Source organism: Azospirillum sp. RU38E (assembly GCF_900188385.1).
Classification (GTDB): Bacteria; Pseudomonadota; Alphaproteobacteria; order Azospirillales; family Azospirillaceae; genus Niveispirillum.
Genome location: NZ_FZOI01000014.1, coordinates 55,736 through 112,722, shown reverse-complemented (window position 1 = coordinate 112,722; position 56,987 = coordinate 55,736). Strand labels below are relative to the sequence as shown.

At 61.4% G+C, this 56,987-nt stretch carries 52 protein-coding genes, 1 tRNA gene and 1 pseudogene (2 of these 54 running past the window's edge); 25 read left to right on the top strand and 29 right to left on the bottom strand.

Annotated elements, in window-relative coordinates:
* On the top strand, positions 1-125 hold the end of the coding sequence (locus CHB97_RS19540) for a YbaK/EbsC family protein (RefSeq protein ID WP_089289683.1). The gene continues 370 nt to the left of window position 1, outside the view; only the last 125 of its 495 coding nucleotides appear in the window; its start codon lies beyond the left edge, outside the window; its stop codon occupies positions 123-125.
* Here the strand turns inward: CHB97_RS19540 and CHB97_RS19535 are convergent.
* Positions 118-1,623, bottom strand: a complete 1,506-nt coding sequence (locus CHB97_RS19535; RefSeq protein ID WP_089289682.1) for a PLP-dependent aminotransferase family protein — start codon at positions 1,621-1,623, stop codon at positions 118-120. The genes CHB97_RS19540 and CHB97_RS19535 overlap by 8 nt on opposite strands.
* 319 nt (positions 1,624-1,942) lie before the next feature.
* A complete protein-coding gene (locus tag CHB97_RS19530; RefSeq protein WP_089289681.1) occupies positions 1,943-2,245 on the bottom strand; it encodes a hypothetical protein in 303 nt (100 codons plus the stop codon).
* A 199-nt stretch (positions 2,246-2,444) separates the two neighbouring features.
* Between CHB97_RS19530 and CHB97_RS19525 the strand changes: the two genes are divergently transcribed.
* Positions 2,445-3,164, top strand: a complete 720-nt coding sequence (locus tag CHB97_RS19525) for a response regulator (RefSeq protein WP_089289680.1) — start codon at positions 2,445-2,447, stop codon at positions 3,162-3,164.
* On the top strand, positions 3,161-4,483 hold the full coding sequence (locus CHB97_RS19520) for an ATP-binding protein (protein WP_244559620.1): 1,323 nt from the start codon (positions 3,161-3,163) through the stop codon (positions 4,481-4,483). Before CHB97_RS19525 ends, CHB97_RS19520 begins: the two co-directional genes overlap by 4 nt.
* 45 nt (positions 4,484-4,528) lie before the next feature.
* On the opposite strand, the gene CHB97_RS19515 is transcribed toward CHB97_RS19520, so the two are convergent.
* The 4 genes from CHB97_RS19515 to CHB97_RS19500 form a co-directional block, all read right to left on the bottom strand.
* On the bottom strand, positions 4,529-4,831 hold the full coding sequence (locus tag CHB97_RS19515; protein ID WP_089289679.1) for an SCP2 sterol-binding domain-containing protein: 303 nt from the start codon (positions 4,829-4,831) through the stop codon (positions 4,529-4,531).
* An 84-nt stretch (positions 4,832-4,915) separates the two neighbouring features.
* On the bottom strand, positions 4,916-5,530 hold the full coding sequence (locus CHB97_RS19510; protein ID WP_200820029.1) for a LysE family translocator: 615 nt from the start codon (positions 5,528-5,530) through the stop codon (positions 4,916-4,918).
* Positions 5,531-5,630: 100 nt separating this feature from the next.
* Positions 5,631-7,118: a Ppx/GppA family phosphatase gene (locus tag CHB97_RS19505; protein WP_244559619.1), complete on the bottom strand. Its 1,488-nt coding sequence runs from the start codon at positions 7,116-7,118 to the stop codon at positions 5,631-5,633.
* Positions 7,119-7,167: 49 nt separating this feature from the next.
* Positions 7,168-9,519: an RNA degradosome polyphosphate kinase gene (locus tag CHB97_RS19500; RefSeq protein WP_244559618.1), complete on the bottom strand. Its 2,352-nt coding sequence runs from the start codon at positions 9,517-9,519 to the stop codon at positions 7,168-7,170.
* On the opposite strand from CHB97_RS19500, the gene CHB97_RS19495 reads away from it, so the two are divergent.
* Entirely contained in the window at positions 9,518-10,072 is a 555-nt protein-coding gene (locus CHB97_RS19495; protein ID WP_089289676.1) for a histidine phosphatase family protein, read from the top strand. The genes CHB97_RS19500 and CHB97_RS19495 overlap by 2 nt on opposite strands.
* A gap of 67 nt (positions 10,073-10,139) precedes the next feature.
* Positions 10,140-11,759 carry a CYTH and CHAD domain-containing protein gene (locus tag CHB97_RS19490; RefSeq protein ID WP_160106039.1) on the top strand — a complete coding sequence of 540 codons (1,620 nt, stop codon included), beginning with the start codon at positions 10,140-10,142 and terminating at the stop codon, positions 11,757-11,759.
* A 12-nt stretch (positions 11,760-11,771) separates the two neighbouring features.
* On the opposite strand, the gene CHB97_RS19485 is transcribed toward CHB97_RS19490, so the two are convergent.
* Positions 11,772-12,638 carry a universal stress protein gene (locus tag CHB97_RS19485; protein ID WP_089289674.1) on the bottom strand — a complete coding sequence of 289 codons (867 nt, stop codon included), beginning with the start codon at positions 12,636-12,638 and terminating at the stop codon, positions 11,772-11,774.
* A 158-nt stretch (positions 12,639-12,796) separates the two neighbouring features.
* Positions 12,797-14,410 (bottom strand): AAA family ATPase, encoded by a 1,614-nt coding sequence (locus CHB97_RS19480; protein ID WP_244559617.1) that lies wholly within the window; start codon positions 14,408-14,410, stop codon positions 12,797-12,799.
* 195 nt (positions 14,411-14,605) lie between these two features.
* Here CHB97_RS19480 and CHB97_RS19475 point away from each other — a divergent pair, with 195 nt between their 5' ends.
* A complete protein-coding gene (locus CHB97_RS19475; RefSeq protein WP_089289672.1) occupies positions 14,606-17,641 on the top strand; it encodes a phosphoenolpyruvate carboxylase in 3,036 nt (1,011 codons plus the stop codon).
* Between the two features lie 205 nt (positions 17,642-17,846).
* Positions 17,847-18,392, top strand: coding sequence for a hypothetical protein (locus CHB97_RS19470; protein ID WP_089289671.1), 546 nt, complete (start codon positions 17,847-17,849; stop codon positions 18,390-18,392).
* A 6-nt stretch (positions 18,393-18,398) separates the two neighbouring features.
* Here the strand turns inward: CHB97_RS19470 and CHB97_RS19465 are convergent, their stop codons facing one another.
* The gene (locus CHB97_RS19465; protein WP_089289670.1) at positions 18,399-19,196 is read right to left on the bottom strand and encodes a rhamnogalacturonan acetylesterase; all 798 of its coding nucleotides are present in this window, start codon (positions 19,194-19,196) and stop codon (positions 18,399-18,401) included.
* A gap of 182 nt (positions 19,197-19,378) precedes the next feature.
* Between CHB97_RS19465 and CHB97_RS19460 the strand changes: the two genes are divergently transcribed.
* Entirely contained in the window at positions 19,379-20,740 is a 1,362-nt protein-coding gene (locus CHB97_RS19460; RefSeq protein WP_089289669.1) for an RsmB/NOP family class I SAM-dependent RNA methyltransferase, read from the top strand.
* A 95-nt stretch (positions 20,741-20,835) separates the two neighbouring features.
* Positions 20,836-21,561, top strand: a complete 726-nt coding sequence (lepB, locus tag CHB97_RS19455; protein ID WP_160106037.1) for a signal peptidase I — start codon at positions 20,836-20,838, stop codon at positions 21,559-21,561.
* 125 nt (positions 21,562-21,686) lie between these two features.
* On the opposite strand, the gene CHB97_RS26125 is transcribed toward lepB, so the two are convergent.
* The 6 genes from CHB97_RS26125 to erpA form a co-directional block, all read right to left on the bottom strand.
* A complete protein-coding gene (locus CHB97_RS26125; protein ID WP_143271052.1) occupies positions 21,687-22,337 on the bottom strand; it encodes a hypothetical protein in 651 nt (216 codons plus the stop codon).
* A gap of 128 nt (positions 22,338-22,465) precedes the next feature.
* Positions 22,466-23,539, bottom strand: coding sequence for an isoaspartyl peptidase/L-asparaginase family protein (locus CHB97_RS19450; RefSeq protein WP_089289667.1), 1,074 nt, complete (start codon positions 23,537-23,539; stop codon positions 22,466-22,468).
* A gap of 119 nt (positions 23,540-23,658) precedes the next feature.
* Positions 23,659-26,358 carry a TonB-dependent receptor gene (locus CHB97_RS19445; RefSeq protein WP_089289666.1) on the bottom strand — a complete coding sequence of 900 codons (2,700 nt, stop codon included), beginning with the start codon at positions 26,356-26,358 and terminating at the stop codon, positions 23,659-23,661.
* Between the two features lie 327 nt (positions 26,359-26,685).
* Positions 26,686-26,997: a DUF2934 domain-containing protein gene (locus CHB97_RS19440; RefSeq protein ID WP_089289665.1), complete on the bottom strand. Its 312-nt coding sequence runs from the start codon at positions 26,995-26,997 to the stop codon at positions 26,686-26,688.
* Positions 26,998-27,066: 69 nt separating this feature from the next.
* Positions 27,067-27,840: an exodeoxyribonuclease III gene (gene xth / locus CHB97_RS19435; protein ID WP_089289664.1), complete on the bottom strand. Its 774-nt coding sequence runs from the start codon at positions 27,838-27,840 to the stop codon at positions 27,067-27,069.
* Between the two features lie 35 nt (positions 27,841-27,875).
* Entirely contained in the window at positions 27,876-28,244 is a 369-nt protein-coding gene (gene erpA, locus CHB97_RS19430; protein WP_089289663.1) for an iron-sulfur cluster insertion protein ErpA, read from the bottom strand.
* 111 nt (positions 28,245-28,355) lie between these two features.
* On the opposite strand from erpA, the gene dgt reads away from it, so the two are divergent.
* The 7 genes from dgt (at position 28,356) to scpB (ending at position 36,026) form a co-directional block, all read left to right on the top strand.
* Entirely contained in the window at positions 28,356-29,678 is a 1,323-nt protein-coding gene (gene dgt, locus CHB97_RS19425) for a dGTP triphosphohydrolase (RefSeq protein WP_089289662.1), read from the top strand.
* Between the two features lie 177 nt (positions 29,679-29,855).
* Complete coding sequence (gene argS / locus CHB97_RS19420; RefSeq protein WP_089289661.1) at positions 29,856-31,601, top strand: arginine--tRNA ligase; 1,746 nt, start codon at positions 29,856-29,858, stop codon at positions 31,599-31,601.
* Between the two features lie 12 nt (positions 31,602-31,613).
* Positions 31,614-32,924, top strand: coding sequence for an SPOR domain-containing protein (locus CHB97_RS19415; protein ID WP_089289660.1), 1,311 nt, complete (start codon positions 31,614-31,616; stop codon positions 32,922-32,924).
* Positions 32,914-33,930: a beta-N-acetylhexosaminidase gene (gene nagZ / locus CHB97_RS19410; RefSeq protein WP_244559616.1), complete on the top strand. Its 1,017-nt coding sequence runs from the start codon at positions 32,914-32,916 to the stop codon at positions 33,928-33,930. Before CHB97_RS19415 ends, nagZ begins: the two co-directional genes overlap by 11 nt.
* Before the next feature lie 6 nt (positions 33,931-33,936).
* Complete coding sequence (locus tag CHB97_RS19405) at positions 33,937-34,623, top strand: site-2 protease family protein (RefSeq protein ID WP_089289658.1); 687 nt, start codon at positions 33,937-33,939, stop codon at positions 34,621-34,623.
* Positions 34,624-34,662: 39 nt separating this feature from the next.
* Positions 34,663-35,445 (top strand): ScpA family protein, encoded by a 783-nt coding sequence (locus CHB97_RS19400; RefSeq protein ID WP_089289657.1) that lies wholly within the window; start codon positions 34,663-34,665, stop codon positions 35,443-35,445.
* On the top strand, positions 35,442-36,026 hold the full coding sequence (gene scpB / locus CHB97_RS19395; protein WP_089289656.1) for an SMC-Scp complex subunit ScpB: 585 nt from the start codon (positions 35,442-35,444) through the stop codon (positions 36,024-36,026). Before CHB97_RS19400 ends, scpB begins: the two co-directional genes overlap by 4 nt.
* A 33-nt stretch (positions 36,027-36,059) precedes the next feature.
* On the opposite strand, the gene trmFO is transcribed toward scpB, so the two are convergent.
* Positions 36,060-37,412, bottom strand: a complete 1,353-nt coding sequence (gene trmFO / locus CHB97_RS19390; RefSeq protein WP_089289655.1) for a methylenetetrahydrofolate--tRNA-(uracil(54)-C(5))-methyltransferase (FADH(2)-oxidizing) TrmFO — start codon at positions 37,410-37,412, stop codon at positions 36,060-36,062.
* A 157-nt stretch (positions 37,413-37,569) separates the two neighbouring features.
* On the opposite strand from trmFO, the gene CHB97_RS19385 reads away from it, so the two are divergent.
* Positions 37,570-38,661 carry a 2OG-Fe(II) oxygenase gene (locus CHB97_RS19385; RefSeq protein ID WP_089289730.1) on the top strand — a complete coding sequence of 364 codons (1,092 nt, stop codon included), beginning with the start codon at positions 37,570-37,572 and terminating at the stop codon, positions 38,659-38,661.
* A gap of 16 nt (positions 38,662-38,677) precedes the next feature.
* On the opposite strand, the gene CHB97_RS26635 is transcribed toward CHB97_RS19385, so the two are convergent.
* The gene (locus tag CHB97_RS26635) at positions 38,678-38,854 is read right to left on the bottom strand and encodes a hypothetical protein (RefSeq protein WP_200820028.1); all 177 of its coding nucleotides are present in this window, start codon (positions 38,852-38,854) and stop codon (positions 38,678-38,680) included.
* A gap of 150 nt (positions 38,855-39,004) precedes the next feature.
* Between CHB97_RS26635 and CHB97_RS19380 the strand changes: the two genes are divergently transcribed.
* From CHB97_RS19380 to CHB97_RS19365, 4 genes are all read left to right on the top strand, one after another.
* On the top strand, positions 39,005-40,363 hold the full coding sequence (locus CHB97_RS19380; protein WP_089289654.1) for an MATE family efflux transporter: 1,359 nt from the start codon (positions 39,005-39,007) through the stop codon (positions 40,361-40,363).
* Between the two features lie 112 nt (positions 40,364-40,475).
* On the top strand, positions 40,476-43,226 hold the full coding sequence (gene gyrA / locus CHB97_RS19375; protein ID WP_089289653.1) for a DNA gyrase subunit A: 2,751 nt from the start codon (positions 40,476-40,478) through the stop codon (positions 43,224-43,226).
* Positions 43,227-43,306: 80 nt separating this feature from the next.
* Positions 43,307-43,831, top strand: coding sequence for a pantetheine-phosphate adenylyltransferase (coaD, locus tag CHB97_RS19370; protein WP_089289652.1), 525 nt, complete (start codon positions 43,307-43,309; stop codon positions 43,829-43,831).
* Positions 43,832-43,930: 99 nt separating this feature from the next.
* A tRNA-Lys gene (locus tag CHB97_RS19365) sits at positions 43,931-44,006 on the top strand.
* Positions 44,007-44,318: 312 nt separating this feature from the next.
* On the opposite strand, the gene CHB97_RS19360 is transcribed toward CHB97_RS19365, so the two are convergent.
* From CHB97_RS19360 to CHB97_RS26110, 4 genes are all read right to left on the bottom strand, one after another.
* Entirely contained in the window at positions 44,319-45,377 is a 1,059-nt protein-coding gene (locus CHB97_RS19360) for a hypothetical protein (protein WP_089289651.1), read from the bottom strand.
* A gap of 100 nt (positions 45,378-45,477) precedes the next feature.
* Entirely contained in the window at positions 45,478-45,876 is a 399-nt protein-coding gene (locus CHB97_RS26120) for a hypothetical protein (RefSeq protein ID WP_143271050.1), read from the bottom strand.
* Positions 45,877-45,881: 5 nt separating this feature from the next.
* On the bottom strand, positions 45,882-46,433 hold the full coding sequence (locus CHB97_RS26115; RefSeq protein ID WP_143271048.1) for a DUF2207 domain-containing protein: 552 nt from the start codon (positions 46,431-46,433) through the stop codon (positions 45,882-45,884).
* A gap of 29 nt (positions 46,434-46,462) precedes the next feature.
* On the bottom strand, positions 46,463-46,792 hold the full coding sequence (locus tag CHB97_RS26110; RefSeq protein WP_143271046.1) for a hypothetical protein: 330 nt from the start codon (positions 46,790-46,792) through the stop codon (positions 46,463-46,465).
* A 576-nt stretch (positions 46,793-47,368) separates the two neighbouring features.
* Between CHB97_RS26110 and CHB97_RS19355 the strand changes: the two are divergent.
* The 3 genes and pseudogenes from CHB97_RS19355 (at position 47,369) to CHB97_RS19345 (ending at position 50,238) form a co-directional block, all read left to right on the top strand.
* Positions 47,369-48,127 (top strand): annotated as a pseudogene (locus CHB97_RS19355) (IS5 family transposase).
* A 257-nt stretch (positions 48,128-48,384) separates the two neighbouring features.
* Positions 48,385-49,167, top strand: coding sequence for a hypothetical protein (locus CHB97_RS19350; protein ID WP_089289650.1), 783 nt, complete (start codon positions 48,385-48,387; stop codon positions 49,165-49,167).
* A gap of 51 nt (positions 49,168-49,218) precedes the next feature.
* Positions 49,219-50,238 (top strand): CBASS cGAMP-activated phospholipase, encoded by a 1,020-nt coding sequence (locus CHB97_RS19345; RefSeq protein WP_089289649.1) that lies wholly within the window; start codon positions 49,219-49,221, stop codon positions 50,236-50,238.
* Here the strand turns inward: CHB97_RS19345 and CHB97_RS27115 are convergent.
* The 4 genes from CHB97_RS27115 to CHB97_RS26105 all read right to left on the bottom strand — a co-directional run bounded on the left by CHB97_RS27115 (position 50,184) and on the right by CHB97_RS26105 (position 54,376).
* Complete coding sequence (locus tag CHB97_RS27115) at positions 50,184-50,618, bottom strand: Mov34/MPN/PAD-1 family protein (RefSeq protein ID WP_089367487.1); 435 nt, start codon at positions 50,616-50,618, stop codon at positions 50,184-50,186. The two genes, CHB97_RS19345 and CHB97_RS27115, sit on opposite strands and share 55 nt — an antisense overlap.
* Before the next feature lie 59 nt (positions 50,619-50,677).
* Positions 50,678-52,351 carry a ThiF family adenylyltransferase gene (locus tag CHB97_RS19335; RefSeq protein WP_089289647.1) on the bottom strand — a complete coding sequence of 558 codons (1,674 nt, stop codon included), beginning with the start codon at positions 52,349-52,351 and terminating at the stop codon, positions 50,678-50,680.
* On the bottom strand, positions 52,348-53,535 hold the full coding sequence (locus tag CHB97_RS19330) for a cyclic GMP-AMP synthase DncV-like nucleotidyltransferase (protein ID WP_143271042.1): 1,188 nt from the start codon (positions 53,533-53,535) through the stop codon (positions 52,348-52,350). The genes CHB97_RS19335 and CHB97_RS19330 overlap by 4 nt, the downstream gene beginning before the upstream one ends.
* A 226-nt stretch (positions 53,536-53,761) precedes the next feature.
* A complete protein-coding gene (locus CHB97_RS26105; RefSeq protein ID WP_143271040.1) occupies positions 53,762-54,376 on the bottom strand; it encodes a hypothetical protein in 615 nt (204 codons plus the stop codon).
* 33 nt (positions 54,377-54,409) lie between these two features.
* Here CHB97_RS26105 and CHB97_RS26100 point away from each other — a divergent pair, with 33 nt between their 5' ends.
* Positions 54,410-54,844, top strand: coding sequence for a hypothetical protein (locus tag CHB97_RS26100; protein WP_143271037.1), 435 nt, complete (start codon positions 54,410-54,412; stop codon positions 54,842-54,844).
* 178 nt (positions 54,845-55,022) lie between these two features.
* On the opposite strand, the gene CHB97_RS19320 is transcribed toward CHB97_RS26100, so the two are convergent.
* The 4 genes from CHB97_RS19320 to CHB97_RS19315 all read right to left on the bottom strand — a co-directional run.
* Entirely contained in the window at positions 55,023-55,460 is a 438-nt protein-coding gene (locus tag CHB97_RS19320) for a DUF3883 domain-containing protein (RefSeq protein ID WP_200820027.1), read from the bottom strand.
* 172 nt (positions 55,461-55,632) lie between these two features.
* A complete protein-coding gene (locus tag CHB97_RS26095; RefSeq protein ID WP_143271036.1) occupies positions 55,633-56,169 on the bottom strand; it encodes a hypothetical protein in 537 nt (178 codons plus the stop codon).
* 50 nt (positions 56,170-56,219) lie between these two features.
* Complete coding sequence (locus CHB97_RS26505) at positions 56,220-56,396, bottom strand: hypothetical protein (protein WP_160106034.1); 177 nt, start codon at positions 56,394-56,396, stop codon at positions 56,220-56,222.
* A gap of 245 nt (positions 56,397-56,641) precedes the next feature.
* Positions 56,642-56,987, bottom strand: the 3' portion of a protein-coding gene (locus CHB97_RS19315) for a TM0106 family RecB-like putative nuclease (RefSeq protein ID WP_089289643.1). The gene runs 3,005 nt beyond the window's last position; the window shows 346 of its 3,351 coding nt (coding positions 3,006-3,351); the start codon falls outside the window, past its right edge; the stop codon is at positions 56,642-56,644.

The window sequence follows — 56,987 nt, the reverse complement described above, 5'->3', positions numbered from 1 at the left end:
TTGACCGTGACCTGTTGGCCTATCCGGTGATCTGGGCGGCGGCCGGCACACCCAATACCGTCTTTCCCATCGCACCCGATGCCCTGGCGCGGCTGGTCGGCGGCCTTGTGGCAGACGTTACGTAGCCGGAACAAGCCGCCGGGCACCGCCGAAGCGGGTCTCGCCCTGGGCCTGCGCCCGTTCCAGCACCTGGGCCAACCGTTCAGCGGCCCGGCTGATCCTTTCCGGTGTAAAGGCGGCGTAGCCCAGCAGCAAGGCGCCGGGATCGCCCGCCGGGGCCGGCCCATGGCGATAGTGCGAAAGGGCGGGCACATCCAGGCGGGCCGCCTGGGCCTGGGCCGACAGGCTGGTATCACCGATACCCAGCCCCGGTGCCAGCCGGGCCAGCAGATGCAGCCCGGCCCCGGCGGCCTCCAAGCTCAGCATCCCTTGCCAATAGCGTTCGGCGGCGAACAGCAGCGCCTGCTGCCGTTCCGCATAAAGCCGCCTTGTCCGCCGCAGGTGGGAGCAGAAATGCCCCTCGGCCAGGAAATCATGCACCGCCATTTGTTCCGGTAGCGGAACGGTAATGTCCATCCGGTTCCGTAATGATCTTGCGGCACCCAGCAGGGCAGGCGGCACCACTAGCCAGGCCAGCCGCAGGGAGGGCACCAGGGTCTGGTCCAGGCTGCCCAGATGCAGCACCCGTTCGCTGTCATCCAGCCCCATCAGGGACGGTAGCGGCCGGCCGGTATAGCGATAACCGCCATCACGATCATCCTCCAGCAGCCAGGCGCCGGTGCGGCGGGCCCAGGTCAGCATGGCCATGCGGCGGCGCAGGGGCATGGTGCCGCCCAGCGGAAACTGCCAGCCGGGGCTGACCAAGGCCAACCGTGCATCCGGTGCCAGCCGTTGGGCGCGTTCCACATCAAGCCCGTCGCTGTCCATGGGGACGGGGACGGCGTGCAGGCCCCGGTTGCCGAAGACCAGATGTTGCAGGTTGCAGCCGGGATCTTCCAGCCACACCGTATCGCCCGCCCCCAGCAGCAGCGTGGCGGCAAGGTCCAGAGCGGTGCGGCGGTCGGGCAGGATCAATATCTGTTCCGGGTCGCAGCTGATGCCCCGGCTGGTCTGCAGATGCCCGGCCAGCACGCGGCGCAGCGAGGCCCAGCCGGCGGCGGTATCGTTGCCCAGCAGCAGGCCGCCAGTATCGCGCCAGCGCTTGGCCAGCAGCCGGCGCCAGTTCTCCACATCAAATTCATCATAGGCCGGCACACAGGGCCGGAACGGCAGGATTTCGGCTCCGGCGGCCATCACCGGCAGGTTCTGCTTTTGCGGCCGGGGTGTGGCCAGCCGCAAGGCAGGGGCCATGGCATCATCGGGCAGGCTGCGGCTGACAAAGGTGCCGGAACCGATGCGGGCTTCCAGATAGCCCTCTGCGATCAGCCGGTCGATAGCGGCCACCACGGTGTTGCGCGACACGCCCAGATCGGCCGCCAGTGTGCGGGTGGAAGGCAGGCGTTCACCGGGACGGATCGCGCCATCCAGAATGGCGGCGCGCAGCCGGTCGAACAGGCGCTGTTGCAAGGGGGTGCCATCGCCATTGTCGAACAGGGACAGCAGGGGGCCTTGGGTGGGCTTCATGGGTCAGACCTCCTTCCGTTCAACAGGTAATATCAGTTCCCTCAAGTGCCGGGCGGCGGCATCCGCCGCCTTGGCTCACGCGGGCACGGGCCCGCGGGCCGGCAGTCGCCGGCCTCCAAGGGTCATGTTCCATGCCCCTTGGCATGGACTTTGGGTTCATCGCGTTTCTCATGGTCTTGGTACCGGTGGGTGCTGGCCGGGATGGGGCCGGCAAGCACCCACCGGCCCGGTCGAAGGGGCGGCTGGTGGACAACCGGGAGCGCCGCCCCTTCCGCTGCCGGCAACGGGGATGGCCGACAGCGGTTTGCGGGGGCCTTTATCAGCCCTTGATTTCGCCGGTGGCGGCGTCGATGGTCAGGGTCTTGAAGGGAATGCCATCGGCTGACTTCAGCACGACCTTGTATTCACCATTCCGTTGGGTGACATCGCCCACCCGGGCCTGCCGGATCTTGCTGTCCTTCAGATAGGTGCGGGCAATGTCGCGGGCTTCACGGCTGGTCAGCGGTTCGGTGCGGGCGACGGGGGCGGTGCTGTCCTTGGCGGCAACCTGTGCCGGTTCGGCTGCACCGGCGGCGGAAATACCGATAAAGGCGGCGGCGGCGATGGCGATCAGGGTACGCATGGGTGGTTCCTCACAGGTCGTCTCTCGGTCCATCCCGGCTCTCGTCCGTGGACAGTCTTAGGAAAACACCCTGATTTTTCTCCTCCATGACCAAGATGGGGGACTTGTGAAACACTGTGTTTCGGCCGATCAAAACGTTACCTTGCGTTAACAACATGGGCATCGGCAGATACCGGCCCACAGCGATAGAATTGCCGTCATGACCGATACAAGCACCCACCTTCTGGTCGTTGATGACGACCGCGAAATCCGCGATCTGCTGACGCGCTATCTCACCCGTCATGGCTACCGCGTCACGGCGGCCAAGGATGGGGTGGAGATGCGGCGGTTCCTGGCCGATCGTAATATTGACCTGATCGTCCTGGATCTGATGATGCCGGGCGAAGATGGTTTGTCGCTTTGCCGCGCCGTGCGGGCAGAGGGCGGGCCGCCCGTCGTCATGCTCTCCGCCATGGGGGAGGATGCGGACCGCATCCTGGGGCTGGAGATCGGGGCCGATGATTATCTGCCCAAGCCCTTCAACCCGCGCGAACTGGTGGCCCGCATCAAGGCGGTGCTGCGCCGGGCCCAGACTGGCAGCAACGGCGCCCCCATTGCCAGCGGCAGCATCCAGTTCGCCGGTTTTCTGCTGGATCAGGCGCAGCGCCGCCTGACCGACCAGAAGGGGGAAGAGATCACCCTGACCGCCGGTGAATATGAGCTGCTGGTGGCCCTGGCCACCCGGCCGCGGCGGGTGCTGTCCCGCGATGATCTGCTGGAAATCACCCGTGGTCGCTCGGCCGGCCCGTTCGACCGTTCCATCGATGTGCAGATCAGCCGCCTGCGCCGCAAGATCGAACAGGACCCGGCGGAGCCCACCATCATCAAGACCGTGCGTTCCGGCGGCTATATCTTCTCTCCGGAGGTGCAGCCGTCATGAGGGCGCTGACCGACCGCATGTCCTATTCCATTTTCGCCGTGCTGGTCGGGGGTATCCTTTTGTCCCAGGCCATTGCGCTGGGGCTTTACCGATCTGACCGGGCAGAGGCGGTGGCCGATGCCGAGGGCGGACAATTGGCCAATTGCCTGGACGGATTCGCCCGCGCCATTGAGGAACAGCCGACCGATGTGCGGCTGGCCGTGCTGCGCGGGCTGAAGGAACGGGAACTGACCGTGCGCACCAGCGCCGGTCACAACGTCATGCTGGATGTCTATGAGAAGGAGCCGAAGAAGGAGGGGCAGCCGGAGAAATCACCCGCCATCTCCATCCCACCCTTCGGGATGCCGGTGCCGCCGCCGCCTGAACCCTCGGTGATCGAGGTGTCACGGCAACTGAAAGATGGCACCTGGATGCGGTTCCATGCCCCGGTTACGGCGACGGATGCGCTGCGCGAACCGGGTTTCCTGGCCTCACTGGCCGGCAGTGCGGCGGTGGCCATTCTGCTGTCGGCGTGGGTACTGGGTTTCACCACCCGGCCCCTGCGCCGCTTTGCCGCCGCCGCCAACCGGCTGGGCGTGGATATGAATGCCCCCTCACTGGATGAGGCGGGCCCACGGGAGGTGCGGCTGGCCGCTGCCGCCTTCAACAAGATGCAGCGCCGTCTGCGCGCCTTTGTGGAGGATCGCACGCGGATGCTGGCCGCTGTCAGCCACGATCTGCGCACGCCTTTGACCCGGATGCGCCTGCGCGCCGAATTCATTGATGATGATTCGGTGCGCGAAAAGATGCTGGATGATCTGGCGGAGATGGAGGCGATGATTGGCTCCACCCTGGCCTTTGCCCGCGATGAGGCGGCACAGGAGGATATTCAGCCGCTGGAACTGAATGCCATGCTGGAACGGCTGGTGGAGGATATGCGTGACGGCGGCAAGCCGGCCAGCGTAACCCCCTCACCCTTTGCGGTGCCGATCATGGGCCGGCGGATGGCCTTGCGCCGGGCGATTGCCAACCTGTTGGAAAATGCCGTGAAATATGGTCAGCGGGCCGATATCGCCATCGCCATCACGGGTGAGAATGTCACCATCACCATCGATGATGACGGGCCGGGCATTCCGGAGACTGAATTCGATAATGTGTTCCGCCCCTTCTTCCGCCTGGAAGGCTCGCGCTCGCGCGATACGGGCGGCACCGGGCTGGGCCTGTCGGTGGCAAATGATATTGTCCGCGCCCATGGTGGGGAGATCGGCCTGGCCAACCGGCCAGAAGGGGGCCTGCGGGTCACCGTGGTGCTGCCCATGGCCGGGGAGGCCGTGGGGTAAACAAAACGGGCGGCGGCAAGGTGGCGCCGCCCGTTTCTGACCCGCTTAATCTTCCAGCATATTGGCCAGCTTCATGGCCACGCCCATATTGCCCGATACTTTCAGCTTGCCGGTCATGAAGGCCAGGGTGGGGGCCAGCTTGCCTTCCGCCAGTTTCAGCAGATTGTCCGGGGAGATGGTCAAGGTGGTGTCCGGTGCATCACCCGTGCGGCCGACCACCGGCGGGGTGCTGCGGCCATTGATGAACAGGGCGTCGCCGCCACCGAAATCGAACTTAACCAGGGCACCCAGGCCGGTGAAATTCAACGCCCGCGCCCGCATCTGGGCTTCGATCTGGTCGATGTTCATCCCTAACTCCGCCTTTTGATATTAACGTTTACGTAAAGGGAATTATAGCGATTGCCGGATTAAACAGCAACAGGTGCCGTGGTGTCAGCGCGTGGCAACCGCGACGGCCACGCCCGCCATCAACCCGCCGGTGGCGCGGTTGATGACGCGCATATGGGATGGTTTGGCGATGAAGCGCCGGGCGCTGGCCGCCACCATCGCATAGGCGGTCATCACGCTGGTCAGCACACAGGCCATCAGGATGCAAAGCTCCAGCACGGCCAGGGGCGTCATCTCATGCAGGTTGATCACCTGCGGCAGGATGGCCAGGAAGAAGATCATGGTCTTCGGGTTGCCCAGCGTCAGGGCCAGACCGCCCATGGTCTGGCGCAAGCCATCCCCCTTCACCGCCGGCAATTCGCTGGGCGGGGTGGCAGGGGCCCGCCACATTTTCCAGGCCATATAAAGCAGATAGGCCGCACCGGCATATTTGATGATGGTGAACACCATCTGAAAGCTCTGCGCCAGCACGCTCAACCCACCGGCCACCAGCCCGAACCAAGTCAGGTCACCCAGCACAATGCCGGCGATGAATGGCAGGGTACGGCGCGTATCCGTCGCCAGGGCGCGGGCCACCACCGCCGCCACGCCAGGGCCGGGCGAGGCCACCGCCACAGCATAAATGCCGGCAAAAATCGCAAGCGCGGTGAGGTCGATCATGGTGGTGCCCAGCCAAAGAAAGTCGTTGCCAGCATCATAGCAGAAGGGCGGGCCGCTTGCGCGCCCGCCCTTGGTGCAAATGGTGCTGTTCTGAAAGGCTTCAGGCACCCGGCTGGATGCGGATGTCACCCACCCGGTTCAGCGCTTTGGCCAGAGCATCCAACCGGCGCTGCACCGCCTCGCCGGTCAACATGGCGGCATCGTCGGGCAGCGCCAGGGTCAGGGTCGACTCGCCCAGATGCAAGCTGGTGCGCTGCAGCAAGGTGGCGGCACCGCCCGTCAAGGTGTGGGCCAGCCGCAGGGCCAGCCCCAGCATGGTGGCGCGGGCCAGCACATTTTCCTTCAACAACCCGCGCGCCGGGGCCAGCACGGACCCTTCCAGCGTGCCGGCATAGCGGACATAGACACAGGCCGCCAGGAAGGCCCGCTCCGCATGGTCCACCCCGGCGAACGGCATCCGCAGGATACGCAGGAAGGCATGTTCGGCGCGGTAATCGGGATGTTCGATCCAGCCCAGATCCGACAGCAGGCAGGCCGCCTGCCGCAACCGCCGCGCCGCCGGGTCTTCCCCGGCAAAGAGCGGGGCCGTCCAGGCCGACAGGATTTCCGCATGGCCAAACCGGCCGATCCGGGCCGCCACATCGCCACAGCCGGTCAGCAGCGGGTCCATCTGCTGTTCTTCGGCCGGCAGCAAATCATAGAGATGACCTTCACGCAGCCCATAGGCGGAGAAGGTGACGCGGGCGGGCTGCACCGCCTTCAACACCCGCTCCATCACCAGGGCGGCAAGCGGCAGCGTATCCAGCCGCCGCTTGGAGACACCCTGCATCTTTTCCAGCGCCCCGCGCGACGCGCGGGCCACCTGACCGGCAAATTCCGCCATCGCGGAACCATCCACCGAATATTGATGAATGATGTGCAGCGGGTGATTGGTCTGTTCCAGATGCATCTTGGCCAGCGCGCGCCAGGCACCGCCAACCGGATAGAAGGACCGCCCCTTGCCCTTGGAGAGCCAGTCCAGCTTGCCCAGATGCTGATCGATCAGCTTGGCGGCACTGCCGGCCTTGCCGTCTGTTGCCTCCAGCAGGCGCAGCGGCCCCAGCGGCGTGGTCACCTGCGAACCGATCTGCCCCTTTTCCAGCAGCACCAGTTCCAAGCTGCCGCCGCCCAGATCGCCGGCCAGACCGTCGGCATCGGGCGCGCCGGAAAGCACGCCCAAGGCCGCCAGCCGCGCCTCTTCCTCCCCCGACAGCACCGCGACGGTGAAGCCGGTCCGGCGGGTGATTTCCGCCACGAATTCGGCACCATCGGTGGCGTCACGCACCGCCGCCGTGGCCAGCACATCCACCCGCCGTACCTGCATCGCTTCCAGCAGGCGACGAAAGCGGGTCAGGTTGTCCAACGCCAGCCGAACCCCATCGGGATTCAGCCGGCCGGTTTTCTCCACCGTGCGGCCAAGGCTGGGGAGAACCCGTTCATTGAACAGGGCAACGGGGGAACGGGTCAGCCGCTCATAAACCACGCAGCGCATGGAGTTTGACCCGACATCGATCACCGCAAGGCGATCGTCCGCGTGGACATGATCCAAGGCTGAGTGGTCCGCTTTCAAGGATATCATCGAGAGGATTGGCGCCGTTTTACGGGAAATTGCTCAACACCAGCTTCGGCGGCAGACGGGCAGCGCTCATCGCACTGCCCCGACCGGAGAGACTGGGATTGGTCATGAAGTAGGTATGGGCATTGAAGGCTTCTGCGCAAGGCTCCATACGGTGATAGGTGGCATCGGGCTGCAAAACCCAGCTTTGCGTATTGTCCTTCAGATTGGCGACCATGATCTGGTCCAGCACCTGCTGATGCACGGTCGGATTCTCGATCGGCACCAGGGTTTCAATGCGACGGTCCAGGTTGCGCGGCATCCAGTCGGCCGAGGAAATGAAGATTCGTGCCTGCGGCGAGGGCAAGCCATGGCCATTGCCGAAGCAGACGACGCGGCCATGTTCCAAGAAACGGCCGACGATGGATTTGACGTGGATATTTTCCGACAGGCCCGGCACGCCGGGCCGCAGGCAGCAGATGCCACGGATGACCAGTTCAATCTTCACGCCCTGCTGCGACGCCTCATACAGCTTGTCGATCAACTGGGCATCGACAAGGCTGTTCAGCTTCACCCAGATCTGGGCCGGCCGGCCGGCCTGCGCATGGGCAATCTCGGCATCGATCTTATCCACCAGCCGCTGGCGCAGGGTGGTGGGGGCGATGGCGATCTTCTCCAGCGATTTCGGCGTGGCATAGCCGGTCATGTAATTGAACATGTGGGCCGCATCATGGCCCAATGCCGGATCGCAGGTGAAGAAGGACAGGTCGGTATAAACCTTGGCTGTGATCGGGTGGTAATTGCCGGTGCCGAAATGCACATAGGTGCGCAGGCCCTGGCTTTCCCGCCGTACCACCAGTGACACTTTGGCGTGGGTCTTCAGGTCCACGAAACCATAGACCACCTGCACGCCGGCGCGTTCCATGTCACGCGCCCAGCGGATATTGGCTTCCTCGTCGAAACGGGCCTTCAATTCCACCAGCGCGGTAACGCTCTTGCCCTGTTCGGCCGCTTCAATCAGGGCGGCAACGATGGGGCTGTTCTTGGAGGTACGATAGAGCGTCTGCTTGATGGCCAGCACATTGGGGTCGGCTGCGGCCTGACGCAGGAACTGCACCACCACGTCGAAGCTTTCGAACGGGTGGTGGACAACGATATCCTTCTGGCGGATGGCGGCGAAACAGTCGCCGCCGAAATCGCGGATTCGTTCCGGGAAGCGGGCATTATAGGGCGGGAACAGCAGGTCCGGCCGGTCATCGGTGATGATCTGCTTGGTATCGGACAGGCCGATCAGCCCATCCAGCACGAACACATCATCTGAGGAGACGTGCAATTCGTCCGTCAGGAAGGCCCGCAGCTCCTTCGACATGCCGGCATTGACGGCCAGCCGGATGACGCTGCCACGCTTGCGGCGCTTCAGCGCGCTTTCAAAGGTGCGGACCAGATCTTCGGCTTCTTCCTCGATTTCCATCTCGCTGTCACGCAGCACGCGGAAAACGCCGTGACCCTTCAGGATGAAGGGCGGGAACAGCCTTTCGATGAAGGTCAATACCACCTGTTCCAGCAGCACATAGCGCGTATCGCTGCCCGGCAGGCGCACGAAACGGTCAAGCTGTTGCGGCAGCATCACCAGGGCATCGACATCCCCGCCGCGATGCGGATCAAATAGCTGCAGGGCGAGCGCGAAGCCGCCGCTGGGCAGGAAGGGGAACGGGTGGGCCGGGTCGACGGCGATCGGCGTCAGCACCGGGAAGATATCGTCGATGAAGCGGGCTTCCAGCCAGTCATATTCGGACGGCGACAGCTCGTCGATCTCCACCACGGCGATGCCGGCTTCGCGCAGCAGGCCGCGCAGCATCAGCCAGCAGCTTTGCTGATCGCGCATCACCTCGGTGACGCGGTGGTTGATGGCGGCCAGCTGCTGGGCCGGGGTCAGATTATCATCTGACGGGGTCGTCACCTTGGCGGCCACCTGGGCCTTCAGCCCGGCGACGCGCACCATGTAGAATTCGTCCAGATTGCTGGCCGAGATGGAAAGGAAGCGCAGCCGTTCTAGCAGCGGATGGCTGGGATTATAGGCTTCCTCCAGCACGCGCTGGTTAAAGGCCAGCCAGGAAAGCTCCCGGTTGATGAACCGTTCCGGGCTCTGCTTGTCAATTTTGTCGGCATTGACGGCAGGGGCGGCGAAACCGCCACTGCTGGTCACGGACGGGGCAAAGTCGGGGGTGGCGGTCACGATCGGCGCTTCCTTTGGTTCCGGGCGGTCCGGCAAAGTATATGTTGCTTCTGTGACGTTTTTCGGTTCGGTTGACACCGTTGTTGTTGTCGCCGCTGCGCGGCGGCGGCGTGGGGTTGAACCGCCTGTCGGGGTTCTGGGTGTCCGGGAAGTCGTCATGAAGAAGCTCTACCTGTTGCGACACGCCAAATCGGACTGGACCGATCCGAAACTGGCGGATCATGACCGGCCCCTCAACCCGCGTGGTGAGCGGGCGGCGCAGACGATGGCGAATTATTGGGCCACGCGCAAGGGTGGCCCGCCGCAACCGGATCTTGTTTTATGTTCCACCGCGCTGCGGGCCCGGGAAACCCTGCTGCGGGTGATGGCGGCATGGCCCGCCCCGCCGCCGGTGGAATATGAAGAAGGGTTATATCTGTGTGGGGAGGAATTGCTGCTGGACCGGCTGAAGGCGCTGCCGGACACTCTCGGTTCCGTCCTGCTGGTGGCGCATAATCCCGACCTGCAATTGTTGGCCCGCGATCTGTGCGGCCGGCCGGAACAGCCCGATGCAGCGGCCTTGATGGCTGAACTGACGGACAAGCTGCCCACCGGTTCCTTTGTGGCGATCGATCTGCCGGCCGGGCAGGGCTGGGCCGATCTGCGCTGGGGCTGTGGCCGGCTGGTGGATTTTGTGCGCCCGCGCGACATTGTGCCCAAACTGGGGGCTTAACCTTGGGCGCCGGCTGCGCTATCTGGACACTACCCTTCCTTTCCTTCTGGTATGGACCCGTCGGCACGTGAATGGCCTGAACAAAGCCCCTCTCCCCACCCCCGCCAACCAGTCGGTGCCACGTGCCCGGCGCGGTGGCGGGCAGGAGATCGAGATCAAGCTGCTGGCGGCGCCTGCCGATCTGGGCCGGATCGCCGATCTGGCGCTTGTGCGCGCCATGACAAAGGGAGAGGTGCAGCGCGGGCGCGAATATACCACATATTATGATGCGCCGGACCTCAGCCTGGCCCGGCGCGGGCTGGCGTTGCGGGTGCGCCGCCGGGGCTCCTTGCGCATCCAGGCGGTGAAGACCTTGGGGCTGCGCGGTACGGCCGATGGGGCCGGTGTTGCCATCCGCCGGGAATGGGAATGGCCGGTAACCGGCGACCTGCCGGATTTCACCCTGCTGCGCGGTGACGGGCTTGAGGAGATGATTCCGCCCGCCCTGACGGCCCGGCTGGCCGGTATTTTCAGCACCGATATCCAGCGCACCCTGATTCCGCTGCATCTGGGGGATGGGGTGGAGGTGGAAATGGCGCTGGACCTGGGGCAGGCGCTGGCCCTTTCCCGCGATACCGGTGCGGCGGCGGGCGGGCAGGCGCACCGCATCATCAGCGAGGTGGAACTGGAGCTGAAGCGCGGCAGCATCGCCGACCTGTTCCGGCTGGCTGCCGCGCTGCATGGCCGGGTGCCGCTGCGCCTGTCCACCCGCAGCAAGGCCGATATCGGCTTTGCCCTGGTCACCGGTGCCCGGCCCGGCCCGACGCCGGCTCGGCCCATGGCCATCACGCCCATCACCACGGTGACGGAGGCGTTCCGCCATGTCATGCGCAATGGTCTGGCGCATCTGCTGGATAATCAGGAAGCGCTGGTGACGGAGGATGGCACCGGCGACGCCCTAGCGCTGCGGGAACTGGCGGCGGCGACGCGGCGGCTGGATGCCGGCTATGGCCTGTTCCGCCGGCTGATCTATACCGACCGGGGCGACGCGCTGCGCCGGGAGCTGCGCCGCCATGCCAAGCTGCTGGAAAAGGCCCGCGCCTGGCAGCGGCTGGCCCTGGCATTGGCCAATCTGGATCCTGATCAGCGCCGGCCGGCTGTGGGGGCGGTATCGCAGGCCCGCGCCAAGGCGCTGAGCCGGGTGCGCGCCTTGTTGAACGCGCCGGAATGGACGGCGTGGCAACTGGCTTTTGCGCAATGGCTGGAGGAGGGGGAATGGACCCGCCAGCCCCATGGCTGCCCCTTCGGCACCATGATGGATGAGATGGCCGGGCCGTTGCTGGCCAAGCGGATTGAAAAGGCGCTGCTGGTCGGCAGCTTGCCCGACCCGCGCCAGGTGCCCAGCCTGGAACAGGCGGCCAAGCTGGCGCGGCGGATGAAATATCTGCGTTATGCGCTGGATTATTGCCGTGCCGTCTGGCCGGCGGACCGGGTGCGGCCGCTGTTGGACATGGTGGATGCGCTGCTGGTCCCGCTGAAGGCCGCCGCGGGGGCAACGGCCGGGGGCGCCATGCTGGATAAGCTGGGCCATGTCGCGGCCGGCGATGCCATGCGCAACCAAGGGCGTGTTGCCCTGGCGCCGGTGCCGGCCCTGTGGGCCAGCTTCACCCCTTTGGCCGCCCGTTTCACCGACCGGCCCAAGGGGTGAACGCCTAAAACCTCAATGCGCCATCAGCAGGGTCAGTTCATTCTGATCCAGCATATCCTTGGTGACGCCCCCCAGGATCAGTTCCCGCAGGCGGGAATGGCCATAGCCCCCCATGACCAGCATGTCGGCGCCAACATCACGGCATTGCGCCAGGATGCAGCCGGCCACCGTGGTGCCCTTGGCCGTCAGCCGGTGATGCGCCGAGGGAATGCCGTGCCAGGCCAGATATTCCTGCAGCTGATGCCCGCCCTCCGCATCCGTCTTGGGCGTGCCGACGGTGAGGATATGCACTTCGTCGGCCGTTTGCAGCACCGGCATGGCCAGCGCCACGGCGCGCGATGCCTGCACCCGGCCATTCCAGGCGATGGCGACCTTGCGGCCCAGGGTGGAGGGCGGGTTGGCGGCGGAGACGATGACCGGCCGGCCGCCTTCCAGCAGCACCGCTTCCATGCCCGCCAGCACGGCCGTGCGCAGTTCCTTGCTGAGCGGCGGGAAGACGGCGGCATCGGAAACGCGGGTTGCCCCCGTCAGCACATCCTCCGTCACGCCATCCACCTCCTGCCAGCAGGCGCTCACCTTGTCCGGCCCCGGCGCGCGGGCGCATTCAGAGGCGCCGGCGGCGTTGCTGGCGGTCTTGAAATGCTGATAGGCCTGATCACCCCGGACGGCGTTTTCTTCTTCCAGCGACTTCATCACGTCCTGGATCATGGAACCGGTCATGCCCTCGCCGATCATCGGCATGGCGTCGCGCGGATCGTGACGCAGGAACAGGGCGCTGACATTGCCCTTGGTGGAGGCGACCAGGCTGAAGGCCGTCGCCAGGGCGGCGGCGTCACTGTCGGCGCCGGTCAGCACGCTGAGGATCTTGCGGTAGGCCATGGCGGGTTTCCCTTTCGCATTGTTGGGCGATACCATGGTTATGGGCATAGGCCGGATTGCAACCGCCGGCATTGACCTGGATCAGCCGCTTTACACTTGCTGATCATCATAACATCGACGGTAAAGGGAACGTTCCGCGTCCCCTTCATGGAAACCCGTCAACGCCGCGCGCTTTCGACATGGCGGCGGGCGATGGCGGCGGTTTCGCCCTCGCTGCCATTGGCGGGGATCACCTCCCAGCGCATGTCACCCAGATCATAGGCGGCCTGCCGGCGCACGATATCGGCGTCGGCGTCAGAGGCATCGTCGCGCCGCCGTCTGACCCGGTCCACCTGGATGGCCTGATCGGCCACCAGCCACAGGCCGGTAAAGGGCGCGCCCGCTGCCCTGGCCACCGATTCCAATGTTTGACGCTGCTCCGGCTTGGCATAGACGGCATCGCAGATCACCGCATGGCGCCCATCCAGTACCAGCCCGGCCTGACCGGCCAGCTCCGCATAGGTGCGGTCCGTATGGGCGGGGCCGTAAAATTCCTTGGGCAGCGGTTGCAGCTCATCACAGCCGGCCAGTTTCTTGCGCAGCACGTCTGAACGCAGGATCACCGCCCCCGGTGCCGGGCCGATACCAGGGGCCAGCACGCGCGCCAGCGTACTTTTCCCCGTGCCGGACAGGCCGCCAATGGCCACCAGTTGCGCCGCCGGCGGGGACAGCAGGCGGGAGGCCAGCTCCAGATAGCTTTGTGCTTCCGCCCGCAGGCCCTGGGCCTTCACGGCATCGGCCTGTCCCGCCAGGGCCGCCGCAGTCAAATGCGCGCGGATGGCCGCCCGCACCGACATGAACAAGGGCAGCAGTGACAGGCCGGCCAGATCGCCCGTCAGTTCCAGATAACGGTTGAACAGGATATTGGCCAGGCTGCGCAGCCGCCGATGTTCCAGATCCATCAGCAGGAAAGCCAGATCATACAGCGTGTCGGTCACAGCGATGCGGTCGCCGAATTCCACACAGTCGAACGGCACCGGTTCCCCATCCAGCAGCACAATGTTGCACAGGTGCAGATCGCCATGGCAGTGCCGGATATAGCCGGCATCCCGCCGCCGGTTGATCAGTTCCGCCTGGCTGCCCAGCACTGCCAGTGACTGGCGTAACAGCGCCTCCACCCGGCCCCGTTCAAACAGGCCATGCCGATGCATCTCCCGCGCGTTGGTTTCCACCAGATCGGTCATTTCCTCGGCCCCCGGTGCCATGGGGCGGGGTTCTGCGGCCTCATGGAACTGGGCGATGCCCTCCGCCAGCCGCCGCATGATGGCGGGCGTCAGGCGGCCTTCGGCGGCCATGCGGTCCAGCAGCATTTCCTGCGGGAAGCGGCGCATGGTGATGACATAATCCAGCACGCCATCCGCCGGCCCGCCATCGGGCCCGACCGGCGCATCCGCCACCAGCCGGAAGCCCCCGGCCCCGTCTGCCACCAGCCCGCCGACCCCCAGATACAGTGTGGGTGCAGTGCGGCGATTAAGCGCCACTTCCGCCTCGCAGGCCGATAAACGCTGTGACAGGCTGCTGTAATCGAAGAAGGGGAAGGTGACGGCGCGTTTCAGCTTATAGGCCCGATCCCCGGCCAGAAAGACGGAAGCCGCATGGGTGTCAATCCGCTCCACACGCCCATCCGGCGGCAGGCCGTGGGTTTCATTCCGGGCAAGCAAATCCAGCGCGCGTGCCTGATCACGCGCGTTATCCGCCATTGCTGCTGCTGCCGGCCGATCAGCTTTGTGCATCCGCGAACCCCTTGGGCGACCAAATATGTAAGGGCGCTGTGTTACAAACAACGCATCGTATCAAATAAGCTTGCATTGCGGATCGAATATGTCCGCGTTACCTAATCTGGCGTTGACAGAGGTAACGCCGTTACCTCACCCTGTGACGCTGCGCCGCAGTAAGATGGCGCCCTCCCCGATAACGGAAACGCTCCGATGCCGCTGGACCCGACGATGCCCAAAGCTGCCGCCCCCTCCGATCTGGAAACCCTGGCGACCACCACTGGCAAGGGGCCGTTGCTGTCCACCAAACAGGCACGTTACACCCCTCCCAAGGGGTTGGATGCCAGGGCGTTGGCCGCCGATCTGCTGGCCCAGTTCGACCGTTTTTCGGCCGAGGCCGGGCATGACCCGTTCGCCAACCCGGTGATGCTGCTGGCGCTGGACATTTCCCGCCGCCTGCAGGCCGGTGAGCTGTCGCCCGGTGCCCTGGAACAGTTGATCCATTATCTCTCCAGCGAAGGGTTCCTGGCCCGCGCTGCCCGCCTTTCCAATTATCTGGGTGAGGCGGGGCTGGATACCAATGCCGCCCGGCTGGAAGGGTTGCTGGAAACCGCTGCCGCCGGCAATGGCGGCCCGGCCCTGTCGTTTGAGGAATTCCAGAAGCTGGTGCAGAAGGAGGTGTTTGGCATCGTCATCACCGCGCACCCGACCTTCAACCTGTCCGGCGCCATGATGACGGCGCTGACCTGTCTGGCCACCGGCTATGATGCCACCGGCCGCAAGCTGACGGCAGAGGCGCGCGACGCGCTGATCCGCCGCGTCGCCGCCTCCGACCATGCGCCGGAGGAGATGAGCCTGACGCGCGAGCATGAGCTGTCGCTGGATGCCATCGCCAATATCCAGACGGCCATCCGCACGCTCTATCGCGCTGTGTTGCGTGTTGGCCGCCGCACCTATCCCGACCGCTGGACGGAGCTGACGCCCCGCCTGCTGACCGTGGCAAGCTGGGTCGGCTATGACCTGGATGGCCGTTCCGATATCCGCTGGTCCGACACGCTGCATAAGCGGCTGGTGGTGCAGCAGCGCCAGTTGAACCATTATCTGGTGATGCTGCGGGATATTCGTGGCCGCGTGCCGGCGCTGGAAGATTTGCGCCATACGCTCGCCCTGATCGAAAGTCGGCTGGCCCTGGCCCTCAATCAGGTAACGGATGAGATTGCCGCCTTTGGCGGGTCGGAAGCGCAGGATGTGGAACATCTGCGCCGTATCGCCAAGCGGATGCATGAAGGGCTGCCGCTGCGTCTGGTCGATGCGGGGGAGGCCATCGGTTTCGTTGATCGCGCCATCCGCCTCGCCGCGTCGGTGGAAGGGGATGATGCCATCCCGGTGGTGGAGGATCTGGCCGTATTGCGGGCGGAACTGTCCGCCTTCGGCCTGGGCATGGCCCATACCCATGTCCGCCTGAACAGCACCCAGGTGCATAACGCCATCCGTAAGGCGGTGGGGCTGGAAACGGCGGCGGATGATCCGCGCTACCGTCAGTCCTATCTGAATTCCCTGACCGAGCTGCTGGACAAGGTGCAGCCGGTATCGATCAATTTCGGCAGCATCATCGCCGAACGTACCAGCGCCAAGCGTCTGTTCATGGTGGTGGCGCAGATGCTGAAATATTCCGATGCCCGCGTGCCGATCCGCTTCCTGATCGCGGAATCGGAGAGCGCTTTTACCGTTTTGTCGGCGCTGTACTTTGCCCGCCTGTTCGGCGTCGATGACCGGGTGGATATCTCCCCCCTGTTTGAGACGGAAAAGGCGCTGGAGGTGGGCAGCCGCGTCATCGAACAGCTGCTGGAAAACCCGCATTACCGCGATTATGTGAAGAAGCGCGGCCGGCTGTGCGTGCAGATGGGCTATTCCGATGCCGGCCGTTATCTGGGCCAGACGCCTGCCGCCGCCAGTATTGAACGCCTGCGCCTGCGCATCATGCGCCTGTTCAACCGCCATGCCCTGTCGGGCGTGCAGCTGGTGATCTTTGACACCCATGGGGAAAGCATCGGTCGCGGCGGCCATCCGGCCAGCCTGACCAACCGGCTGGCCTATGTCAGCCCGCCGGCTACGCTGGCTTTTGCCGCCAAGCATGGGGTAGATTTCAAGCAGGAGGTCAGCTTCCAGGGCGGTGACGGTTATCTCTATTTCGTCACGCCGGCCGGTGCGCTGGCGGTGGTTACCCGTATCCTTGAATATATGATCGGCACGGCCAAGCCGGATCTGGAACATGATGTGTTCTATGCTGAGGGGGATTACATCCGCGAATTCTTCACCACGGTGAAGGCCTTCCAGGTCAGTCTGGTGGAAGACCCGAATTATGGTGAGCTGCTGGCCGCCTTTGGCACCAACCTGCTGTTCCCCAGCGGCAGCCGCGCCATCAAGCGCCAGCATGACAGCGCGCCCGATGCTTCCGCCCAGACCATGGCCGGCCAGTTCCGCGCCATTCCGCACAATGCCATCCTGCTGCAGTTGGGTCTGGCGGCCAATGTGCTGTCCGGTGTGGGGGAAGCGATTGACCGCAACCCCGACCAGTTCCGCCGCCTCTATGCCACCTCACCCCGGTTCCGGGAGCTGATCGGCATGGTGGTCTATGGCGTCGGCGTCTCCAACGCCGATGCACTGAAGGCCTATGTCGATACGCTGGACCCTGGCCATTGGCTGACCCGCGCCGCGCGGACGGAGAATGTGGCAGAGGCGGAGGAAATGCGCCGCATCGCCGCCATGCTGGAAGATACGCCGACGCATCAGCGCCTGATCCGCATCTTCCGCAAGCTGTACCGGGATTATGGCGTGCTGTTGCAGAATCTGGAGCGGGCAGGGGCGGCCCCCGCGCCTAATCCCGATCTGGATCGCAATCTCAGCCTGCTGCACGCGGTGCGGCTGGCGCTGACGCACCAGATTTACAAGCACGCCATCCATATCCCGGAATTCTCCAGCCAGCATAACATCACCAATCAGGTGCTGGTGACGCGGCTGCTGCATCTGGATGTGCCATGGGCGCTGGAACAACTGGCCCGCATCTTCCCGGCCCGTGCCGATGCGACCGTCGATGAAGGGTTTGGCGAGGTCGCCACCTATGTCAGCGATGAGAGCCAGGATTACAGCCAGGAAAACCAGCATATCTTCAAGCCCATCGCCTCCCTGTACGAGCTGATCCGCCGTACCGGCAACGCGATGAGCCAGCGGATCGGCTTCTTCGGCTGATTGTTTTATAGCAGTATCCCTCACGCGCCGGGCGGCGGCATCCGCCGCCTTGGCTTACGCGGGCACGCGCCCGTGGGCCAGCGGTCGCTGGCCTCCAACCTGCCTGAAGGTCAAGCTTTCAGCAGGTTGGTATAGGCATGGCTTGACGCCGACATCCCATGGCGCGACCCTTTCCCGATCTGGATATCGGGGGAGGGGAAGCGCCATGCGGATGCAGTTCAGGGCATTGCTTGTCACCATCGCCATCGGGTTGATGGCAACCTCTGCCATCCGCGCGGCGGAGCCTGATCCTTATGCTGCCCTGGCACCTTTCGTCGGCAAGGTCTGGCGGGGGGAAGGATCAGGGCCGGATGGCAAGCCGATGGTGGATGTCACCCGCTGGGACTGGGCCTTGGGCGGCAAGGCGATCCGCACCACCCATGCCCTGACCAGCGCCCCCTATGGCGGGGAGACGATGATCTTCTGGGACAAGGCCACCAACGCCCTGATCTATCATTATTTCACCACCGCCGGCTTCCATACCCAGGGCACCATGGTGGCGGAAGCGCCGGGCCGGCTGGTGGCGGAAGAGGCGGTGAGTGGCCATCCCACCATCACCCGCGTCCGCTCCGTCTCTGTGCTGGACGCGGGGGGCAGCATGAGCGTGTCGTCGGAATATCTGGATGGCGGGACATGGAAGCCCGGCCACAAGATGACCTATCGCCCGGCACCGGCGGGTGTGGAGCCTTTATTCCCCGATACCCGCCGGTGAACTCTGTCAGTTCACTGCACAGGCATCATTGCCCAACACCGGCGGATCATCCGGGCTCAACGGTGTCACATGGGCAGAAACCGGCAGGCCCAAAGCCTTCAGCCGGCCCGCCACCAGTGCTGCGATGGCACGGGCGCCCTTTTCGCTGAAATGCACATCATCGCTCACCCCGTCGGGCCATTGTTTGTAACCGGCCTCCTTGGGATAGTGCAGATAATAGGCTTTCGACGGTTCCACGCCCACTTTCTGCATATAAACGCGGCTGTCATAATTCAGGTCGATCAATGGGGTGGCGGTGGCGTGCGCCACCTCCCGCGTTGCATTGGCATAGGGCGTCAGGCTTTCGCCGATGGCGCCGTTATCATCAAAACGGCGAATGGCGACCGGGGTGATCAATACCGGCGTCGCGCCCTTTTCCCGCGCCATGGCGATGAAGCGCAGCAGATTGGTCTTGAATTCCGGGATGGGCGTATAGCGTTCCGGCTTCTTGTCATTGGCGTCATTATGGCCGAACTGAATCAACAGCGTATCGCCGGTGGAGATATCTTTGGCGATGGCGTCGAACCGTCCTTCCCCGATGAAGGTCTTGGTGGAACGCCCGCCCATGGCCCGGTTCTCCACGCTCTGGCTGGCATCCAGGCTGCATTTCAGCACCATGCCCCAGCCCATCTGCGGGAAACGGTCGGGCTTGTAGCTGGCCGCCGTGCTGTCGCCGGCGATGAAGATCTTGCCTTCCGCCAGCGCCGGGGCGGCCAGCAGCAGGGAACCCAGCGCCAGGGTGGCAAATGTCTTGGCCTTCGTCACGTTTCACATCCCCGATCCATTGGTTTCTTGAAATATGGAATATCATCCTGAAAAATGGAATTCACTTTTGTGGGCTTGATCGGGGCAGCCATCGCGGGGCGGCACTTGTGGCAGGGTGGTTATGGCCCTTATAGTCCCGCGCTTTGGCCCTGCACGGGCCTGTTGCCAGGAATACTGCCCCCATGACACCCGCCGCCCGTCTGGCCACCGCCGTCGATCTGCTTGCCGAGGTGATGGACACGCCGCGCCCCGCCGATGCCGTCACCAGCGCCTTTTTCCGTGCCCGTCGCTATATCGGTGCCAAGGACAGGGCGGATATTGCACAGACGGTCTATGGCGTGATGCGGCGCTGGGCGCGGCTGCATTGGTGGCTGGAACGGGTGAACCATATGCCCGATCCCCGCGCCCTGGTGTTGGCGGATTGCATCCTGGCCGGCGGGCGCACCGCCGATGCCGTGGCCGGCCTGTTCAACGGTGCCAAATTCGCCCCCGCCCCGCTGTCAGACCGGGAGCGCAAGCTGATCCGCGCGCTGGATACCCACACGCTGGACCACCCGTCCCAGACGGAGGAAGTGCAGGGGGAGGTACCGGATTGGGCCGCCGGCCCGATGCGCGCCGCCTTTGGCGACCGCTTCCTGGCGGAAATGGTGGCCATGCTGGGGGAAGCCCCGCTGGACCTGCGCACCAACCCGGTGAAGGGAACGCGCGCCGATGCGCTGAAGGCGCTGGTGGATGCCGGTTACAAGGCGGTGGAAACGCCGCTGTCGCCCGTGGGTGTGCGGCTGGCCACCCGTGCGCCAGTGATGGCGATGGATATCTATAAAAACGGTCTGATCGAAATCCAGGACGAAGGCTCCCAACTGGTCGCCTTCCTGGCCGATGCCAAGCCCGGCATGCAGGTGGTGGATTTCTGCGCCGGGGCCGGTGGCAAGACGCTGGCCATCGCCGCGATGATGGAAAACAAGGGCCGTGTGATTGCCAGCGACGTGCTGGCCGGCCGGCTGGAACGCGCCAAGGAACGGTTCCGCCGCGCGGGCCTGCATAATATCGAAACCCGCGCCCTGAAGAATGAGCGTGACCCCTGGGTGAAGCGTCACAAGGGCAAGTTCGACCGCGTGGTCATCGACGCCCCGTGTTCGGGCACCGGCACCTGGCGGCGCAACCCGGATGCCCGCTGGCGTCCGTTGGGGCCGGGGCTGACCGAACTGATGCCGCTGCAGGCCAGCATTCTGGACAGTGCCGCCCGGCTGGCCCGGCCCGGCGGGCGGGTGATCTATGCCACCTGCTCCCTGCTGCCGGAGGAAAATGAACATCAGGTGGAGGCGTTTCTGGCCAGCCATCCTGACTTCACCCTGGTGCCGGTGGCCGATGCCTGGCCCGAAGCCTGGGGCAAGCCGCCGGTCACCACGCCGATGCTGCGCCTGACCCCGGCCCAGCATGATACGGATGGCTTCTTCGCTGCCGTGCTGGAACGCCGCGCCGATGTGGCGGAGGCGGCGGACGAAACAGCCGCCGAACCGGCGGAAGCCGAAGCGCAGGATTAAAATTTTGAAATCCTTGTCGGCCCTTCCGGTGATTGACCGGGCAGGGGCCGACAGGCATGGTAACGCCGCTTTTCAAAGCGAAGGGAGTATCCGCGTTGCGCGCGTTGATCCGTGAATGGGCGGGGCTGATCGGCTTTGTCGCCATCTTCTATTTCACCACCAACACCTTTCTCTTCGCCGGTTTCCATGTCCCTTCGGAAAGCATGTTGCCGACCCTGAAGGTGGGGGACCAGTTTTATGCGGCCAAATATGCCTATGGCTACAGCCGCTTCTCCACCTCCTTCGTGCCGCTGCCCTTCGGGGAAGGGCGCTTCCCCGACCTGATGCCGGAACGCGGCGACGTGGTGGTCGCCCGCATCCCGCGCATCGAGGAAGATTATGTGAAGCGGGTCATCGGCCTGCCGGGTGACCGTATCCAGGTGATCGGCGGCCGCCTGCACATTAACGGGGAGATGGTGCCGCGCGAAAAGCTGCGGGACTATTCCTACCGTGACAATAGCGGCTTCGTCGTCTCCGTCACCGAATATAAGGAGACGCTGCCGGGGGGCCGCGAGCATCTGATTCTTGAACAGAGCGATAATGGCCGCGACGACAATACGCAGGTCTATGTCGTGCCGGCGGGCCATGTCTTCCTGATGGGCGACAACCGCGACAATTCCCAGGATAGCCGCTACCTGAATCAGGTGGGCTATGTGCCGATTGAGCGTGTGCTGGGCCGTGTCTCCATGGTCGCCTTTGCCCGACGCGGCTGTAACGAGGAACCGGGCCTTGTCTGCCCCGGCGGCGGCTGGTTCGACCGGCTGTTCCACTGGATTAAGTGACCGCCCTCGGGCGCTTGCTCAAATAAAAAGGCCCGGCACCGATCTCTGGTGCCGGGCCTTTTTTTGTTTCAAAATTTGTACAATTTCGTTATACTTATTAATAATGATCTACGTTGCGGGTTCATTCATGCGAATTTGTGAACACATGCCATAATTTGTAAGAGTTTGTCGTAATCTCTGCGATTTTGCGGTAGTTTAGTCCGATTATTTTCGGCAACAATTGGACTAAAATAATCAACAGCCCAATCCCATAACTCCTTATCATTGAGTATTCTTGCGGCTGCCGGAATCGTATATTCGCTAAAAGGTTCAAAATATTGCCGTTCCTTGACATAGGGAACTGCAGCTGACAGGTCTGAAAAATTGGCAAGACGATCCAGATTGGATAAAATATGATCTTTGATTTCCTCCGCTGTGGCAACCACCGCCCCCTTCCGGTAGCTGGTCTTGACTGCGGCATCGAGGCTATCATTATCACTATAATAGCATCCCATATCCTCAATAAAGAGTCCATATAACTTAAGTTTAAAACCGTCTACAGCGGGATCAGGCCATTCGGCTAATCTCGAAGATTTAATAAGAAAATTGTTGACGCTATCAAATCGTAATCCGCAACTAATTCTTAATTCTGACCAAATGCCATCGGCGGAAAAAAAGGCAATAACTCCCTTTTTAAGTGGACAAAAGAATCCCTCACCGAACTCAGCACTGCGGAATCCATATGATTTCAAAGAGTCTCGAAGGTATTTTTTTGTCTCTCTGTGGAAATTGATCATGCCGTTCTCCTATAATGATTTTTGATAAAAAAATTTTCACAAATTCAACTGGATCGAGCAACCGCCCTCGGGCGATTGCTCAAATAAAAAGGCCCGGCACCGATCTCTGGTGCCGGGCCTTTTTGCTTTCAGCGTTCGCCCTTGAAAATGGCAACCACGGGCTTTTGCCCCTCTGCCGCCATGGCCCGGTACATGCCGGATGTATTGAAGCTCCAGGCCAGGGTGCCGTCGGCGGCGACGGCAATCACCCCGCCATCCCCGCCCAGGGCCGTCAGTTGTTTCTGAATCACCGCGTCGGCGGCCTGTTGCAGGCTTTTGCCACCGTACCCGACCAGATTGCAGACTTCGCGTGCCACGCCGAGGCGGATGAAATATTCCCCCGTGCCGGTACCGGACACGGCACAGGATTTGTCATCGGCATAGGTGCCGGCCCCGATGATCGGGCTGTCGCCCACCCGGCCCCACAGCTTGGCCGTGGTGCCCCCGGTGGAGGTGCCGGCGGCGACATGGCCGGCCCGGTCGCGGGCCACCACACCGACCGTGCCGAACTTGCGGTCTTCCGGCAGCCCGTCGCCCTGGGCCAGCGCGGCTGGTTCCGGCCCCACACCCGGCGGGCGCGGGGGGATGGGCAGACCGTGTTCCTTCAGGCTCCGCTTCAGGGATTGCCAACGCTTCTCGGTGAAGAACCAGGAAGGATCAGCCTTCTCCACGCCTTTTTCGGCACCAAACCGTTCCGCCCCCTGGCCGATCATCATCACATGCGGTGATTGCTCCATTACCGCGCGGGCCAGGGTGATCGGGTTGCGGATGCCGGTAATGCCGGCCACTGCCCCCGCCTTCAGCGTGGCGCCATCCATGATGGCGGCGTCCAGCTCATTCCGGCCGTCGGCGGTGAAGACGGCACCGCGCCCGGCATTGAACAGCGGATCATCCTCCAGCCCGCGCACCACGGCTTCTACCGCATCCAGGGCCGACCCGCCCTTGTCCAGCACGGCGGTGCCCCGATCCAGTGCCGCCTGCAGCGCGGCGCGATAGGTTGCCTCCGTCTCTGCCGACATGGTTTCCCGATCCATCACCCCGGCCCCGCCATGCACAGCCAGGGCCCAGCCGGGCTTCGGGGCGGCTGGGGGAGCTGGGGTGGTGCAGCCACCGGCCAGCAAGGACAGGGCCAGCAGGAAGGGGGCGGAGCGGGGACGCGGCATGGGCAACCTGCCTTCAGCAAGGGGAGAACGATCCCTTGATAGCAAAAAAATAGGCGGAGCGGGTTTCCCCGTTCCGCCCTTGAAAGTCTGTTCCGTTATAGGGAGGAGAGCGAACTTGCTCAGAAGCGGGCGCGCACGCCCGCGTAAATCCGCCGGCCGAACGTATCGAAGATCGTCCGACGGTACTCGCTGTTGGCATTCTCCACGCGGGTGGCGTCCAGAATGTTCACAGCTTCCAGGAACACGGAATATTGATCCGTGACATTATAGCTGACGGAGCCATCCAACTGGCCGAAGGCTTCGCCAAATTCGGGGTTGCCGCCACGACCGCTGGCCGTGATCAGGTATTTCGACCGCCAGTTATAAGAGACGCGGGCCGAGAAGGCCTCGTCCTCATAATAGGCAGAGAGGTTATAGCTGTTGCGGGACAGGCCGATGAAGCTCAGCTTCTCACCCGTGAACTTGTCCGTCCCCTGATAGCCGCTATCGTCGGAGAATGTGTAGTTCGCAATCACACCCATATTGTTGAAGGGTGCGGGCAGGAAGCCCAATCCATACTGCACGCCGGCTTCCAGGCCGTTGATCGTCACCTTCTCCGTCCCGTTGCTGGGAATGACAACACCATAGGTGAAGCCATCCACCACTTCCGGCACGGTGGTGTTCTGGATGAAGGAAGAGATTTCCTTACGGAAATAAGTGGCAGAGAAGAAGTCGGTACGGTTCAGATAATATTCCAGACCCGCATCATACTGCGTCGCCTCATAGGGCTTCAGGTCCGGGTTGCCGCGTGAACCGGTATAGCCAACCGTATCCAGGGTGCGGCGCGGGGCCAGCTGTTGGGGTGTGGGGCGGGCCAGCACCTTGGTTGCCGTCAAACGGCCCTGCAGCTTTTCCGGGATCAGGTCGAACTTCAGGTTCAGCGCCGGCAGATACTTGGTGTACTCGCCATTATATTCAACGGGCGCATAGGTGATCACGCCCGTTGCGCTCTTGTTCTGGCTATAGCCCTTGGACGTCGTGCGGGTGTTCACAGCACGCACGCCGACCACGCCGGAAACCGGAACCAGGGCATCAAAGGCGAACGAGGCCTGGACATAGCCGGCGCGGTTCTTGTCCTCAACCTCCCAGCTATCCAGATATTGCGGGCTGCCATAGGGGTCCAGCAGGCCACCGGCCTCCACCACGCCATTGCCCAGATTCAGCCAGCGGGTGATGGAAGGATCAAAGCCCAGCGAACCGGTCTTGAAGAAAGGCACGTCCCCCAGCGTGGCATTGCTGCCGACAATCTGCTGAATCTTGCCCAGCAGGGACGGGTTGGTGAAGCCATTCAAAACATTGGAGGAGGAGTAATAACGGCTGTCAGCGGTCAGGTTGCGGATCTCGACACCGGCCTTGACCGCGGTGATGAAGCCGTCATCGAACTTATATTCCGCGTCGAACTTGCCGTCCCATTCATCCTGATCATTGATGCGCGGCTTGTGCGACAGGGTCAGCTGGTTCAGGCCAACCGGGCTGGTCGGGTCGAAATTCACCCGGATATCGGGGGCGTGCTTGCTGTTGGTGTAATCCACCACCAGCCGGCTGAGGCCGATCACATCGCCGACGGCGTTGATTTCATCATTGAAGGCGCGCGCGTGGGCATAGGAGCCGCGGGCCGTCAGCGTCAGATTTTCCGTCGCTTCCCACTTGGAATTAATCGCGGTGTTCCACTGGGTGCGGGTCAGCGTACCCAGGATATTGCGGTAGGAGCCGGTCAGTTGCTGGCCCTGGGCCAGCTTCGGATCATTGACGAATTCGATATGGGAGACGGTATTGTCTGGCCCAACAGTGGTCTTTGACTTGTCAACCAGGCTCTCGCTGCCGGCGGTGGCAAATTGCAGGAACTGGGAATCTACATCCTGCTTGCCCTTGGCATAATTGCCGTCAATGCCCAGGCTGAACGTGTCGGTGGGGCGCCATTCGACGGCGCCATTCAGGGCAACGCGTTCCGTTTCCAGGCGGTTGATGACATAGCGCGGAATGTCGGGGGCGAATTCTTTGATGCCATTGCCATTCAGGTCGCCGATCTGGCGCCAGCCGGTGGTGCGGGCCTCGTGGGTGGAGACATGGCGGTTTTCATAGGTCGCCCCCAGCACAACGCCAACCGTGTCGTTGGCCAGCGTGGTGCCGCCGATGATGGCGGCCTTGGGATCGAACTTCTCTGCGGTCTCGCTCCAGATCGTCTGCAGGGAGCCGGCTACAAACGGCTCATCGCTGTCAAACGGACGGCGGGTGATGATGCGCACTGTGCCGCCCAGGCCGCCTTCGGTCATCTCCGGGGTGACGGACTTCACCACTTCCAGGCGGTTGATGAATTCAACCGGCATGTCGCGGAAATCGACATCGCGGCCGCCGCCCACCGTGGTGGACAGGGCAGAGGTACCGTTGACTTCCACGCGGTTCAGCGACGGGTCGGCACCACGGATGGAGACGGTGGCCCCTTCGCCATTGGTGCGGGAAATCTGCACGCCGGTGATGCGCTGCAGCGCCTCACCGATGTTCTTATCGGGGAATTTACCGACATCTTCGGCCGAGATGGCATCCAGAACCTGGGCAGCGTCACGCTTGGCGCTGAGTGCCTGTTCCAGCGAACGGCGAATGCCGGTCACGATGATTTCTTCCAGCATTTCCGGTTCCCCAGAAACGGCGGGTGCTGCGGCATTCTGGCCCAGGGCAGGGGCGGCCATGCCCAGCAGCAGCGCGAGACCACCGACGGCCAGGGCGCTGGTGGAAGCGCTGCTGCGCAGGCGCGCACGCTGCCGGAATTCAACACTTCTCATGATTTCTCTCCCATCCTTTCCCCGGCGGTACGTGGCGCATCGGGGTTGGTTTGATCATTCCGTCCCCGTCAGTGCCGGGTTCGGCGGAAAATCGCTGCTTTGTGGGTTCGAGCCCCATGGTTCCCGGCTCTGATGAGCCGATCGCATCCCGTTCCCTGAACTGTTCGTTCATTATTTGGGACTATCTTTCACATTGCGGACGGGGCGTCAAGCAGGTTTCCGATGGGATAAGACAGAGACAAAAGGTGAAATTATCAAAAAATAAACCCCGCTCTGGTTGAGCGGGGTTGGTTAATTTTCATTAACTAAGTTGATTGACCTTTGTATTCAGTCTGTTTGTTCGGCAGGCAGCCCCTGCCGCTCGGTGGATATCAGGGTGTCGTTTCCATCGGAAACAATGCCCTTGTCGGCGTTACCGATAAGACGGGGGTTGTTCGTCTCCTGGAACAGCCGGCCCGCTTCCTGCTGTTCGGGCGGCGGTGCTGTGGCGCTGCCCGCCGCTTGGGCACGGGCGCGCAAATCCTCTTCAGCGATTTCCTGGCGCGCGCGTGCCCAGTGGTGCTGGTCGGCGCCCAGCGGACGTCCTTCACGCTCCCAAATCTCATGGGCGCGCTGGCGGATACGGTCTTCATCCTGCATGAACCGGACTCCTGTAATGAGTGATTTCCTTAAGAAAACACCCAACGCAGGGTCCGGTTCCGTTTGCGCTCAGTCCCGCAATTCCAGGATCACCGGCGTATGGTCAGAGGCCTTCTCCCGCCCGCGTGGTTCCCGGTCAATCTCGCACGCCACCAGCCGGTCAGCGGCCTGGGGGGAAAGCAGGAAATGGTCGATGCGCAGGCCCTTGTCGCGCGGCCAGGCCCCGGCCTGATAATCCCAGAAGCTATAGGCGCGGGCCAGACCCGGATGCAGGGCGCGGAATGCCTCTGTATAGCCAAGCGCCAGGATTTCCTGGAATTTCAGCCGTGTGTCCTGGCGGAACAGGGCATCATCGGCCCAGCCGATGGGGTCATAGACATCCATGGCCGCCGGGATGACATTATAATCACCGCCCAGCACCACCGGTATTTCGCGGGCCAGCAGGTCGCGCGCATGAAGCCGCAGCCGCTCCATCCAGCGCAGCTTGTAGGGGTACTTCTCCGTATCCACCGGGTTGCCGTTGGGCAGATACAGGCTGGCGATGCGTACCCCGGCGATGGTGGCCTCTACATAGCGGGCCTGTTCATCCTCCGGCTCGCCCGGCAGCCGGGTGATAATGTCCTCCGCCGGCTGTCTGGAGAGCAGGGCGACGCCATTATAGCTTTTCTGCCCCACCGCCTGGACGTGGTAGCCCAGTTCCTGAAACGCGGCGGCGGGGAAGTTCGGCGTCTCGCATTTGATTTCCTGGAACAGCACCACATCCGGGCTGGTAGCGGCCAGCCAATCGGTGACGTTCGGCAGGCGGGCCTTGACGGAATTGACGTTCCAAGTGGCGATCTTCACGGGGGGGGTCTTTCAGCCGGGGAAATTCAGACAAATCAAACAGAGAAGGAAGCACCGCAGCCACAGGAGGAGGAGGCGTTGGGATTGTTGATCTTGAAATAGCTGCCCATCAGATCTTCGACATAATCCACCTCGGCCCCGGCCAACAGGTCCAGCGAGGTGTCGTCCACCACCATCTTCGCATTGTCGCGGGCGAACAGGTGGTCATCTTCGTTCACAGCGGTGTCGAAGCTGAAACCATACTGGAAGCCCGAACAGCCGCCGCCCGACACGGTCAGGCGCAGCATCTGGTCGGGATTGCCCTCCAGTGCCGCCAGCTTGGCGATGCGGGCAGCAGCACGCGCTGTCAGGTTCATCACCCGGTCGGCGGGGGCATCGGACTGGTTTTCCGACAAAATCGACATGGCAGGCGATCCTTCATCCGTTAACGTCTGGACAAACGCTTGCACCCTATGTAAGCGCCGAACAGCCATCCGTCAAAGCGGACGGCATCATAGCACGGAGGGCGCCCCAGGATGATGCGCTGGAACCAGCTTCTTTCCCGCCAGCGTCTGGCCAAGGAAGGGCTTGCCCCGGAGCTGCCTTACCGCAGCGCCTTTGAGATCGATATCGACCGCATCACCTTTTCCACCAGCTTCCGCCGACTGTCCGACAAGCAGCAGGTGCATGGCATTGGCGGGTCGGATTATGTGCGATCCCGCCTGACCCATTCGATGGAGGCGGCCCGCGTGGGCCGGTCGCTGGGCAGTTGGGCGGGGGCGGAAATCATCGGGCGCTATGGTCAGGATGCCGTGCCGGCCAGTGCCTTCGATATCGGCAATGTGGTGGCAGCCGCCGCCTTGGCGCATGATCTGGGCACGCCCTGCTTTGCCCATACGGGTGAGGATATCATCTCCGACTGGTTCCGCAGCGCGCCTCTGGGTCAGCGCATCCAGGACGGGCTGGATGGCCAGCAATGCAGCGAGCTGCGCAATTTTGAGGGCAATGCCCAGGGCTTCCGCGTATTGACGCGCCTGCAGGGCTGGCGGGCCAGCGGCGGGCTGCAGCTGACCGCTGCTACGCTGGGGGCCTATGGCAAGTACCCATGGAGCGCGCCGGCCAGCCCCGAGGAGGTGCGGCCCCACAAGCGCAAATATGGCTTCTTCGGCAGCGAAACCGGCTTCATGGCTGATGTGGCCAATGAACTGGGCCTGATCCCCATCGGGCGCGATGCCTGGTGCCGCCACCCGCTGGCCTATCTGGTGGAGGCGGCGGACGATGCCTGTTACTCCGTCGTGGATATCGAAGATGCGGTGAAGATGCGGATGCTGTCCTTCACCGATGCGCAGGAATTGCTGGAACCGCTGATCGAATGGGACCGCCAGGAATATAGCGCCATTGATGATGAGGATCGCCGACTGATCTATCTGCGCGCCCGCGCCATTGACCGGCTGGTGCATGATGCCGGCCTGGCCTTTCAGGAAAAGCTGGCCGACATCATGGAAGGCAAGCCGGTCGGCCCGCTGCTGAACATGATCGAACGCAAGGACGCCCTGAAGGAGATTTCAGAGGTCAGCTATACCCGCATCTATCGCGGCCAGCAGCGCTGCGAGACGGATATCGTGGCCGCCCGCACCATCACCATTCTGCTGGAAGCCTATGGGGAGGCGATGCTGGCGCGCGAGGCGCTCGGGCCTTCCGGGGAACTGCCGCGCCGCTTCGCCTCCCTGCTGGAAACGGTGCCGGGCATCCGCCGCATTCCTTATGACCGGGCGGGCTGGGTGCGGGCCTTGCTGGATTACATTGCCGGCATGACCGATCGTTTCGCCATCCGGCAGGCGCAATTGATTGCGGGGTAGGTTTCTGACCCTGATCGCCCAAGCCCTGCCTATCCACTTCTGCCACATTCCCGCCCTTCATATCTGCACACTGTGCGTTGCGGGATGATCGGTGTAGGGTGCCATGATGACCCCGTACCGGTGCCTTGGCGCCGGGCCGTGGGCAATCTGCCCGGACCTTGAGTCAAGCCTGGAAAAATGAACGTCTTCAAAGATTTCGAAGCCAAGATCGTTACGGCGCTGGAACAGATGGTGGCGGCGGGGGAACTGCCGGCCGGGCTTGATTTCGCCCGAATCACCGTGGAGCCGCCGCGCGATGCCAGCCATGGCGATGTCTCCACCAATGCCGCGATGGTGCTGGCCAAGCCGGCGGGCAAGCCGCCGCGCGCCATTGCCGAGGCACTGGTGGCCCGCCTGAAGGGCATGGATGCCGTGACGGAGGCCAGCGTGGCCGGCCCCGGCTTCGTCAATCTGCGCATTGATACCGGCTGGTGGCTGACCCGCATGGCGGACATCCTGACGGCAGGGGACGCCTATGGCGAAAGCAAGCTGGGCGCCGGCCGCCGGGTGAATGTGGAATTCGTCTCCGCCAACCCCACCGGCCCCATGCATGTGGGCCATACCCGTGGCGCGGTGGTGGGCGACGTGCTGGCCCGCCTGCTGGCCAAAGTCGGCTATGACGTCACGCGCGAATATTACATCAATGATGCCGGTGCCCAGGTCGATGTGCTGGCCCGTTCGGCCTATCTGCGCTATCGCGAGGCGCTGGGTGAGACGGTGACGATCCCGGAAGGACTGTATCCGGGTGATTATCTGAAGCCGGTCGGCCAGGCCCTGAAGGATCAGGATGGCGACCGCTGGCTGCAGGCGGAGGAGGGCGAATGGCTGCCCTATTTCCGCAGCTTCACCGTTGCCCGCATGATGGTGATGATCAAGCAGGATTTGGTTCTGCTGGGCGTCGAACATGACGTCTTCTCGTCCGAGAAGGCGGTGGTGGATGCCGGTGCGGTGGATACGGCGCTGAAGGCGCTGGAAGATCAGGGCCTGATCTATACCGGCGTGCTGGAGCCGCCCAAGGGCAAGAAGCCCGAGGATTGGGAGCCGCGCCCGCAGACCCTGTTCCGCGCCACCCAGTTTGGTGACGATGTGGACCGGCCGCTGAAGAAGTCGGACGGTTCCTGGACCTATTTCGCCAACGACATCGCCTATCACTATGACAAGTTCCGCCGCTCTGGCGAGCTGCTGATCGACGTGCTGGGTGCTGACCACGGTGGCTATGTCAAGCGGATGCAGGCCGCTGTCACGGCCATCACCGGTGGCAAGGGCGCGCTGGATGTGAAGATCTGCCAGCTGGTCAACCTGCTGGATGATGGCCAGCCGGTGAAAATGTCCAAGCGCGCCGGTCGCTTCGTCACGCTGCGCGACATTGTGGAGGAAGTGGGGGCGGGTGTCGTCCGCTTCATCATGCTGACCCGCCGCAATGACCAGACGCTGGATTTCGATCTGGTCAAGGTCACGGAAAAGTCCAAGGAAAACCCGGTTTTCTATGTGCAGTATGCCCATGCACGCTGCCATTCCGTGCTGCGCCATGCTGAAGAGGCAGGCTATGCGCTGGATGCCGCCGGGCTGGCCGCTGCCCCGCTGTCGCGCCTGGACGCGGATGAGGAAGTGGCGCTGGTCAAGCTGATGCAGTCCTTCCCCCGCACGGTGGAAGCGGCGGCGGAAGCGCATGAACCGCACCGGATCGCCTTCTACCTCTATGATCTGGCCTCGGCCTTCCATGGGCTGTGGAACAAGGGCAAGGATGATGCATCCATGCGCTTCCTGATCGAAGGTGATGCGGAACTGACCCGCGCCCGTCTGGCGCTGATCACCGCCGTTGCCCAGGTCATCGCGGCCGGGCTGCACATTCTGGGTGTTGAGCCCGTCAAGGAAATGCGCTGAGGCGAAGAAGCCATGTCTTACCAGGACGATGAGGAAGAAGGCGGCCTGCACAATCCCGCCGATCCGGCGGGGCAGGGGCGTCCGCGTCCGCAATCGGGCTTGCGGGCTGATTTCCGGGCCGATCCGGCCTGGAATGGGCGGGGGGGCGCACCGCGCCCGCCCGAACCGTCGCTGACGGCCGATTACGCATCGCCTGCCGCACCGCCGCCGCCCAGCCATGACCCGAATGCGGGCTATGAGGCGGATTATGTGGAGCCGGCGCGCGGGCCGTCCACAGCGGGATATCGCGCGCCGGCGCCCGATCCCTATCAGCCCCGTGTCCAGCCGCAGCCCCCCGTCTATGCCGATGACGGCTATGATGATGGCTATTATGACGGTCAGCAGGGTTATGCCGAGCCGCCGGCAAAGCGGCGCGGCATCATCAATGCGGCCATCGTCGCCGGTGGTCTGGCCGTGTTTGGCGGCATCATCTTCTATGCCTATAATCAGGGGATGCGGGCGGGTACGGAAAGCGTCGCCCCGATCCTGCGGGCCGATGCCTCCCCCACCAAGGTCAAGCCGGAACAGCCGGGCGGGCTGGAAGTGCCGCATCAGGACCGGCTGGTCTATGACCGGCTGAACCCTTCAGCCAATGGCGATGAGGGGGAGGTGGAGCGGCTGCTGCCCCCGCCGGAAACGCCGATGGAACGCCCCCGTGCCGAGGCGGAACCACCGGCGGAAGAGCCGATGATGCCGATGGCGGAAGAAGGTGAAGGCGAATTGGCCGGTGGTCGCCATGCGGCAGCCCCGCCGGAGCCCATGTTGCCGCCGCCGCAACAGCCGGTGACGCAGCAGCCCAGCTATAAGCCGACGGCCCCGGCCAGCCAGCCGACCCCGGCACCGGTGCAGCAGAATGCCGTGCCGCCCGCCCATGGGGGGGGAACGCCGGCAACGACGGCAACGGCACGGCCGCAGCAACTGGTGCCGCCGGCACCGGCTGCACCGCCCAAGCCGGCCCCGCAGGTGGCACAGGCCCCGGTTGCCGCACCGCCGACGCCCAAGCCCACCCCGGCCCCCGCGCCGGCGGCCACCACCGCCACCGGTTCGGTCCGCCTGCAGGTGGCCGCCGTGGATAGTGAGGCCAAGGCCGCCGCTGAATGGTCACGCCTGCAGCGCAAGTTCCCCGGCGAGCTGGGTGGGCTTTCCATGCGCACGGTGCGGGTCGATCTGGGGCCGAAGGGCATTTTCTACCGTATCCAGGGCGGACCGGTGGATGAAGCGCGGGCCAAGCAGATTTGCACGGCGCTGGCTGCCCAGGGGGCGGGGTGTGTCCTTGTCCGCTAAGCGTCCGCTTGCCCTTGTGCTGGGCTGTGCCGGTCCCCGGCTGTTGCCGGAAGAGAGGGCGTTCTTCCAGGATGCCGACCCGTTCGGCTTCATCCTGTTCCGGCGCAATGTCGAAACGCCGGAACAGGTGCGGGCCCTGGTGGCGGACCTGCGCGACAGCGTGGGGCGCCATGCCCCGGTGCTGATCGATCAGGAAGGCGGCCGGGTGGCCCGGCTGCGCCCGCCGCACTGGCCGGAATTGCCGTCCGCTGCCCGGATCGGTGCGCTGGGGGATGATGCCCCGCACGCCGCCTGGCTGCACGGCCGCCTGCTGGCCGCCATGCTGTCCGATCTGGGGATCGATGTGGATTGCGCGCCGGTGGCCGATGTGCCGGTGCCGGGCGCACATGATGTGATCGGCGACCGCGCCTTTGCCGGCGATCCCGCACGGGTGGCGGCACTGGCCGCCGCACAGGCGGAAGGGCTGCTGGATGGCGGGGTGCTGCCCGTGGTCAAGCATATACCCGGCCATGGCCGGGCCTTTGCGGACAGCCATCTGGAACTGCCGGTGGTCACCACGCCACTGGCGGAGCTGGATGCCTGGGACTTCGCCCCCTTTAAGGCGCTGGCCGGACTGCCGCTGGCCATGGTGGCGCATGTTGTCTATACGGCCATCGATCCGGATCGGCCCGCCAGCGTGTCGCCGCAGGTGATCGGGCACATCGTGCGCGATACCATCGGTTTTGACGGGCTGCTGTTCAGCGACGATCTCTCCATGCAGGCACTGAGCGGCAGCGTGGGTGACCGCACGGCCGCCGTGCTGGCGGCGGGCTGCGACATTGCCTTGCACTGCAATGGCAAGATGGACGAAATGCGCGACGCCGTGACCCGTGCCGCCCCCCTGACACAGCAGGCGGGTGAACGCTGGGAACGTGCGCAGGCCCAGCGCCGGCCGGTTCCCCCGGCGGCAGAGGCGGCGGGCCTGCGAGCGGCTTTGGCGGATTTGCTGGCGGGAAGGATGGCTTGAGGGCCGATGCTCGATATTGAAAACATCCTGCTGCAGATTTCCGTCATGGCCTTGCCCGCCCTGCTGGCCATCACCTTGCACGAAGCGGCACACGGCTATGCCGCGCTGCATTTCGGGGATGATACGGCCAAGCGGCAGGGGCGGCTCAGCCTCAACCCACTGCGCCATATTGATCCGCTGGGCACTGTCATCCTGCCGCTGGTGATGTTTGCCACCACCGGCTTCATGTTCGGCTGGGCCAAGCCGGTGCCGGTGGATTTCCGCAATCTGCGCAACCCGCGCCGGGATATGGTCTGGGTGGCTGCGGCGGGGCCGGCGGTGAATATTGTGCTGGCCCTGGTCTCCGCCCTGCTGCTTCACACCGCCAATCTGGTGCCGGATTTCATGGCGGAATGGTTCATGCGTAATCTGGCGATTTCCTTGCAGTTCAACGTACTGCTGGCCTGTTTCAACATGATCCCGCTGCCGCCACTGGATGGCGGCCGGGTGGCGGTGGGGCTGCTGCCCGATGCGCTGGCCTTTCCACTGGCGCGGCTGGAACGCTATGGCATGTTCATCCTGATCGGCGTCGCTTTCCTGATCCCCTTTATTGCCGGCAAACTGGGCTATGATTTCAGCCCCTTGGGGATGGTACTGTTGCCAGTGGTGGATATGGTGGTGGACTGGATCGTTCGGCTGACAGGGCTGATGTAATGCCCGTTTCATCCCGTTGAACGGGCGGTAACACGCGCGATGGCTTTCATGGAAGATGCGGCGGACACCGGCGACACAGCGCCGGAAGAGGCGCTGTTGCTGGATATTGATGGCTATGAAGGGCCGATTGACCTGCTGCTGTCGCTGGCCCGCGACCAGAAGGTGGACCTGACCCGCATTTCCATCCTGCAACTGGCTGAACAATATCTGGCCTTCGTGACGGAGGCGCGGCGCCTGCGGCTGGAATTGGCGGCGGATTATCTGGTGATGGCAGCCTGGCTCGCCTATCTGAAATCCCGCCTGCTGCTGCCCGATCCGCAGCCGGACGAGCCCTCGGCCGAAGTGCTGGCGGCCGCCCTGACCTTCCAGCTGCAGCGGCTGGAGGCGATGCAAGGGGCGGCGGCGCGGCTGATGGCGCGGCCGCGGCTGGGGCGTGACCGGTTTGCCCGTGGCGCGCCAGAGGATTTGCCGATCTTCGCCCACTCCCGCCATGATCTGGGGCTTTACGATTTGCTGAAGGCCTATGGCGCTGTTGGTTCGCGCCAAGCCCGGATCAGCCCCTTCACCATCCCGGTGACGGAGCTTTATTCGATTGAGGAAGCCGTGGCGCGGTTGGAGGCCATGCTGGGCCGACTGCCGGACTGGGCGCAGCTGGAAGCGCTGCTGCCGGCCGGCTGGCGGGGCCAGGGTGTGAAGGCGCGTTCCCTACTGGCCAGCAGCTTTGTGGCCGCCCTGGAACTGGCCAAGGGTGGCCATCTGGAACTGCGTCAGGAAAGTGCATTCGCGCCCATTCAGGTCCGGGCGCGGCGGGAGCGGGCATGAGTGATCTTTTCGACAGTGACTTTCAGCTGATCCGCTTGCTGGAAGCGATCCTTTTTTCCTCCGCCGAGCCGGTGGCCGAATCTGTACTGCAGGAACGCGTCGGCGCGGTGCCGGTGCGTCCGCTGCTGGCGCAGCTGGAAAATCTCTACCGCCATCGCGGCATCAATCTGGTGGCCAGCGGCGGACGTTGGGCCTTTCGCACCGCCGCCGATCTGGGGGACAGGCTGCGCACCGAGATTGAGGTGACAGCCAAGCTGTCCCGCGCGGCGGTGGAGACGTTGTCCATCATCGCCTATCACCAGCCAGTGACCCGGGCGGAGATTGAGGCGATTCGAGGTGTTGCCACCTCCAAGGGCACCTTGGATATCCTGATGGAAGCGGGCTGGGTCATGCCTGGCCGCCGGCGGGAGACGCCGGGCCGGCCGCTGACCTGGGTAACCACGTCAGATTTTCTCGACCATTTCGGCCTGGGCTCCCTGCGCGATCTGCCGGGTGTGGACGATCTGCGCGCCGCCGGCCTGCTGGACCGGTCGGCACCCATGCCCCGCATCCCGGGGCTGTCGGTGGAGGGGGAGGGCTGAGGCTTCAGCCCCAAACCGTCCCCCCTTCCTGCATCAGCCCAACCAGCTGGCCAGATCGGCCAGGGCCCGCCGGCTATAGGCCAGCTTGCGGTCCTTGCCGTGCAGTTCCTTGCCGTTGGGCTGGCGTTCGGTCACCGGCGGGAACAGGCCGAAATTGACATTCATCGGCTGGAAGGTCTCCGCCTCCGCCCCGCCGGTAATATGGGCCAGCAGCGCGCCCAGCGCTGTGGTGCGCGGCGGCAGGACGGGTTCCTGGCCCAGGCGGTCGGCCACGGCAAAGCGGCCAGCCAGCAGGCCGACGGCGGCACTTTCCACATAGCCTTCGCAGCCGGTGATCTGGCCGGCAAAGCGCAGGCGCGGCGTCGATTTCAGGCGCAAAGACCCGTCCAGCAGGCGCGGGGAATTGATGAAGGTGTTGCGGTGCAGCCCGCCCAGCCGGGCGAATTCCGCATTTTCCAAACCGGGGATCATGCGGAATACCCGCACCTGTTCGGCATATTTCAGCTTGGTCTGAAAGCCGACCAGATTATAGAGCGTGCCCAGCGCGTTATCCTGGCGCAACTGCACTACGGCATAGGGGCGCTTGCCGGTATGCGGGTTGGTCAGGCCCACCGGCTTCATCGGGCCATAGCGCAGCGTATCCACGCCGCGTTCAGCCATCACTTCAATGGGAAGGCAGCCCTCGAAATAAGGCGTGTTCTTTTCCCATTCCTTGAAATCGCCCTTCTCCCCCTCGATCAGGGCGCGGATGAAGGCCTCATACTGCTCCTTGTCCATGGCGCAGTTGATATAATCCTTGCCCGTGCCGCCGGGGCCGACCTTGTCATAACGCGATTGGAACCAGGCCTTGGATAGGTCGATGCTGTCGGTATGCACGATGGGGGCGATGGCGTCGAAGAAGCTCAACTGCTCCTCGCCGGTGAAGGCGCGGATCGCCTCGGCCAGTTTCATGCTGGTCAGCGGGCCGGTGGCGATCACCACATTGTCCCATGCTTCCGGCGGGATACCTGCCACTTCGCCCCGTTCCACCGTCACCAGCGGATGGCCGATCAGGGTTGCGGTGACCTTTTCGGCGAAATGGTCGCGGTCCACCGCCAGCGCCCCGCCGGCCGGCACCTTATGTTCATCCGCCGCCGCCAAGATCAGCGATTTGGCGCGGCGCATTTCCTCATGCAGCAGGCCGACGGCATTATATTCCGCATCGTCGGAACGGAAGGAGTTGGAGCAGACCAACTCCGCAAAATGCTCCGTCTGATGCGCGTCGGTTTTCACCACCGGGCGCATCTCGTGCAGAACGACGGGGATACCGGCTTGTGCGATCTGCCAGGCTGCTTCGCTGCCCGCCATACCGCCGCCGATCACATGGATGGGGCTGTGCTGTGTCATGGGATAAGGGTTTGGCGCGCGGCCCCCTGATCGTCAAGCCCCGGCCCATGCATGGGCCGGGCGCATCGCGCTTAGGAAGATAAAAAGCACCCATGATGGATGAAACGTCATCATGGAGCGTTCCCTTGCCAGTTCCACATCGGCAACTGGATTTTTCATGTCGCATCCCTCCCTGCTGCCGGGTGAGCCCGCACCCTGGTTTGTCGCCCCATCATCCCGGGGTGAACAATTTCATTTCAGTTCGTTGGGCGGCCGCTATGTCGCCCTGCTGTTTCTGGGAAGCCTGTCGCCCGAGCCGGTACAGGCAGCCCTGGGGCTGGTGCGGCAGCGCCGGGCGCTGTTTACCAGCCCCAGGGCCTGCTTCTTTGCGGTCAGCATGGACCCGGCCGATCAGGCCTCCCTGTCGGCCACAGCGGAGGAGCCGGGCATCCATTATTTCTGGGATCCCCAGGGGGCGATCTCCCAGCGTTACGGCGCGTTGGTACCGGGGGACGCTGCGGCGGGCGGCGGGCGGCATTATCGTCCCTTCTGGCTGGTGATGGACCCGTTCCTGCGGGTGATGGCCCGCTTTGCCTTGCATGAAACCGATCAGGCGCTGGATTTTGTCGCCCGGCTGCCGCCGGTCGATCTTCACGCCGGGATGGAAATACCGGCCCCGGTGCTGGTGCTGCCGCGCGTATTCGAACCGGAATTCTGCGCCGAGCTAATCGCGCATTACCAGAATTCCACCCCGGTCGATTCCGGCTTCATGCGGGATGTCGGCGGCAAGACGGTCGGCATCCTCGATCCGAAATTCAAGCGCCGCTATGATGTGGAAGTGGATGGCGTGCTGCGGGAAGGGGCGAAGCAGCGGATTGAACGCCGGCTGGTGCCGCAAATCCAGAAGGCTTTCCAGTTCCAGGCCACCCGGATCGAGCGCTTTCTGGTTGCCTGTTATGATGGGGACCGAGGCGGCTTCTTCGGTCGCCACCGCGACAACACCACCAAAGCCACGGCGCATCGCCGTTTCGCCGTCACCATTAATCTGAACGCCGACGGCTTTACCGGCGGTGAGCTCTGCTTCCCCGAATTTGGCAGCCGCACCTATCGGGCGCCCACCGGTGGGGCGGTGGTTTTCTCCTGCGCCTTGCTGCATGAGGCGCTGCCGGTGACATCCGGTACCCGCTACGCCTTCCTGCCCTTCCTCTATGATGAGAAAGGGCAGGCCCTGTGGGAGGAAGGCCAGCAACATCTGGCCAAGGAAGAGTGAGACGAAACCCGACCGCCTACAGCCTTTGCGGCGCCGGCGGCTCCGGTTCGCGCTGCGGCAGCGGCACATCCGGTTCCGGTGTGCCGGGCGGCAGGCGACCCGGATCGTGATCCGGGATCGGCTGTTCGCCCGGCGGCGGGATTTCCGTATTATCGGGTGTCGGCGAACCGGGCAGGGGCGGGATGATGCCCATCAGGCAATCTCCTTAAAGGCAGGTTGGACCTGTCTTTTCAACACCCGGGCCGCCCATGCGTTCCCGCCATGCGCGGATGCGTCTTGAGGGGATGGAATAGTTCCGATATGGGATGATTTTATTAATCTGCCCGATCTGTGAGCATTTCCCATGTCGTCCCTTGCTGTCACCGCCGAAACCATGTCCGATCGTATCCGCCGTCATGTTGGCGATCTGGTCCGGCTGGCCATCCCGGTGATCATTGCGCGGGCCGGCATCATCGTCATGGCCCTGACGGATACGTTGATCGTTGGGCGCTACAGCGCGCAGGAACTGGCCTATCTGGGCATGGGCCATTCACCCATTGCCGTGCTGCTGGGGGTGCAGGTGGGGCTGCTGCTGGGCGTGGTGGTCGCCACAGCCCAGACGGTGGGCAAGGGCGATCTGGCCGGTACCGGCGTGATATGGCGCCGTTCCTTGCCCTATGCCGTGCTGATCGGCACCATCATCGCTGCCGCCAGCCTGTTCGGGGAAGAGTTTCTGCTGCTGACCGGGCAGGAACCAGACCTTGCCCAGGGGGCGGGGCATGTGATGGCCGTGATGGCATTCGGGATGCCGGCCGCCGCCCTGCATCTGGCCTGCAGCCTCTATCTGGAAGGGCTGAAGCGGCCGATTCCCGGCATGGTCGCCATGTTGATCGGCAACGTTTTGAATGCCGGGCTGGTCTGGCTGCTGGTGGGGGGGCATTTCGGTCTGCCCGCGCTGGGGGCCGTAGGGGCCGCCTGGTCCACCACCAGCCTGCGCTGGCTGGGGGCTATCGGCATGATCGCCTATGTCTGGTGGCATCCGCTGCGCGACGCCTGGGGCGTGCGCGGCGATTTCCGGGGCTGGTGGCGCGATTCCGTCACCCAGCGCCGGGTCGGCTATGCCGCCGGCCTGTCCAACGCCCTGGAAGGTTCGGCCTTTGCCGGGCTGGGCCTGTTTGCCGGCTGGCTGGGTGCGGCGGCGGTGGGGGCCTATACAATCGGCCTGAACCTTATCGCCCTGCCTTTCATGTGCGCGCTGGGGTTGGCGTCCGCCACGGCGGTGCGGGTGGGCAATGCCTATGGCGCCCGTGATCAGGCCGATATGGTGGTGGCCGGCTGGACCGGGCTGGGGGTGACCAGCTTCATTCTCTCCCTTGTCGGGCTGTTTTTCTTTGCCGCCCCCGCCTGGATCGCCGGGCAGTTCACCCATGATGCCACCGTGCTGCTGCTGACCGCGCCGCTGATTGCCTTTTCTGCCTGGCTGCTGGTGGCCGATGGCGGGCAGGTGGTGATGGCGCAGGCTTTGCGTGGGCGCAATGATACCTGGGTGCCCACCGCCTCGCATTTTGTCAGCTATTACGCGGTGATGATGCCGCTGGGCTGGCTGCTGGCCTTCCCGCTGGGGCGCGGTGTCCTGGGCCTGTTTGAGGGGATTTTCATCGCCAGCGTCTTCTCCGTTTCCGTGCTGGCAGCCCGGTTCTGGTGGCTTTCGCGCCGCGTGTGAAGGTTGGTGGGTGCTTTCATTGTTCGCATCCGCGAATGGTGCTACAAGAGCGTGAAAGCCGCTGGCCAACCAGCGGCTTCATTTTCCGACACGTAATGACGAGTTCCGCTCGGTGACTTCCACGCCCGCTCTGCCGTCCGATATCTCGCCCATCACCATCGAAGATGAGATGCGGCGTTCGTATCTCGATTACGCCATGAGCGTAATCGTCAGTCGCGCGTTGCCGGATGTGCGCGACGGGTTAAAACCCGTGCATCGCCGCATCCTCTACGCCATGAAGGAAGGCGGTTACGACAGCACCAAGCCTTACAAGAAATCGGCGCGTATCGTCGGTGACGTGATGGGTAAATACCATCCGCACGGCGACAGCGCGATTTATGACGCCATGGTCCGCATGGCGCAGGATTTCTCCATGCGCCTGCCCCTGATCGATGGTCAGGGCAATTACGGTTCCATGGATGGCGACGCGGCGGCGGCCATGCGTTACACCGAGGCCCGGCTGGCCAAGGTGTCGGAATTCATGCTGGATGATATCGACAAGGAAACTGTCGATTTCCAGGCCAACTATGACGAATCGCTGGAAGAGCCGACGGTTCTGCCGGCCAAGTTCCCCAATCTGCTGGTCAATGGCGCCGGCGGTATTGCCGTCGGCATGGCCACCAACATCCCCCCCCATAATCTGGGGGAGGTGATTGAGGCTTGTCTGGCTTATATCGAGAATCCGGATATCTCGATTGATGAGCTGATCGATATTGTGCCCGGCCCGGATTTCCCCACCGGTGCATTGATTCTGGGCCGTTCAGGCATTCGTTCCGCCTTCCATACCGGTCGTGGCAGCGTGATCATGCGCGCCAAGACGGAGGTGGAGGAGATCCGCAAGGATCGCTGGGCCATCGTTGCCACCGAAATCCCCTATCAGGTCAACAAGTCCAAGCTGCTGGAACGCATTGCCGAATGCGTGAATGAAAAGCTGGTGGAAGGCATCAGCGACGTTCGTGACGAATCCGACCGCGACGGTGTGCGCGTCGTGGTGGAACTGAAGCGCGATGCCGTGCCGGACGTCGTGTTGGCCCAGCTCTATCGCCATACCGCGCTGCAGACCAGCTTCGGCGTCAATATGCTGGCACTGAATGGCGGTCGGCCGGAACTGCTGGACCTGAAGGCGATTATCGCTGCCTTCGTCCGCTTCCGCGAACAGGTTGTTACCCGCCGGATCGAGTTCGAGCTGGGCAAGGCGCGCGAACGCGCCCACACCTTGGTTGGTCTGGCCGTGGCCGTGGCCAACCTGGATGACATGATCGCCCTGATCCGCAGCGCGCCCGACCCGGCGACGGCGCGCGAACAGATGATGGCGCGCGAATGGCCGGCGCGTGATGTGGCCCCGCTGATCGCCCTGATTGATGAGCCGGGCCGCACCCTGTCGGAGGCTGGCACTTATAAACTGTCCGAAGTGCAGGCCCGCGCCATTCTGGACTTGCGCCTGCACCGGCTGACCGGGCTGGAGCGCGACAAGATCGGCGAGGAACTGACCGGCGTTACCGATCAGATCAAATATTTCCTGGCCGTGCTGTCCGACCGCGCCATGCTGCTGGATATCATCCGCACCGAATTGGGGGAGATGAAGGAACGCTTCGCCACCCCGCGCCGGACCATGATCGAGGAATCGGAGTTCGAAAGCGACATTGAAGACCTGATCCAGCGGGAGGATATGGTCGTCATCGTCACCCAGGGCGGCTATATCAAGCGCGTGCCGGTTTCGACATACCGGGCGCAGGCGCGTGGCGGTAAGGGCCGCTCGGGCATGAGCCTGAAGGCGGAGGATAATGTCTCCGACCTGTTCGTTGCCAATACCCACACGCCGATGCTGTTCTTCACCAGCCGTGGCATTGTGCATAAGCTGAAGGTCTGGCGCCTGCCGCAGGGCACGCCGCAGACCCGCGGCAAGGCTCTGGTCAATCTGCTGCCGCTGGAGGAGGGGGAAACCATCTCCACCGTCATGCCGATGCCGGAGGATGAGGGCACCTGGGGCGCGCTGCAGATCGTGTTTGCCACCAGCAAGGGCGGCATCCGGCGCAACAAGCTGTCGGACTTCCAGAATATCCGCGCCAATGGCCTGATCGCCATGAAGCTGGAGGAGGAAGGCGAGAGCCTGATCGCCGTGCGCACCTGTGGCGAAAGCGACGATGTGCTGCTGGCGACAAGGCTGGGTCGTTGCATCCGCTTTGACGTGGCGGATGTGCGCGTGTTCAGCGGCCGCACCTCCACCGGCGTGCGCGGCATCAAGCTGGCCGAAGGCGATGAGGTGATCGGCATGTCGATCCTGCATCACACGGATTACAGCGCCGATGAACGCGCCGCCTATCTGAAGCAGGCGCGCGAACTGCGCCGGGCCGAGGGTGAGGAGGCGGATGACGCCGTTGATGTGGAAGCCGAACCCGTGGAAGGCACGGCCGAACTGTCGCCGGAACAGTTCGCTGAGATGCAGGCCCGCGAACAGATGATTCTGACGGTTTCCGAACAGGGTTATGGCAAGCGCACCTCGGCCTATGAATACCGGCTGACCGGCCGTGGCGGCCAGGGCATCTGGAACATGGATATGGGCGACCGCAACAAGGCCATCGCCGCCGTGTTCCCGATCAACGAGACCGATCAGCTGATGATGGTCAGCGATTCGGGCCAGGTGATCCGGATGCCGGTGCATGATATCCGCCTGACCGGCCGCAAGAGCAAGGGTGTCACCCTGTTCCGTCTGTCGGGGGATGAACGCGTCGTCTCCGTCGCCCGTCTGGAAGATGATGGCGGCGATGCCGGTACGGAGGGTGGCGACGATGCCGCCACTGTGGCGGCGACCGACCAACCGTAACAATATTGCAGGTGACAGGCCAGTCCCCCCTGGGGGCTGGCCCTTGTCTTGGCGTCACCGTACCGGGGAGGGGAGTTGAGATGACGGGCAAGCGTCGGATCGGTGTGTATCCGGGAACCTTCGACCCGATCACCAATGGTCATTTTGACATCATCCAGCGCGCTGCGCGGACGGTGGATCATCTGATCATCGGTGTCGCCAGCAATGCCGGCAAAGGCCCGCTTTACACCACGCAGGAGCGGGTGGAACTGGTGGCTGGCGAGCTGGAACAATTGACCAAGCAGGGAATCAGCGTTGAGGTTCGGCCGTTCGACAAGCTGTTGATGCAGTTTGCGGTCGATTGCGGCGCTTCAGTGATCATCCGGGGGCTGCGCGCTGTTTCGGATTTCGAATATGAATTCCAGATGGCCGGCATGAATGCGCGCCTGAATCCGTCGGTGGATACGGTGTTCCTGATGGCATCCGACCGTCACCAGTTCATCTCCTCCCGCTTTGTGAAGGAGATTGGCCGGCTGGGTGGTGACATCAACCATTTCGTCAGCCCCCGGATTGCTGCCAGCCTGAAGGCCAAGTTCGAGGAGGAGCGTCAGGGCAAGGTCGGCTGACCACCTGACCGGCGGATGATGCAAGGGTGGTTTGCAGGCAATTGTAATAGTTGACGAACCGCCTTCATCTGCTTATGGTCCGCCCCACTTTCGAGGAGCGATTCCGTAGCTCAGTCGGTAGAGCACGTGACTTTTAATCATGGGGTCGTGGGTTCGAATCCCACCGGAATCACCATTCTCAAAGTGAGATCATGTCGATGGTGGCATATCTTTTCCCTAGAAGGGCTATGGTATGCCAATCTGACACGATAAAGTTTATGCATTCAGCTAAGTTATTGATAATCTTAGGTGCCGCTTTTGGCCCCTTCTAATCCCTCTGCGGCTCGCTGACATATGCGAGGTTCGGGCTACTAGTCTTCCCAGATATGGCTGCTTCTCGGTGTAGCCCTTGGGGTTCGCCTAAGTCCGATACGTTCAAGGACGACAATCACCGCATCGTTTGCGGCGAATAGGATCGCCATTCGCCGCATGGTGTCATCGACACCCGCTATGCCGCCTTCCACACCTCGTTCAGCACCTTGGCCGCCAGCGCCGCCTTGTCCCCGGGCAGGAACCGCCCATAGTGCTCCTGGACCGTCTCCGGCGAATCCTGGATGGCGTAGCTGGCTTGCTCATACGAGCCCGTCTTCTTCAGGATGTGGGTCGCCAGTACGTCGCGGACATTGTGCGGGCCATGGGGCAGCAGCCCCTCGATGGCGCCGCGCTTGGTGAACGGATTGTAGATCCCATAGCGCTGGATGATCAGGCGCCAGGCCTCGTAGAACGTCGTCTGGCCGTATTCGGCACCGGTCGAAGTCCGTTTCGCCGTCTTCACGAAGAACGTGCCCGGATCGGCGGCGGTGCCCAGCAGCAGAAGGCGGTGCCGGTCCAGGTAGCCGGAGATCAGGTCGTACAGCCCGTGCAGGTCGGGTAGCCGCAGGTGGAAGGCCTGGCCGCGGAAATAGGACGAGCCGGCGTTCTTGAAGGCTTCCACGGGGATGTAGACCTCCCAGCCGCCGTCGCGGCTGTTCCAGCGCAATTCGCCCCGGCGGAGGTCGCTGAGGTGGCGAGCCGTGGATGGCATGGCGCCCCTGGGCTTCCAGAGCAGCTGGCGCAGGTTCTTCTGCCTCACGCCCAGGTGCAGGCCCATGCGGACCATCAGCAGCGCCCGCGTCGCTTCGGCCGCCGCAACAGGGTAGCGGTCGGCCCTCGGCATGAGCCGGACGATCTCGTCGGCGATCTTCTTGTATTCCGTCAACGGGCTGTCCGCCTCCAGGACCGGCAGGATCGGTTCGAACGGGTCGCGGTGGACCTTGGCCACCCGCTTCACCTCCTTGCCCCGGCTGACGGCGTACCGGTGCGCGGCCTGGCACGCGGCCCGCCAGTCGGCCAGGGCCCGGTCGATGTCGTCCTGGGCCAGCAGGCCCGGGACGGGCTGGAGGCGCTGGGCCAAGCCGGGGTTCTGCCACAGCCAGCCCGTCTCGGGGCGGGTCAATGCGGCCGCCACCGACAGCGCGCCGCTCTCCCAGCCGCTGTAAAAGCCGCGCCGGCGCTCCCGCCAGTCCACGTACGCTTCTGGGCCGGGGCCAGCGGCACGGACTGCGTCTTCACCCTCGGCGGCTCTTCCGTTGAGCTGGCTATGGGCTTCAGCTTAAAAGCGCGATGCTCTAGTCGCTTTCCTTGGCGGCGACCGGTTGAGGCTCACCAACAGGTGATGGAAATGGAGTCATCGGCATGAATGAACCACTTGCACTCTTCTTCGAAGTAGCAATTGATGGCGTAGCCTTGCTCTTGCTTGCCACTGTCCTTCCCACATTTCCGGCAGATTGTCGCATATGATTGATCACGAACGCGGCGACTGCCACGCTCATAACCGACCCACCAAAGACAACAAATCCAACCCCTGCGTACCCTAGGAGTTCACTGTACTTCTGGGATATTTTCTCTGCAAACAATAGAACGATTAATCCAAGCGCTACCAATGGGATTGGAGCTGCAATGGCAAGCATGCCTCGTTTAACCAGCTTGTCGAACCATCTTTCCAAAGTGAGTAATGCGCTCTCCATATTACTTACTCACTCAGCGCCATTCGACTATTCGCACGAGCCAACACTTCTGTTCCTCGCTGAAGAGAGTAAGTCATCAAACAACCGCTGATGCCCAGTAATACAGCCGCTGACATTCCTATCCCCCAGTAATTTGTTGAGAAATAAGCAATAAAAGTTAGAAATGACAGTATAAACACCAATACTCCAGCTGAAAATAGCCAAAGGAGTATAGGGGGATATATCTCTGTCTTTTTCATCTCTTTGTACCTGTTGAGAGTGCCGCGGTTGTCTGCTTCGGCACGCACCACGAACTTGCTATGGTCCTCAACATAGTAGGAAGATGTGGCGCCGGAAAGGCCGACTGCCATGCCCAAAAGGCTATCTGATGAAAAAAAGCGATTAAACCCTCCGGCTGAGAAGGCAATTTCAAAGCCAGCGATATTCTCTCCGTTTCCGCGACGGAATTTCTCGCTTCCCCGAATCAGTCTTCCCTGCGTCACAGGCTCCATATCTGTTATAGTTGACAGAAGTTCATGACCGTGTGGATATCGCGCATCGAAACATATAAGTGTCATAATACACCCCCTCTCTGATCCGTGCTTCACTAGTCTTTGTCAGAAAATTCATTCAGTACATTGTATTTTTCTCTAACATTCTGGGGCAGATTGGCAATCTGCTTTTGAATAAGTTTCACTAATGCTGATGCAACCTCTATATCTAGTTTGACACTAACCTCCGCTATTTCACGGTATGACTTTGACGGATTTTCCGTGAAAGCATCATCGACCGTGAACAGCACTTGCACTGCGGCACTACGGAGGCCAACGTGGGTAAACACCTGAAAGCCGTCACAAGATATGGCCCGATACAGCTTCCCCTCTACTGTATCTGTCGCTTCCGTAGCACTACCTTCCAATGGTCCGGATTCTGCCACTGCACACCTCACAAGCTAGATGATATTTTAGATAGGTTCATACCACCAAATAGCACATATAAGCATCAAAATGCCATTTACTCGCGTTTTTGTAGCATGCTTTGATGCGGGCTCAAAGGCTAGAAGTATGCGCTTCACGCCATTTTGGCCCGGTTTTGAGGGGCCAAATGATTAAATTCGCTCGCTGGCATAATATAGTATTATGTGTGAAGCATACTTCATATGGAGCGTGAATATCGCCTTGGCCCTTCGTATCGCGTCTAGGCGGAGATGATTATGGCAAGAAAAGAGAAGTTCATATAAGTATATGCCTCACGAGGGCGGATTCGGGATAGCGGATAGGATGTGAGTTTGTGGGAAAGGTCACGCGGAAGCCATATTCAGCGGATTTCAAGACGAAGGTAGCGTTTAAGGGAATCAAGGGCGAATAGACGCTGGCAGAACTGGCAGCGAGCTACGCAATCCACCGCACGATGATCACTAATTGAAGCGCCAAGCGATCTATGCGGTAAACTCATAAAACTGCTTGGAATCGAATTTGTGTCGTGATTCAAGGACTTCCACAAGGAGCCTTTGATGAGGCACCGCCGCTACGAACTTGCAGAGCACGAATGGTCGATCCTGTCACCGTTGCTGCCGAATAAGCCTCGCGGTGTACCGCGTGTTGACGATCGTCGGGTCCTGAACGGCATTCTGTGGCGGTTCCGGACCGGCTCGCCTTGGGCGGAGATACCGGAGCGCTACGGTCCATCGACGACCTGCTACAATCGGTTTGTGCGCTGGCGGAAGGCCGGGGTCTGGGATCGGCTTCTGGCGGCAATATCCTCCGCTTACGATGGCGACATCGTGATGATCGACAGCACCTGTGTTCGCGTACACCAGCACGCGGCCACGGGAAAAAGGGGGCTGAAGACTATCGCGGCATGGGACGTTCCCGTGGGGGCCTCACCAGCAAAATCCACGTGCTCGTCGACGCGGAAGGCCGCCCTGTCCACCTCCGCCTGACCGTCGGTTGCGGACTGCACCGAGGCTGACGCCCTGACGGAGGAGCTTGGCGAGGGGGCCATCGTGCTGGCCGACAACGGCTATGACAGAAATGCCATCCGCGCCAAAGCTGCTGAGCGGACCGCTTGGGCCAACATTCCGCCCAAGGCCAACCGCAAGGTTTGCTTCGTCTTCTCGTCCTGGGTCTATCGGCAACGGAACCTCGTCGAGTGGTTCTTCAACAAGATCAAACAGTTCAGGGGCATTGCCACCCGATACGACAAATGCCCCGAAAACTTCCTCGCTGCCGTGAAACTCGTCGCCCTCAGGCTTTGGTGCAACGACTTATGAGTCTATGGCCAAGAGAACGACGGCGAGGCTTCCCTCCGGCAACACGGCGGAACCTGATGCTTCCACCAGCGGTGCGGAGGTTGAGAAGTTGCACACCAAGATCGATCAATTGTCCGCCATGGATGTGAAACGCCCGCGAAGCCCATCGTTCCGCTGGCGCGGACGGCGTACGTACCAACGGCCTTCTTCCGCATGCCCGGTCCCGCCCTGTAACTGGCTGGGCCACGGCCACATCGACGACGACACGGGGGCGATCCATGGCTGACGAGTCGCGTCTGAACCTTATTCTTTGCGACGAGGGCTATGACGCCGCCGCAGGGGAGGAGAGCATTAGCAAGCTCGCCCGCATTTTCGGCGTAATGCTCGCCCGAGAACACATCGAGGCTGCGTCCCGCGCCATGGCTGCCGCCGCCGAGGCGGTGAATGGGCTCCCGGTCGACGCGATCCGGGCAGGCATAGGGCGCGCGGTCAGCGACCTTCGCTTCGTTCCCATGGTTGGGCATCGGGACACGAGGCCGACCGAGGAACAGGTCAAGTTCGCCCTGTACCGCTCGCTGAGCGAGGACGAGTGGACGGTCCAGGCCGGTGTGTCGCCGGCGGGAATCGACGCCCGGTGCGACATGCTGGCCGTCCGGCGCGACGACAGGATCGCGGTCGGGGGCAAGATCGCCTGGGCCGGGAATGAGGCGACCTGCAGGCCCGCCCAGCAGGTCCGGGACTTGGGAAAGGAACATCGCCGGGCTGGAGGCCATGCAGGGTGCCGGCGTCGCCACGCACGGCCTCTTCGTGCTGGCATTCATGCACTGGCAGGGATCAAGGGCGGCCGACGCCCTCAGGAAGCGCGTGGACGGCCTGCGAGGCAGCCTCGTCTTCCCAGTGTCGTCTCATCCGCTGCCGGCATGGCACGGCGTGAACCGGGCCGATTTCTTCGTGCATCGGATTTTCTAGCGCGTTGGTTCCAGATCGAAGGTCAAACCCGCACAAGCTCAGGATATTCTGCAATAGATTGCGCCTGTTACAGGATTGATATGATAGGCTAAGCTATGGACTCATATGCTCCCTGAGGGCACAGCCGCGAGGCCGTTTTTATCATGGCATTTAACATCCTCGCGCTAAGTGGCGGTGGCTTCCTCGGCCTCTTTTCGGCCCAATTGCTGGCCCATTTGGAAAAGCAGGCTGGAGTGCCGATAGCTCGCTGCTTCGATCTAATCTGCGGAACGTCGATTGGTGGCATAGTTGCTTTGGGCCTTAGCCTGGAAATCCCGGCTGCAGACATTGTGAAGGCATTCGAAGAGAACGGACAACGGATATTCCCACCCAGGTCTCGCCCATTCGGGGTGCTGTCGGACATGTGGCAATTCGGCATTCGGCCTAAGCATGATCCGAAAGGGCTAAGGGATACCGTCACCGCGATCGTGGGGCCCGGTCGGTTATTGGGTGAGGCGCGGCACCGTCTGCTCATCCCGGCGGTCAACATGACCAAGGGCAAGATCCAGATGTTCAAGACGCCTCATCATCCCAACTTTCAGCGTGACCACCTCTTGTCGATGATCGACGTCGCCTTGGCAACGTCTGCTGCACCGCTATTCCTCCCTCTGGCCGAGGTGAACAATTCCCTGTTCACTGACGGCGGTCTATATGCCAACGCTCCAGATATTTGCGGTATCCATGAGGCTACCCATTTCCTCAATGAGTCCCGTGACGACGTGCATATCCTGAGCATCGGGACCACTACGGCCAGCTTTTCCCTTCCCCACAAGCACGGTGTCAATTTCGGCGCCATGCAATGGCTCACCAAGCAGCGCTTGATATCGACCGTGATGTCGGCCCAGCAGCAGCTTACCCATTTTCTGGTCCAGCATCAGCTGGGAGAGCGTTATATTCGGCTCGACAGGGATCTGTCTGCGGAGCAGAATGCCGAACTAGTGCTAGATAACGCATCAGAAATGGCACGGAAGACAATATTGGGTTTGGCAGATGCTTTGTACCAGGAAAGGTGTGTTGATCAAAATCTCAGAACCTTGCTTGCGCATCGTGCGCAAACTCCCACTTTCTTCTACGGCCCCAATGCCAACGACACCCTCGTAAGGCTCTCTGATAGCACTTCGTGAACTGGCTCGACCTCTCCATTAGGGAATCCAAGACCGCTCCAGTTCCCATTTCTACCCAAAATCAAGTAGACTAAAGGGTGTTTAGCTCTCCGGCATTGCGTTCGCCAGGTATTCCGGTCAATTCCCGATGGACTCGGTATTGACTCCGGATGGGTGTGCCACTCCCCAATGCAAGTGATCGTCTGTCCGCTTTCTCGCCAAGCCTTAACAGCGGTAATTTGGTGCCCAGGATCCCGACGGTGGAACATGTATCTTGATCTCGCGTCCGTCGCCATAGGAGGCGTGCATGCCCTAACCTCAATATGAGGGCCCCGCAGACAGCCGAGGAGCAATCCACCCGCTTCGTGCGTATCTTCCGGCGGCTGCGTGAACTGGGCCATTGATTGCAACGCTGCTGCGGCAAACAAGACAAGCGTCCCGCTTTCTCGGTGGCGGCAGATCAATTCCCTGAGCACGCCGGGCACTTCTGGGAAGGTGATGGGCTGCTGTCCTTGCGCATATTGGCAAGGGAAGGGTCGATAACAATGTTCCGCTGCACTTGTCCCGGCCGGCCCGTTGCCCAGTCCATGACCATCCTTGCGCCTAGTGCGGCTGCCTGTACGGAGGCCGTCGACGCATAAGGAACGTAGACGGAGTTAGCGCATCCCTGCATCATGGCGAGGTTCGTACCGACCCCTTCCTTCAGCATTCCAATCCTGGATTGTCCGGCAAGTTCGGGCTTCAAGCATTTGAAGCAAGCCCTGCCAGCCCCGAGATTCAGGAACGCTTGGGCAGCGGCCCCGTTCCCCAGTAGCCAGACATGGAGTACGGGTGGCGCCTTGGGGCGAGCCGTGACCATATGGTGGTTGATCGCAATTGAGACGGCCTCGGCGCCCGTGGCATCCACCACCAAGTCTCCGCTTTCCAACGCCGGGATTATCGATAGGACGTCGCAGGTAACCGCGTCCACGTTCAGGCCAGGGAGGTTGGCCATGATGTGGTCCCGGACCGCCTGTGCCTTGAAAGCACCAAGGTAAGGGATGCCCAATAGGTGGCGTCCAAGGTTTCCAGCGGAGAGGGTGTCCGAATCCACTAGCAACATCCGGCCGCCGCCGGAGCCAGCACCCATCTGGGCCAACTGATGGGCCAGATAGCCTCCGATCGTGCCGCAGCCGACCACTATCAGCTTCTTGCCTGCCAATGGCGACATTCCGCCCAAGTTCCTCTCATAGACATAAGCGGGATCGAGTCGTTCGAAGCTGAAGCAGTTTACCTTGAATTCATCAGGTCTGCTGTGCATCAGTCGGGTCAGCGCTTCCGGTCTGTTCTTTAGAAATTCCTCAGTCCTATATGAAAGTGGCACGTCCATGAGCGCCGCGAGGATTCCGTTGGTAGATCTCAGCAGGCAACCCCGCACATCGGTTTGAGTAGAGGCCATGGAATTCCAAAACTCGGTATCCAGGCCTGGGTGCAACGCCGCCAACCAACTGGCGATTTCGCCCACATTGCACGGGGGCCAGTTTACGCTCCCGGTAACGGTCAACGGCCCGTTCACTGTAATGACAGGGCATATTATTGGGTTGATGGGTTTTCCGCCATTCCTGAAGTGAAGACCGGCTATAGCCGACGATAGGCCTTTGGGGACTGTAACCACCGGAACTTCTTTATCTTTTTGAAGCATGACCATGTTGAGGTGGGCAACCGATGACCCGTCAGGAAGGTCGACGTAGCCATACCTCCCCCCTAGGTAAGCGTTGAATTCCCGTTCGAAATCGGCTCTGAGCTTGCCTCTGCGTCCTTTGTCGAGGACACGCTCCGCCGCTTCGAGGCATTGAAGCACGGTGCCGCCGGGGTTGTAGCGATCAAGGACGATTGCGTTGCGGTCTAGATAACAGATGCTGCCGTCGTCATTTCGGACGTGGGGAATGATAGGGCCAGCGTTAGGTTCATCCAAGGATATTTCAGGAAATCGTGTGAAATCAAAGTCCACCACCTCCAGGATCACTGGTACCGACGTTCCGGAAATCGATAAGCGGCCCTTCCAAGAATACGTGGCCGGGCGTTGCCGATACCGAGCAAATCCCCGTTGAGAGAGAGCCAAATCGATGGATTTTATTGCGGCATCTCGGTTCATCCGCTGGTGGAAACGCCGACCACTGGGGCGGCGACCTTTCGCGGCTCATAGGAGAGAACTTCTGCCTTTGCCTGTTGTGGAGCCGATACTTTGACTAAGTCCGGCCTATTAGGCACCCGATTACCAAAAAGCGATTGAACGTGGTTTACGACACTTTGCTGGATGTGACATTTGTTGATCACGTCGCTGAGTACGCGATGCAGGTCGTATGCTGCGACCACCGCGGCTTTCCGTGCAGCGTCATCAAGCTTAGCCGTAAGGTCTTCGCCTGAATCAGGATCAGCCGGGTTCGCCACGGCTCCTGACAGAAGGGTAGGCAACTCCGTGGCAATCTTGAGCAACACCTCGTCATCGCGCTTCGGCATGACACGGGCGTTCTTGTCAAAAACAGCTGCTGCACAGGCCATAAGAAGGATGGAGGACACGGCGCCGATCTTCGCGTGATTAAAATCGCGCCATGCCTTTAGGTATCGACAGGCCCGTCTCAATTCGTCGCCATGCTCCTCGACTGCGCCGATGAACCAGTCGTGTATCTTGCGGGGGTCGGAAGCAACCCAGTTGTCTTGACGATGCGCCAACAGCACCACGTCGGACGGTAGCCGATCCCAACGATCTATCGGTTGACGCGCCATTGCCTCGGAAAAGTTGATTTGTCCGGATGCAGTAATCAACTGTGATTCCATCGCCGCTTTGGCCAACGTTTCGTATTGGTCATCGGGGATGGCGTAAAGTGGAACGTCGATGTGAGCCCACTCGCTTATCTCCAGGCGCACACAAGTGTCCTTTTGGACCAACTTCCAATTCCGCCGCTTTGCCAATTCGCCGAGCGCAGTGTCGACAAAGTTAAAGAACGTTTCTGCGGCCAACTTTGGCTTTGCCTGCTTAACGAAGGACATCGGCAGATAACAGCCGTCGTCCATGTCCATCTGTTGTGGGGGGACAAATGGGGGGCGGTTCAATGTCTTGTATGCAGCGCTACCTTGCGTGAAAAACCGCGGCTGCAGTCTTCTCCCACCGAATGTTTTAAGATCGGCAAGTTTAAACTCCTCTCGGAGATGCTGGCGAATATCGCGTCTGGCACTTCGGAGAGTTACATCCTCCCTCTCCAGCGGATTGAGAATGTCAAGAAAGAAGGGATCTAGCCCGACGCTGCTACGATACAGCAGCCTTGAGAAATCAGCCACGACAACCCCTTCTGGTCACAGATGCATTACGGTCCTCACGATGGATGGGATTTTATCAAATTTACAGGGAGCGCACCAGCAGTGGTGTCAAAGATCGTTGACTGGCCCACATATGGTGATTTAGTGGGGCATATTTTTCGATGCATCGAAGCGAAGGTCCTGCACGTGCAGATAGAGTTTTTGTCATTTTTCTGGAAATATTCTATCTTCTGAGAGTGCCTTTAGTTTATTTCCAAAATATCCACCATGGGTGGGTAGCGTCGCGGACTAACACCAAATGCCCGCTCTGGCCCGACTCGGTAAAATAGTCCCCAATGAGTCGGTTACCGGAATTACCGAGTTGCTCAACGCGCATAATGGCGAGTCCGCGATAGCGGTCTCCGGCTCCTGTTACCCCCTCCTTGCGCTCATTGAGAAAAATATAATAGAGACGATCTGTATCGATGCCACGATCTCGTTCTGGATGAACTGAGAGTGTCCGGGATATAGACTCTGCGCTATCCATTATAAGTTTTAAACTAAGTAAGTTATGAATTACTAATAAATTTACATTGCGACTTCCGTCACCATAAGCACCCGAAAACTCTACCTTTCCGGACCAGCGCCCACCCAAGTAGGGAAATACCAAATCTTGAACCACAGGAACCCAACGCCAGATAATAATGGGCGGAATTGCTAATATTATAGCACCAGAAAATGCCCATCGTATAACCGCTTGGGCGTCACTTATTCCATCGCCTTTTCCAAGATAGCCGTTATATACTAACGCAATGACTGCAACCCCGGCACAGGCTGCGGAAAATCCAAAGAGCGCGCGAATGGGAAGCAGGTGTAACATCATACTCGCCCAATTCTTAAATGAGGCTCAATTAAGATGAGTGATATCGAAAATTACATTCTGAATGCAAGGGGTAAATTGCCAGCATATCACCCGCTCATCATCTGCTTATATACCGCACCAACTTTCCCAGATTATTGCGCTCCAATGGTTCGCATCCCGCGACCTGAAACCGGTATTCAGGTGGATGATTCTCTTGTTGAAGTCCTAAATTCAGCTGTAAATCTCAATGCAGCTATCCATGACGGAGCGGTAATGGTTGGGCGTATATCAAAAGATGAAATATACAAAATTACAGGGTGGTCATTTCGGCTTTACCCTAGTTCCTTGGGGGATGTTTTTGAGCCAAATCGCGGGTCGGCTTTCAATAGCTGTCTAGCAATGTCTTATGTAGAAAAAGTCGACGCTCTTTATATGTTATCATTAGACACCGCTACATGTTTTAGATCTGGAGAATATTATATTATATAGCATATTGTATAAGAAAAAACTATATGACTGCCGAAGGAATAAGAAATTCATAAATATTATCTTGGATTCCCGTGGTTAGTATTTCGATGCGCGTATCCAGTGGTTGGCTAACATTTGTGCCAGGATGAGATTTTTTAGGGTAATGGCGCGCTGGTCTGCTCTACCAGCCCAAGCCGTTTCACAGAAAGTTTGCTTGGAAACTGGTTGCCACCAGCGACACGCGGGCCTCCAGTGGCGGGCGCAGTTCGAACGCCTTGGGCTCCCGCGCGAAGTTCCAGAGCCGTACCAGGCACCATTCGTCGCGGCGTTCGTCGGCAACGGTCAGTTCGTTACGCGTGACGTGGAAGGGTGTCCGCTCCCAGCCGTTGGTCGTCTTCACCTCGATCAGCCGATTGCGGTCGTCCGCGTCGAAGCTCCTGATGTCACACGTCGGCCTCGTCGCCGTCGAGGTGGGTACCCAGCAGATCCCGTTCACCAGGTCAGTCCTGCCAGCCGAGAGCAGGGCTACCCTTTCATGGGCGAGCACACGCTGCTCGCCCGCCTTGCCAGATCCCGGTTGCGCACGTCGCGCCCTGCCACATCGTACTTCTTGGTACTTCTTGGCGATGGCGGCCATCCCGCCAATTTCGGGGAGCGGGCGCGCGTTGCTGTGCGTGGGCGGCGGGAGAAACCGCATGAGGTCGTTCTCGCTGATGAGCTATGGATTGGAATTCGACCGTTATGTTCGAGTTGACTAGCGCAATTTAATTCAGGAGGTGCTTCAATCATCGTAAGAATATAATAATTTCCTAATTTTTTTCTAGTTCTGTGATTGCATATACTAAATAGCTAATAGAATCGAAGAATAATCCCAAAGACTCTTGATTGTAATGCCTACGAGACAGTATATACATAAGTTCTCCAAAAATATCTTGGAATTTTAGATTTGAACCAACCACTCTTTCCTTTCCAATCTTTTCTCTAATCCAGGGGTGAACGGTATTAACTTTTAATAGTCCGCAAACAACTTCAATTATTACCTTTTCTTGAAAATTTTCATAGTGGTCATTTTCAATAATTTCCGATGACAGATTAATAATTCTATGTTTGTATAAACGATATAATAATATTCCGCAGATCTTACCTTCGGAAATACCACGTTCGAATCCCCTTCTACTCTTCAAAAAAGTGGCATCAAAATCTGCTTCAATCATAGCAAGTGAAAAGGCCTTATTTGACACAAATACTCTTGTGACATCAGCGGGGTGAGCCCTATTAACCGTGGTGTCGATAATTCTGCCTAAAACAGTTTCGATAAAGTTTTTAGGAAAATATGATAACGACATATTTGCTATCTTTGCTTATTAGTTGTTGGAAAATAACATCAGAAATAATATTAGCTAGTCCATTTTTCAAAATAATCTTTGTTGTCTTCGCCTCCTTTAATCCCATCATTTGTTCCGAAACCATCGCCCGTAGTTGGGAGATTACTCATTTCATTTATTTGTTTTACTGTTTCCGCTATGAAATCACTGCGTGTTTCTTGATTGATCAGTTCAGCTAAGCTTCTCATTTTTCACCTCACATAAATAGGTCAATTATCCTACATCGTTTAAATAGCAGCCTGACTGCGTAAGTCAAGGATTTGAAACGCCCGATTCCTGTAAACTGGGAAGGGGTGAAAAGCCGTGTGGCTGATTTCATGGGTGATTCTTGTCAATTAATAATATGTCATAACAGGTATTCCATATTTAGCGTCTTAACTATCGCTATAGTGGTGTGATGGTGAAGATTTTTATCAAAAAACTGAAATTAAAGTCATAATAAAGAATTTACCCAACATAGATTATTAACTAACTCTATCTGCTTTATCGTCGAACAGGGGATCTCAAGCAACAACGGATTTGCATAGATGACCGCTAGGCACCGGGCGCGGCTCACAGCCACGTTGAGCCGGTTCCGGCTGTAAAGGAACTCGATGTTCCTCGGCAGGTCATCTCCAGAAGATGTCGCCATCGACACCAACACAATCGCCGCCTCCTGGCCCTGAAACTTGTCCACCGTGCCCACCCGCGCTTCCTCCGGCAGGACGCGCTTCAGCAGATCGACCTGCATGTTGTAGGGTGAGACCACCAGGATGTCGTCCACCCCGATGCAATGGCGT

Excerpts from the sequence above, each read along its gene's own strand:
- CHB97_RS19445 (WP_089289666.1), bottom strand. The coding sequence starts at position 26,358 with ATGAGAAGTGTTGAATTCCGGCAGCGTGCGCGCCTGCGCAGCAGCGCT.
- CHB97_RS19335 (WP_089289647.1), bottom strand. The coding sequence starts at position 52,351 with ATGAACCGAGATGCCGCAATAAAATCCATCGATTTGGCTCTCTCTCAA.
- CHB97_RS26100 (WP_143271037.1), top strand. The coding sequence starts at position 54,410 with ATGAGTGATATCGAAAATTACATTCTGAATGCAAGGGGTAAATTGCCA.
- CHB97_RS19345 (WP_089289649.1), top strand. The coding sequence starts at position 49,219 with ATGGCATTTAACATCCTCGCGCTAAGTGGCGGTGGCTTCCTCGGCCTC.
- CHB97_RS19530 (WP_089289681.1), bottom strand. The coding sequence starts at position 2,245 with ATGCGTACCCTGATCGCCATCGCCGCCGCCGCCTTTATCGGTATTTCC.
- CHB97_RS19405 (WP_089289658.1), top strand. The coding sequence starts at position 33,937 with ATGCTCGATATTGAAAACATCCTGCTGCAGATTTCCGTCATGGCCTTG.
- CHB97_RS19510 (WP_200820029.1), bottom strand. The coding sequence starts at position 5,530 with ATGATCGACCTCACCGCGCTTGCGATTTTTGCCGGCATTTATGCTGTG.
- CHB97_RS19535 (WP_089289682.1), bottom strand. The coding sequence starts at position 1,623 with ATGAAGCCCACCCAAGGCCCCCTGCTGTCCCTGTTCGACAATGGCGAT.
- CHB97_RS19400 (WP_089289657.1), top strand. The coding sequence starts at position 34,663 with ATGGCTTTCATGGAAGATGCGGCGGACACCGGCGACACAGCGCCGGAA.
- dgt (WP_089289662.1), top strand. The coding sequence starts at position 28,356 with ATGATGCGCTGGAACCAGCTTCTTTCCCGCCAGCGTCTGGCCAAGGAA.
- CHB97_RS19470 (WP_089289671.1), top strand. The coding sequence starts at position 17,847 with ATGCGGATGCAGTTCAGGGCATTGCTTGTCACCATCGCCATCGGGTTG.
- CHB97_RS27115 (WP_089367487.1), bottom strand. The coding sequence starts at position 50,618 with ATGGCCCAGTTCACGCAGCCGCCGGAAGATACGCACGAAGCGGGTGGA.
- argS (WP_089289661.1), top strand. The coding sequence starts at position 29,856 with ATGAACGTCTTCAAAGATTTCGAAGCCAAGATCGTTACGGCGCTGGAA.
- CHB97_RS19320 (WP_200820027.1), bottom strand. The coding sequence starts at position 55,460 with ATGGCCGCCATCGCCAAGAAGTACCAAGAAGTACGATGTGGCAGGGCG.
- CHB97_RS26120 (WP_143271050.1), bottom strand. The coding sequence starts at position 45,876 with ATGGAGAGCGCATTACTCACTTTGGAAAGATGGTTCGACAAGCTGGTT.
- CHB97_RS26635 (WP_200820028.1), bottom strand. The coding sequence starts at position 38,854 with ATGGGCATCATCCCGCCCCTGCCCGGTTCGCCGACACCCGATAATACG.
- CHB97_RS19520 (WP_244559620.1), top strand. The coding sequence starts at position 3,161 with ATGAGGGCGCTGACCGACCGCATGTCCTATTCCATTTTCGCCGTGCTG.
- CHB97_RS19415 (WP_089289660.1), top strand. The coding sequence starts at position 31,614 with ATGTCTTACCAGGACGATGAGGAAGAAGGCGGCCTGCACAATCCCGCC.
- CHB97_RS19480 (WP_244559617.1), bottom strand. The coding sequence starts at position 14,410 with ATGCACAAAGCTGATCGGCCGGCAGCAGCAGCAATGGCGGATAACGCG.
- CHB97_RS26125 (WP_143271052.1), bottom strand. The coding sequence starts at position 22,337 with ATGATCAATTTCCACAGAGAGACAAAAAAATACCTTCGAGACTCTTTG.
- coaD (WP_089289652.1), top strand. The coding sequence starts at position 43,307 with ATGACGGGCAAGCGTCGGATCGGTGTGTATCCGGGAACCTTCGACCCG.
- CHB97_RS19485 (WP_089289674.1), bottom strand. The coding sequence starts at position 12,638 with ATGGCCTACCGCAAGATCCTCAGCGTGCTGACCGGCGCCGACAGTGAC.
- CHB97_RS19350 (WP_089289650.1), top strand. The coding sequence starts at position 48,385 with ATGGCTGACGAGTCGCGTCTGAACCTTATTCTTTGCGACGAGGGCTAT.
- CHB97_RS19460 (WP_089289669.1), top strand. The coding sequence starts at position 19,379 with ATGACACCCGCCGCCCGTCTGGCCACCGCCGTCGATCTGCTTGCCGAG.
- CHB97_RS26115 (WP_143271048.1), bottom strand. The coding sequence starts at position 46,433 with ATGACACTTATATGTTTCGATGCGCGATATCCACACGGTCATGAACTT.
- CHB97_RS19450 (WP_089289667.1), bottom strand. The coding sequence starts at position 23,539 with ATGCCGCGTCCCCGCTCCGCCCCCTTCCTGCTGGCCCTGTCCTTGCTG.
- CHB97_RS19500 (WP_244559618.1), bottom strand. The coding sequence starts at position 9,519 with ATGACGACTTCCCGGACACCCAGAACCCCGACAGGCGGTTCAACCCCA.
- scpB (WP_089289656.1), top strand. The coding sequence starts at position 35,442 with ATGAGTGATCTTTTCGACAGTGACTTTCAGCTGATCCGCTTGCTGGAA.
- CHB97_RS19525 (WP_089289680.1), top strand. The coding sequence starts at position 2,445 with ATGACCGATACAAGCACCCACCTTCTGGTCGTTGATGACGACCGCGAA.
- CHB97_RS26095 (WP_143271036.1), bottom strand. The coding sequence starts at position 56,169 with ATGTCGTTATCATATTTTCCTAAAAACTTTATCGAAACTGTTTTAGGC.
- CHB97_RS26105 (WP_143271040.1), bottom strand. The coding sequence starts at position 54,376 with ATGATGTTACACCTGCTTCCCATTCGCGCGCTCTTTGGATTTTCCGCA.
- CHB97_RS26505 (WP_160106034.1), bottom strand. The coding sequence starts at position 56,396 with ATGAGAAGCTTAGCTGAACTGATCAATCAAGAAACACGCAGTGATTTC.
- erpA (WP_089289663.1), bottom strand. The coding sequence starts at position 28,244 with ATGTCGATTTTGTCGGAAAACCAGTCCGATGCCCCCGCCGACCGGGTG.
- CHB97_RS19440 (WP_089289665.1), bottom strand. The coding sequence starts at position 26,997 with ATGCAGGATGAAGACCGTATCCGCCAGCGCGCCCATGAGATTTGGGAG.
- trmFO (WP_089289655.1), bottom strand. The coding sequence starts at position 37,412 with ATGACACAGCACAGCCCCATCCATGTGATCGGCGGCGGTATGGCGGGC.
- CHB97_RS19380 (WP_089289654.1), top strand. The coding sequence starts at position 39,005 with ATGTCGTCCCTTGCTGTCACCGCCGAAACCATGTCCGATCGTATCCGC.
- CHB97_RS19475 (WP_089289672.1), top strand. The coding sequence starts at position 14,606 with ATGCCGCTGGACCCGACGATGCCCAAAGCTGCCGCCCCCTCCGATCTG.
- CHB97_RS19385 (WP_089289730.1), top strand. The coding sequence starts at position 37,570 with ATGTCGCATCCCTCCCTGCTGCCGGGTGAGCCCGCACCCTGGTTTGTC.
- CHB97_RS19495 (WP_089289676.1), top strand. The coding sequence starts at position 9,518 with ATGAAGAAGCTCTACCTGTTGCGACACGCCAAATCGGACTGGACCGAT.
- CHB97_RS19515 (WP_089289679.1), bottom strand. The coding sequence starts at position 4,831 with ATGAACATCGACCAGATCGAAGCCCAGATGCGGGCGCGGGCGTTGAAT.